This is a genomic window from Pseudomonas sp. P4_C4, from assembly GCF_056402055.1.
Genome location: NZ_JBFUID010000005.1, coordinates 1 through 56,433, shown reverse-complemented (window position 1 = coordinate 56,433; position 56,433 = coordinate 1). Strand labels below are relative to the sequence as shown.

Annotated in this window: 53 protein-coding genes (1 of these 53 only partly in view); 34 read left to right on the top strand and 19 right to left on the bottom strand. The window is 60.1% G+C overall.

Features of this window, described 5'->3' with window-relative positions:
• On the bottom strand, positions 1-1,079 hold the 5' portion of the coding sequence (locus AC1DXW_RS04850) for a branched-chain amino acid ABC transporter substrate-binding protein (protein ID WP_477755256.1). The gene continues 49 nt to the left of window position 1, outside the view; 1,079 of the gene's 1,128 nt are visible here — the first part of the coding sequence; it begins with the start codon at positions 1,077-1,079; the stop codon falls past the left edge of the window.
• Positions 1,080-1,431: 352 nt separating this feature from the next.
• On the opposite strand from AC1DXW_RS04850, the gene AC1DXW_RS04845 reads away from it, so the two are divergent.
• The gene (locus AC1DXW_RS04845) at positions 1,432-1,737 is read left to right on the top strand and encodes a DUF2288 domain-containing protein (protein WP_477755255.1); all 306 of its coding nucleotides are present in this window, start codon (positions 1,432-1,434) and stop codon (positions 1,735-1,737) included.
• Between the two features lie 310 nt (positions 1,738-2,047).
• Here AC1DXW_RS04845 and AC1DXW_RS04840 read toward each other — a convergent pair whose 3' ends face one another.
• The gene (locus tag AC1DXW_RS04840; protein WP_477755254.1) at positions 2,048-4,243 is read right to left on the bottom strand and encodes a hypothetical protein; all 2,196 of its coding nucleotides are present in this window, start codon (positions 4,241-4,243) and stop codon (positions 2,048-2,050) included.
• A gap of 196 nt (positions 4,244-4,439) precedes the next feature.
• On the opposite strand from AC1DXW_RS04840, the gene AC1DXW_RS04835 reads away from it, so the two are divergent.
• On the top strand, positions 4,440-5,336 hold the full coding sequence (locus AC1DXW_RS04835; protein WP_477755253.1) for an NAD(P)-dependent oxidoreductase: 897 nt from the start codon (positions 4,440-4,442) through the stop codon (positions 5,334-5,336).
• On the opposite strand, the gene AC1DXW_RS04830 is transcribed toward AC1DXW_RS04835, so the two are convergent.
• On the bottom strand, positions 5,293-7,425 hold the full coding sequence (locus tag AC1DXW_RS04830; protein WP_477755252.1) for a putative bifunctional diguanylate cyclase/phosphodiesterase: 2,133 nt from the start codon (positions 7,423-7,425) through the stop codon (positions 5,293-5,295). The two genes, AC1DXW_RS04835 and AC1DXW_RS04830, sit on opposite strands and share 44 nt — an antisense overlap.
• Positions 7,426-7,657: 232 nt before the next feature.
• Positions 7,658-8,023 (bottom strand): YkgJ family cysteine cluster protein, encoded by a 366-nt coding sequence (locus AC1DXW_RS04825; protein ID WP_150727609.1) that lies wholly within the window; start codon positions 8,021-8,023, stop codon positions 7,658-7,660.
• Positions 8,024-8,291: 268 nt separating this feature from the next.
• Between AC1DXW_RS04825 and AC1DXW_RS04820 the strand changes: the two genes are divergently transcribed.
• The gene (locus tag AC1DXW_RS04820; protein WP_477755251.1) at positions 8,292-9,641 is read left to right on the top strand and encodes a spinster family MFS transporter; all 1,350 of its coding nucleotides are present in this window, start codon (positions 8,292-8,294) and stop codon (positions 9,639-9,641) included.
• Positions 9,642-9,837: 196 nt separating this feature from the next.
• On the opposite strand, the gene rapA is transcribed toward AC1DXW_RS04820, so the two are convergent.
• Positions 9,838-12,684, bottom strand: coding sequence for an RNA polymerase-associated protein RapA (rapA, locus tag AC1DXW_RS04815; protein WP_477755313.1), 2,847 nt, complete (start codon positions 12,682-12,684; stop codon positions 9,838-9,840).
• 216 nt (positions 12,685-12,900) lie between these two features.
• Between rapA and AC1DXW_RS04810 the strand changes: the two genes are divergently transcribed.
• From AC1DXW_RS04810 to ccoM, 3 genes are all read left to right on the top strand, one after another.
• Positions 12,901-13,242, top strand: a complete 342-nt coding sequence (locus tag AC1DXW_RS04810; RefSeq protein ID WP_477755314.1) for an aspartate-semialdehyde dehydrogenase — start codon at positions 12,901-12,903, stop codon at positions 13,240-13,242.
• 99 nt (positions 13,243-13,341) lie between these two features.
• Complete coding sequence (locus AC1DXW_RS04805) at positions 13,342-13,503, top strand: hypothetical protein (RefSeq protein ID WP_178076663.1); 162 nt, start codon at positions 13,342-13,344, stop codon at positions 13,501-13,503.
• 143 nt (positions 13,504-13,646) lie between these two features.
• On the top strand, positions 13,647-13,763 hold the full coding sequence (gene ccoM, locus AC1DXW_RS04800; protein WP_305729722.1) for a cytochrome c oxidase subunit CcoM: 117 nt from the start codon (positions 13,647-13,649) through the stop codon (positions 13,761-13,763).
• Positions 13,764-14,041: 278 nt separating this feature from the next.
• Here the strand turns inward: ccoM and AC1DXW_RS04795 are convergent, their stop codons facing one another.
• Together AC1DXW_RS04795 and AC1DXW_RS04790 are read right to left on the bottom strand one after the other, a co-directional pair.
• Positions 14,042-15,517 (bottom strand): inorganic phosphate transporter, encoded by a 1,476-nt coding sequence (locus tag AC1DXW_RS04795; RefSeq protein WP_477755315.1) that lies wholly within the window; start codon positions 15,515-15,517, stop codon positions 14,042-14,044.
• A 375-nt stretch (positions 15,518-15,892) separates the two neighbouring features.
• Positions 15,893-16,093, bottom strand: coding sequence for a hypothetical protein (locus AC1DXW_RS04790; protein ID WP_007986337.1), 201 nt, complete (start codon positions 16,091-16,093; stop codon positions 15,893-15,895).
• A gap of 688 nt (positions 16,094-16,781) precedes the next feature.
• Here AC1DXW_RS04790 and pcaR point away from each other — a divergent pair.
• The 11 genes from pcaR to pcaC all read left to right on the top strand — a co-directional run bounded on the left by pcaR (position 16,782) and on the right by pcaC (position 27,631).
• On the top strand, positions 16,782-17,624 hold the full coding sequence (gene pcaR, locus AC1DXW_RS04785) for a pca regulon transcriptional regulator PcaR (RefSeq protein ID WP_223550841.1): 843 nt from the start codon (positions 16,782-16,784) through the stop codon (positions 17,622-17,624).
• A gap of 123 nt (positions 17,625-17,747) precedes the next feature.
• Complete coding sequence (gene pcaK / locus AC1DXW_RS04780; RefSeq protein ID WP_477755316.1) at positions 17,748-19,094, top strand: 4-hydroxybenzoate transporter PcaK; 1,347 nt, start codon at positions 17,748-17,750, stop codon at positions 19,092-19,094.
• A 271-nt stretch (positions 19,095-19,365) separates the two neighbouring features.
• Positions 19,366-20,223 carry a CoA transferase subunit A gene (locus AC1DXW_RS04775; protein ID WP_008054173.1) on the top strand — a complete coding sequence of 286 codons (858 nt, stop codon included), beginning with the start codon at positions 19,366-19,368 and terminating at the stop codon, positions 20,221-20,223.
• The gene (locus tag AC1DXW_RS04770; RefSeq protein ID WP_477759804.1) at positions 20,223-21,002 is read left to right on the top strand and encodes a CoA-transferase subunit beta; all 780 of its coding nucleotides are present in this window, start codon (positions 20,223-20,225) and stop codon (positions 21,000-21,002) included. The genes AC1DXW_RS04775 and AC1DXW_RS04770 overlap by 1 nt, the downstream gene beginning before the upstream one ends.
• Positions 20,999-22,204: a 3-oxoadipyl-CoA thiolase gene (gene pcaF, locus AC1DXW_RS04765; protein WP_477755556.1), complete on the top strand. Its 1,206-nt coding sequence runs from the start codon at positions 20,999-21,001 to the stop codon at positions 22,202-22,204. Before AC1DXW_RS04770 ends, pcaF begins: the two co-directional genes overlap by 4 nt.
• Positions 22,205-22,241: 37 nt before the next feature.
• Positions 22,242-22,946 (top strand): protocatechuate 3,4-dioxygenase subunit beta, encoded by a 705-nt coding sequence (pcaH, locus tag AC1DXW_RS04760; protein ID WP_477755557.1) that lies wholly within the window; start codon positions 22,242-22,244, stop codon positions 22,944-22,946.
• A 1-nt stretch (position 22,947) separates the two neighbouring features.
• Positions 22,948-23,514: a protocatechuate 3,4-dioxygenase subunit alpha gene (pcaG, locus tag AC1DXW_RS04755; protein ID WP_477755558.1), complete on the top strand. Its 567-nt coding sequence runs from the start codon at positions 22,948-22,950 to the stop codon at positions 23,512-23,514.
• 195 nt (positions 23,515-23,709) lie between these two features.
• Entirely contained in the window at positions 23,710-25,014 is a 1,305-nt protein-coding gene (locus AC1DXW_RS04750; protein ID WP_477755559.1) for an MFS family transporter, read from the top strand.
• 45 nt (positions 25,015-25,059) lie between these two features.
• Positions 25,060-26,424: a 3-carboxy-cis,cis-muconate cycloisomerase gene (locus AC1DXW_RS04745; protein WP_477755560.1), complete on the top strand. Its 1,365-nt coding sequence runs from the start codon at positions 25,060-25,062 to the stop codon at positions 26,422-26,424.
• A gap of 12 nt (positions 26,425-26,436) precedes the next feature.
• Entirely contained in the window at positions 26,437-27,228 is a 792-nt protein-coding gene (pcaD, locus tag AC1DXW_RS04740) for a 3-oxoadipate enol-lactonase (RefSeq protein WP_477759803.1), read from the top strand.
• A 10-nt stretch (positions 27,229-27,238) separates the two neighbouring features.
• A complete protein-coding gene (gene pcaC / locus AC1DXW_RS04735; RefSeq protein ID WP_477755562.1) occupies positions 27,239-27,631 on the top strand; it encodes a 4-carboxymuconolactone decarboxylase in 393 nt (130 codons plus the stop codon).
• 135 nt (positions 27,632-27,766) lie between these two features.
• On the opposite strand, the gene AC1DXW_RS04730 is transcribed toward pcaC, so the two are convergent.
• From AC1DXW_RS04730 to AC1DXW_RS04715, 4 genes are all read right to left on the bottom strand, one after another.
• A complete protein-coding gene (locus AC1DXW_RS04730) occupies positions 27,767-29,026 on the bottom strand; it encodes an OprD family porin (RefSeq protein WP_477755563.1) in 1,260 nt (419 codons plus the stop codon).
• Between the two features lie 381 nt (positions 29,027-29,407).
• On the bottom strand, positions 29,408-30,868 hold the full coding sequence (gene emhC, locus AC1DXW_RS04725; RefSeq protein WP_477755438.1) for an efflux RND transporter outer membrane subunit EmhC: 1,461 nt from the start codon (positions 30,866-30,868) through the stop codon (positions 29,408-29,410).
• Positions 30,868-34,029 (bottom strand): efflux RND transporter permease subunit EmhB, encoded by a 3,162-nt coding sequence (gene emhB, locus AC1DXW_RS04720; protein ID WP_477755437.1) that lies wholly within the window; start codon positions 34,027-34,029, stop codon positions 30,868-30,870. The genes emhC and emhB overlap by 1 nt, the downstream gene beginning before the upstream one ends.
• Positions 34,030-34,032: 3 nt before the next feature.
• Positions 34,033-35,190, bottom strand: coding sequence for an efflux RND transporter periplasmic adaptor subunit (locus AC1DXW_RS04715; protein ID WP_477759802.1), 1,158 nt, complete (start codon positions 35,188-35,190; stop codon positions 34,033-34,035).
• A gap of 277 nt (positions 35,191-35,467) precedes the next feature.
• Here AC1DXW_RS04715 and emhR point away from each other — a divergent pair, with 277 nt between their 5' ends.
• Positions 35,468-36,100, top strand: a complete 633-nt coding sequence (gene emhR / locus AC1DXW_RS04710; RefSeq protein WP_477755435.1) for an efflux system transcriptional repressor EmhR — start codon at positions 35,468-35,470, stop codon at positions 36,098-36,100.
• A gap of 354 nt (positions 36,101-36,454) precedes the next feature.
• On the opposite strand, the gene AC1DXW_RS04705 is transcribed toward emhR, so the two are convergent.
• The 3 genes from AC1DXW_RS04705 to AC1DXW_RS04695 are packed head-to-tail and all read right to left on the bottom strand — an operon-like array spanning position 36,455 to position 38,971.
• A complete protein-coding gene (locus tag AC1DXW_RS04705; protein ID WP_477755434.1) occupies positions 36,455-37,504 on the bottom strand; it encodes an alkene reductase in 1,050 nt (349 codons plus the stop codon).
• 29 nt (positions 37,505-37,533) lie between these two features.
• Positions 37,534-38,664 carry an MFS transporter gene (locus AC1DXW_RS04700; RefSeq protein ID WP_477759801.1) on the bottom strand — a complete coding sequence of 377 codons (1,131 nt, stop codon included), beginning with the start codon at positions 38,662-38,664 and terminating at the stop codon, positions 37,534-37,536.
• A gap of 4 nt (positions 38,665-38,668) precedes the next feature.
• The gene (locus tag AC1DXW_RS04695) at positions 38,669-38,971 is read right to left on the bottom strand and encodes an ArsR/SmtB family transcription factor (RefSeq protein ID WP_477755432.1); all 303 of its coding nucleotides are present in this window, start codon (positions 38,969-38,971) and stop codon (positions 38,669-38,671) included.
• A 170-nt stretch (positions 38,972-39,141) separates the two neighbouring features.
• Between AC1DXW_RS04695 and AC1DXW_RS04690 the strand changes: the two genes are divergently transcribed.
• Positions 39,142-39,720, top strand: a complete 579-nt coding sequence (locus tag AC1DXW_RS04690; protein ID WP_477755431.1) for an acyl carrier protein phosphodiesterase — start codon at positions 39,142-39,144, stop codon at positions 39,718-39,720.
• Positions 39,721-39,843: 123 nt separating this feature from the next.
• On the opposite strand, the gene AC1DXW_RS04685 is transcribed toward AC1DXW_RS04690, so the two are convergent.
• Together AC1DXW_RS04685 and olsB are read right to left on the bottom strand one after the other, a co-directional pair.
• A complete protein-coding gene (locus AC1DXW_RS04685) occupies positions 39,844-40,635 on the bottom strand; it encodes a lysophospholipid acyltransferase family protein (protein ID WP_477755430.1) in 792 nt (263 codons plus the stop codon).
• Positions 40,635-41,390, bottom strand: coding sequence for an L-ornithine N(alpha)-acyltransferase (gene olsB, locus AC1DXW_RS04680; protein WP_477759800.1), 756 nt, complete (start codon positions 41,388-41,390; stop codon positions 40,635-40,637). Before olsB ends, AC1DXW_RS04685 begins: the two co-directional genes overlap by 1 nt.
• Positions 41,391-41,535: 145 nt before the next feature.
• On the opposite strand from olsB, the gene AC1DXW_RS04675 reads away from it, so the two are divergent.
• The 5 genes from AC1DXW_RS04675 to AC1DXW_RS04655 all read left to right on the top strand — a co-directional run bounded on the left by AC1DXW_RS04675 (position 41,536) and on the right by AC1DXW_RS04655 (position 45,852).
• Positions 41,536-42,414 carry an acyl-CoA dehydrogenase middle domain-containing protein gene (locus tag AC1DXW_RS04675; protein ID WP_477755428.1) on the top strand — a complete coding sequence of 293 codons (879 nt, stop codon included), beginning with the start codon at positions 41,536-41,538 and terminating at the stop codon, positions 42,412-42,414.
• A 155-nt stretch (positions 42,415-42,569) separates the two neighbouring features.
• Entirely contained in the window at positions 42,570-43,664 is a 1,095-nt protein-coding gene (locus AC1DXW_RS04670; protein ID WP_477759799.1) for a serine hydrolase domain-containing protein, read from the top strand.
• On the top strand, positions 43,661-43,984 hold the full coding sequence (locus AC1DXW_RS04665) for an amidase (protein ID WP_477755426.1): 324 nt from the start codon (positions 43,661-43,663) through the stop codon (positions 43,982-43,984). Before AC1DXW_RS04670 ends, AC1DXW_RS04665 begins: the two co-directional genes overlap by 4 nt.
• A gap of 118 nt (positions 43,985-44,102) precedes the next feature.
• Positions 44,103-44,693: a YceI family protein gene (locus AC1DXW_RS04660; RefSeq protein ID WP_477755425.1), complete on the top strand. Its 591-nt coding sequence runs from the start codon at positions 44,103-44,105 to the stop codon at positions 44,691-44,693.
• Position 44,694: 1 nt separating this feature from the next.
• Complete coding sequence (locus AC1DXW_RS04655) at positions 44,695-45,852, top strand: phospholipase D-like domain-containing protein (protein WP_477759798.1); 1,158 nt, start codon at positions 44,695-44,697, stop codon at positions 45,850-45,852.
• 141 nt (positions 45,853-45,993) lie between these two features.
• On the opposite strand, the gene bglX is transcribed toward AC1DXW_RS04655, so the two are convergent.
• On the bottom strand, positions 45,994-48,285 hold the full coding sequence (bglX, locus tag AC1DXW_RS04650) for a beta-glucosidase BglX (RefSeq protein ID WP_477759797.1): 2,292 nt from the start codon (positions 48,283-48,285) through the stop codon (positions 45,994-45,996).
• A 263-nt stretch (positions 48,286-48,548) separates the two neighbouring features.
• Between bglX and AC1DXW_RS04645 the strand changes: the two genes are divergently transcribed.
• The 5 genes from AC1DXW_RS04645 to AC1DXW_RS04625 all read left to right on the top strand — a co-directional run bounded on the left by AC1DXW_RS04645 (position 48,549) and on the right by AC1DXW_RS04625 (position 51,467).
• Positions 48,549-49,154, top strand: a complete 606-nt coding sequence (locus AC1DXW_RS04645) for a LemA family protein (protein WP_477756454.1) — start codon at positions 48,549-48,551, stop codon at positions 49,152-49,154.
• A gap of 135 nt (positions 49,155-49,289) precedes the next feature.
• On the top strand, positions 49,290-50,045 hold the full coding sequence (locus AC1DXW_RS04640) for a TPM domain-containing protein (protein ID WP_477756455.1): 756 nt from the start codon (positions 49,290-49,292) through the stop codon (positions 50,043-50,045).
• A gap of 28 nt (positions 50,046-50,073) precedes the next feature.
• Positions 50,074-50,691 carry a TPM domain-containing protein gene (locus tag AC1DXW_RS04635; protein WP_477756456.1) on the top strand — a complete coding sequence of 206 codons (618 nt, stop codon included), beginning with the start codon at positions 50,074-50,076 and terminating at the stop codon, positions 50,689-50,691.
• Positions 50,692-50,821: 130 nt separating this feature from the next.
• Complete coding sequence (locus AC1DXW_RS04630) at positions 50,822-51,124, top strand: helix-turn-helix transcriptional regulator (protein WP_477756457.1); 303 nt, start codon at positions 50,822-50,824, stop codon at positions 51,122-51,124.
• Positions 51,111-51,467, top strand: coding sequence for a putative holin (locus tag AC1DXW_RS04625; RefSeq protein WP_477756458.1), 357 nt, complete (start codon positions 51,111-51,113; stop codon positions 51,465-51,467). The genes AC1DXW_RS04630 and AC1DXW_RS04625 overlap by 14 nt, the downstream gene beginning before the upstream one ends.
• Before the next feature lie 81 nt (positions 51,468-51,548).
• Here the strand turns inward: AC1DXW_RS04625 and AC1DXW_RS04620 are convergent, their stop codons facing one another.
• Positions 51,549-51,974, bottom strand: a complete 426-nt coding sequence (locus AC1DXW_RS04620) for a helix-turn-helix domain-containing protein (RefSeq protein ID WP_477759796.1) — start codon at positions 51,972-51,974, stop codon at positions 51,549-51,551.
• Between the two features lie 300 nt (positions 51,975-52,274).
• Between AC1DXW_RS04620 and AC1DXW_RS04615 the strand changes: the two genes are divergently transcribed.
• The 3 genes from AC1DXW_RS04615 (at position 52,275) to AC1DXW_RS04605 (ending at position 54,265) form a co-directional block, all read left to right on the top strand.
• Positions 52,275-52,553 (top strand): Ogr/Delta-like zinc finger protein, encoded by a 279-nt coding sequence (locus AC1DXW_RS04615; protein WP_477756058.1) that lies wholly within the window; start codon positions 52,275-52,277, stop codon positions 52,551-52,553.
• A 2-nt stretch (positions 52,554-52,555) separates the two neighbouring features.
• Positions 52,556-52,918, top strand: coding sequence for a hypothetical protein (locus AC1DXW_RS04610; RefSeq protein ID WP_477756057.1), 363 nt, complete (start codon positions 52,556-52,558; stop codon positions 52,916-52,918).
• Positions 52,919-53,050: 132 nt separating this feature from the next.
• Positions 53,051-54,265: a class I SAM-dependent methyltransferase gene (locus AC1DXW_RS04605; RefSeq protein WP_477756056.1), complete on the top strand. Its 1,215-nt coding sequence runs from the start codon at positions 53,051-53,053 to the stop codon at positions 54,263-54,265.
• An 81-nt stretch (positions 54,266-54,346) separates the two neighbouring features.
• Here the strand turns inward: AC1DXW_RS04605 and AC1DXW_RS04600 are convergent, their stop codons facing one another.
• Positions 54,347-55,237, bottom strand: a complete 891-nt coding sequence (locus AC1DXW_RS04600; protein ID WP_477756055.1) for a DMT family transporter — start codon at positions 55,235-55,237, stop codon at positions 54,347-54,349.
• A gap of 222 nt (positions 55,238-55,459) precedes the next feature.
• On the opposite strand from AC1DXW_RS04600, the gene AC1DXW_RS04595 reads away from it, so the two are divergent.
• Both AC1DXW_RS04595 and AC1DXW_RS04590 read left to right on the top strand, forming a co-directional pair.
• Positions 55,460-56,041, top strand: a complete 582-nt coding sequence (locus tag AC1DXW_RS04595) for a DJ-1/PfpI family protein (RefSeq protein WP_477756054.1) — start codon at positions 55,460-55,462, stop codon at positions 56,039-56,041.
• Between the two features lie 14 nt (positions 56,042-56,055).
• A complete protein-coding gene (locus AC1DXW_RS04590) occupies positions 56,056-56,361 on the top strand; it encodes a ribbon-helix-helix domain-containing protein (protein WP_477756053.1) in 306 nt (101 codons plus the stop codon).
• Positions 56,362-56,433: the final 72 nt, after the last annotated feature.

The window sequence follows — 56,433 nt, the reverse complement described above, 5'->3', positions numbered from 1 at the left end:
ACCACGAACTTGAAGTCCTTCAGGTCGCCCTTTTCGTCGAACGACAGGTCGCCGGTCGGAGTCTTGAAGGTGCCTTTGTGAATGGCTTCAGCCACCTTGGCGGTGTCTTCGCTCTTCGCTGCCTTGATGCCTTCGGCGATCACTTCGACAGCCGAGTAGGCCGGGAACACGAACGGGCCGGTCGGGTCCTGTTTCTTGGCGGCGAACGCCTCAACCAGCGCCTTGTTGGACGGGTCCTGGTCGAAAGACTTCGGCAGGGTCACCAACAGGCCTTCGGAAGCGTCCTGGGCGATTTGCGAGATGGAGTCGTTGCCCACACCTTCAGGCCCCATGAACTTGGCGTTCAGGCCCTTTTCCTTGGATTGACGCAGGATCAGGCCCAGTTCCGGGTGGTAGCCGCCGTAGTAGACGAAGTCGACGTTGGCTTGCTTGAGCTTCTGGATGATCGAGGAGAAGTCCTTGTCACCGGCGTTGAGGCCTTCGAACACGGCAACCTTGACGCCTTTGCCTTCGAGGGTTTTCTTCACGGAAGTGGCGATGCCTTCACCGTATTGCTGTTTGTCGTGCAGCACAGCAACGATTTTCGGTTTTACGTGGTTGGCGATGTAGTTACCGGCAGCAGGGCCCTGGGCGCTATCCAGGCCGATGGTGCGGAACACCATTTTGTAACCACGTGCGGTGATGTCCGGGCTGGTGGCAGCCGGTGTGATCATGATCACGCCTTCGTCTTCGTAGATGTCCGAAGCCGGTTGAGTGGAGCTGGAGCAGAGGTGACCGACAACGAATTTCACACCATCGTTGACCACTTTGTTGGCGACGGCCACGGCTTGTTTAGGGTCGCACGCGTCGTCGTATTCCTTGGCTTCGAGCATCTTTCCGTCGACGCCGCCCTTGGCGTTGATCTGCTCGATGGCCATCTTGGCACCGATGAACTGCATGTCGCCGTATTGAGTGACCGGGCCGGTTTTAGGGCCTGCGATGCCGATCTTGATGGTGTCAGCTGCGAACGAATGGCTGGCAACCCCGGCCAGAACCATAGCGGCAAACAGTTTGGAAATCTGCTTAGTAGCCTTAGTCATAGTGCTCCACTCTTACTGTTGTAGTTTTTATAGTCCTGGCGCCGATGGCAGCAGAACCGGGTCAGATATCCACGACATCCCCCCGGAAATGCCCCCCGGCAACTGTACCGGTACAGTGTAGAGCGCCGATTGTCAGCCTGGGAAGGCGGCGCCGGGGGGCAAAACCTGCGGGTGTCGCTTTATTGAAAGAAAAAGACAGAATTGCGGCGGGGGTGTTGAAGGGCTTATAGCCGGATTCAGTGCATTCCCTGGCTTTACTGCGCTTTTCATTTCGGTCACTCAATTGCATCCGGGTTTTTCTGCCAGACCAGCGACGTTATCATTCGCGTCGATTTCTTTTCCGGACAGTCCCATGAATCAAGAACCTAGCACCCTCTATGCCAAGCTGCTTGGTGAAACCGCATCTATTACCTGGAAAGAGCTGGAGCCGTTCTTCGCCAAGGGTGCCCTATTGTGGGTCGATTCCGGCCTGGATTTGATCGCCGCCGCCGAGGCCGTGGCCCAGGATGAAGGGGAGAAAGTGGCCGCCTGGCTGGCTGCTGACAAACTCGCCAAGCTCTCTGAAACGCGGGCGCTGGATCTTTTTGAACGTGATCCACAGTTGTGGGCCGTGGTTGTTTCGCCGTGGATTCTGGTCCAGGAAAGGGCGCAGGCTTGAAAGATTGCACCTGTTTAGTGCGTTCATTTCAGGGGGAAAAGTGTGTAGCCGGGTAGCGTGATGGCATGTTGCCGTGGAGAAAGGCCACAGCTTCACGGTGACGTAAACGTAACGGGAACAGTTGAGAGGGCAACTGAACGGCTGCTCAATTGTTTCCGGATGTTGATGTGCAGTGAAATTAAGGCCGCCATCGCGAGCAAGCTCGCTCCCACAGTTGACCGCGTTCTCTCTGAAAGAGTGCGATCCCTGTGGGAGCGAGCTTGGTCCGGGCGGCGTTCCGACGATGGCGGCGACGCGGTTTTGCGTCTTATTAAGCCGTCTTGCCCGTATGGTTGTTCAACGAAATGACCTTGGTCTTGCCAATGCGGTGACGGTAGATCTCGCGCAGGTACTTGATCGCTTTCTTCACACAGTCGCGCGACAGGCGGATGTCGTTGATCGAGACGAATTTTTCCTTGTCGTTGATCAGCTCACGGTACTTCTTCTCATACATCGGTTTGATCGCGTACCAGTTGGTATCGAGGATCTTCGCCGGGTTCTCGAATTCGTTGAGCAAGTCGTCGATGCGGCCTTCGTCGAATTCCTCCTGGACGATGAAGTCCAGGATCGAGTTGTCCAGGGTTTCGTCGAAACGGTAGGCAGACTTCGCAAAGCAGCGCTTGATGAAGGCCACGATCAGTGTCAGGAAGTCGTCCGACAGGCACGGGCTCTTGGCGATCAGGGTGGTCAGCGACAGGTTGGCCGAGGCACCGATCACCAGCGCGTAGCGCTTGAGCGTGGTGTTGGGGAACAGGCTGTTGAGGTGAGTCTTCAACCGGTTCAAATCCATATAGGACAGCTTGTAGTCCTTCGGCAAGGAAACGATCGACACCACCGACGAGCAATTCTTGAAGAAGTGCAGGTCGTGCAGGGCCGCCGCGTCGTAACCCGAGTTCTTGTACTGCTCCAGCGACGCGCGATAGCGTTTGGACTCGATCGGTAACAGGCTGATGCCTTCGATGGCCTGGGTGACCTTGTTGAAGTGCGGCAGGTCGATCGAACGGAAGAACAGGTCATCGATGTTCAGACGCTGCGGCTCTTTCTCGAACACCTTGAATTTGTCGCTGCTCGGCGGCGGGGTTTCCGGCACTACGGACTCTGCGTAGGCAATCGCCACCGGGCCGGCCAGGCTCATGAACAGATCGTTGGCGTCCAGGCGGATGGTTTCGCCGATGTCGATGCCGGCGCGACGGAAATAGTTCTGGTCGTAGTCGGTGGTCACCGCCTGGGCCGTCAGAATGTTGAAGATCTGCTGTGAGATGTATTGGTTGGCATGCTTTTCCATGGCATTGACATCAATGTTCTGGATATTGCCGTCATCGTTCTCTTCGGCGTAACGCATGATGTCGTTGGAGATCAGCATCATCGCGTTCCATGGGCGGATGCGGCCCATGACGCTGGCTTCGCTGCTGTCTTCGTTGGCGAAGTTGTAGGAGAAGTCCCACTCTTCCGACAGGTACTTGCACAGCAGGCGGCCGGCATTGATGTGCAGGGCCTCGGACATTTCACTGCGGTGATCGGAAATGTTCGGCAGTACACAGATGCCACTGGTGAAGATCGGTTCGAAGACGAAGGCGTGGCCGCTCTTGCTGTCGTGCTCGTCCATCGGTTTGGTGTCGAACGTCTTGTTCATGTACGAGTGCTGCTGGGCCAGGCCGAATTCCGAGGCCATGCCCGAGCCGGTACCGCCGCCGGCACTGAAGATCGAGAAATACAGGCGCGACTGGTTGGCCTTGATGCCGCAGCTGTCGATCAGGTACGAGTGAATCATTTTCCAGTCAGGGCTGGAGAAACGCTGGGTGTCCTTGTTCAGGATGATCTTGGCCAGGTACTGGCCGAGGATCGGCGCGTTACCGGCGCCACCGGCGTGGACTTCCGACAAGTCCATGATTTTCATCTTGCTGTAGTCGCGCAGGAAACCGCTTTTTTCGCCCTTGCGCGAGAAACGGATGCGTCCGGCGATGTCCTTGTCCAGGTCTCCGAGCATCACCAGTGGCTCGACCAGAAACACCGGCTTGGTGTTTTTGTTCTGGCCCAGGCGCAGGTTGTTGCGGATCCACTGGGCCGGGCTGTAGCCCTTTTCGGCAAAACGCTTGTCCGGCGACAGGCGATCTTCGTTGTTGAATTCGTTGAGGTAGAACTTGCGGGCGTTGTACACCAGCTCCGCCACGTCCAGCGCAATGTTCGAGCCGCAGCGGCCCAGGCCGATCAGGCACACCGACGGGAATTCCTGATCGTTGTGCTGTTCGCTGTCGCCTTCCAGATGCGGTGCGCGCGGGAACACCATGTCGCGCAGGCCGTCGAGGTTATCGAGGATGCGGTCGGTGTTGGTTTCGGTGAAGTACAGGTATTGCTGGGTTGCCAACGGGCGCGATTGAATCAATGGCTTCGGTGATGACGGGCTGTTGGCCGCGGGGCTCAACGTCAGATCGGTTACTGCAGTGGCCGGGTTGTTTTTAGAAGTCATGGTTCGCCATCTACCTGGGCTGATTGGTTGGCCGACTCGCTGTCGTCGAACCGTCACGGAATACAATCGCGTCTTTTTTCAGCGCGTACCTGGACCATGCCTTGGTCTTTAGCCTGAGCATTGCTCGGAGTGAATCCTTTCCTGAGTCATGATGAATCGGCCAATATTTGGTGATCTTTAATCAAGAAGAGGCAAAATGATGTCAACGCTACCTTCGCTAGGGTTTGCCGGGATCGGCCTGATGGGGCTGCCGATGTGCCGGCGCCTGCTGGCCGCGGGTTATCCGCTGGCGGTATGGAATCGCAATCCGGAGAAGTGCAAGCCGCTGGTGGAGGCCGGCGCACGCCAGGTCGCCAGCCCGGCAGAGCTGTGCCAGCACGCGGACGTGGTGATGTTGTGCCTGGCGGATACGTCGGTCGTACGCGAGGTCGTGTTTGGTCCGGCAGGCATTGCGGAGGGAGCAGGAAAAGGCCAGTTACTGGTGGACCTTTCCAGCCTGGAGCCCAACGCCACGCGGGAAATGGCCGCAGAACTCGCCGGTAAAACCGGCATGGGCTGGCTCGACACGCCGGTGTCCGGCGGTGTGGTCGGCGCTGAAGCCGGGAGCCTGGCGATCATGGTGGGTGGCGAGTCACAGGATCTGGATCGGGTTCGTCCCGTTCTGCTGAACCTGGGGCAGCGTGTGACGCACATGGGCGGCATCGGGGCAGGGCAGGTGACCAAGGCGTGCAACCAGATGATCGTCGCCTGCAATGCCTTGGTGATTGCCGAAGTGGTCGCGTTGGCGGAACGTTCCGGGGTTGATGCAAGCCTGATCGCCGAAGCGCTGTCCGGCGGCTATGCCGATTCGAAACCCTTGCAGATCCTGGCCCCACAGATGGCGGAAAACCGTTTCGAGCCGGTCAAGTGGCACGTGCGAACGTTGCTCAAGGATCTGGATACCGCGGTGAAGTTTTCCCGTGAGCAAGGCTCGGCGACACCGATCAGCGGTCTGGCCGCGCAGTTGATGCGCCTGCATGGCAGTCAGGGCTTCCTTGAAAAGGATCCGTCTACATTAGTGCAGATGTACCGTGAGCCAGGCTCAACGTTGTGACGGTACAGGTGTGCTTGCGCTGGTTGATTTCGTTCAGTACCGGATGCAGCTCGGCCAGTGGCACCGGCCGACTGAGCAAATAGCCCTGAGCGAAGTCACAGCCATGGTTTTCCAGGAACTGATATTGCTCGAAGGTTTCGACCCCTTCGGTGACCACTTGCAGGTGCAGGGTATGGGCCATGACAATGATCGCCTGGACAATCTCCATGTCCTGTGTGGCCTTGGGGATGTCCTGGATGAACGAGCGGTCGATTTTCATTGTGTTGAGCGGCAAGCGCTTGAGGTAGGCCAAGGATGAATAGCCGGTGCCGAAGTCATCGATCGACAGCGACACGCCGAGGGCACGAATCTGTCGCAGCAACATCAGTGTGTTGGCGATATTGCCCATCAAGGCGTTTTCCGTGACTTCCAGTTCCAGCCGGTGGGGCTCCACACCGGCGGCTCGCAATGCGTACTCGATTTCATCGGCCAGTTCTACGCGCGCCAGGCTCAGGGGCGAGCAATTCACGGCGATCTTGAGGTCTACACAACCCTGGCGCGACAGCTCGCCCAGATCCTCGCAGGCCCTGCGCAGCACCCAGTTGTCCAGTTCGGCGATCAGGCCGTTGGCCTCGGCGATGGCGATAAAACGATCCGGCACGAGGAAACCATGGACCGGGTGTTGCCAGCGAATCAAGGCTTCGAGCTTGCTGACCTGACCGGTCTTGAGGTCATAGATCGGCTGGTAATAGAGCATCAGGCCAGTGTCTTCACGCAAGGCATGGCGCAGTTCTTCTTCCAGTTGCAGTTCCAGTGTGGCGCGGGTTTTCAGGTTGGCGCTGAAAAAGCTCAGGCCGTTGCGGCCGCCGCCCTTGGACTGATACAGCGCCAGGTCGGCGTTTTTCAGCAGTTCCTCACAAGTCTTGCCGTCCTCCGGAAACAGGCTGATGCCGATGCTGGTGGTCATGACCATGCGCCTGCCGGCCAGTTCGATGGGCTCCTTCATTTTCAACATGATGCGTTGGGCCATCTGCCGCGCCTCTTCACGATCATGCAGGTCGATGAGCAGGCAGAACTCGTCGCCGCCGAAGCGCGCGACCACATCCTCATGACTGCGAATCGAACTCTTGATGTGCCCGGCAAGCACTTTGAGCAGTTCGTCACCGGCATCGTGGCCAAGGCTGTCGTTGATCCGCTTGAAATGGTCGATGTCCAGGAACATGACCGCCAGCATCCCGCCTTTACTGGATTTCTCGATGAGTTTTTCGGCGAAGACCTGGTTGAATCCGCGGCGGTTGATCAGGTTGGTCAGCGCGTCGTAGTGCGCCACCTGTTGCAGCGACATGCGCGCCTGGTCCAGCTGGCTGAGCAGGGAGTTGACCCGTTGCAGGTCGTGGTCCTTGCGTTGCAGCTTCTTGTCCGCCAGCGCCGCGCTGATGCTGCTGCCGATGATCAGCAGGGTCATGACCGCCACGGTCAGTGCCAGTTGCAGTTGGCTGTTTTCGCCGGTTTGCGCTGGCAGGCTGCCTTCGGGCAGCACCAGGTTGAAGGCGGCCATGGCCGTGAGGTGCATACTGAGGATGCCAGCCCCGAGCAACAGGCTGGCGCAGTATTTGATGAGCTGATGCAGCATGCCGGCGCCGTCGCGCAGATACCATGCCAGTAACAAGGCTGCCAGCGCGGCACCGATCGCAATCACGATGGACAGGGCGAACAGGCCCGGATGGTAATAGACCGAGGCATTGGAGTGCATGGCCGTCATGCCCACGTAATGCATGGTCGCGATACCCAGGCCGATCCCGATCGATGACATGAGGCACTGTCGCAAACTCAGCTCGGGAAGGCTGAGGGTATGCATGGCCAGCCACGCGGCGAGCAGCGCGATGGTTAGCGAGAACACCGTGACAGGCAGTTGGTAGTGAAGATCGATAGGCGCCTGGAATGCCAGCATCCCGACGAAGTGCATGGCCCAGATACTGCCGGCCAGGCATCCGCTGCCCACCCAGCGCCAGAGCGTTTGGGACGCGGATTTTTCAGCGTGAGCAACACGTTCGGCCATGTCCAGTGTCGCGAAGCTGCCGACACAGGCGACCAGATAAGCCAGCAGCACCAGAAAAGGGTCATGTGTGCAATTAAGTATGACCTGCCCACTCTCTGGTAGCTCGGTAATGAAATGCAAACCAAGCCACTCCATAGCATGCCCCCATCGTTATCCCTCAGGCCGGCGCAAGGAGCGCCAGCGAATGTCCTGGAGTATAGAGGGCGTGGATGGGGCGCAAGCGGTAGTGGCACATTGCTTTCAATGATTTTGGAATTAGCCTAATAGCGATTGGTGCTAATGCTCAGGCGATTTGCTTCTGAGGCGTCTCGAATGCGGGTTGCAGGGCCGGCAAGCCGAAAGCGGCACGGGCCGCGTCGCAATCGGGATTGGCCACGCCATCGACCCACGAAGCGTCGAATTCCCGGCAGGTGCTGGAGCGTTTTTCGTAAATCGAGCACTGCACTGTACTGCCCACGTCTCCCACCAGGCTGGTGCAGCGCACGGGTTTGCAGCCGGTGCCGAGCATCGCGACCCGACTGGGGCTGATCTGCTCGACAAGCTCATCGGGTACCGTCCCCCCGGACGAGGCGCATTCACCCCAGAAAAATGACACGCGAAAATGAGAACAGCAGGCACCGCAATTCAGACACGGACTGGCTTCGGACATGGGCGATTATCGTAAGGAGGGGTGGAGACACAGGGGGGAATCAAGGCCGCTATTCTAGGCTTCGCCAACGGCTTGGGAAGGGGGGGTGAAAGGTATTTTTCAACGACCGGACGGACTGCGAAATACTCGCCCTGCGAAAGCTCCTACAGGTTGCGTCCCATGGGGGGGTATCAGCCTGGCGAATAATCAAAGACAGTTGTGGCCCGCCTGTCTAGATTGCAAAGTCCGGGGGCAGTGACGCCCCAAAAACAATAAAAGAGACGGACCCATGCAGAACTCGACCCAAGCGGCCAATGCCTGGCGCATCCTGTTCCTGTTGTTCCTGGCCAACCTGTTCAATTTTTTCGACCGCACCATCCCGGCCATCATCATCGAGCCCATTCGCATGGAATGGCACCTCAGTGATTTCCAGTTGGGGATCATCGGGACGGCATTCACCATCGTCTACGCCATTGCCGGCTTGCCGCTGGGGCGCATGGCCGATACCGGTTCGCGCAGCAAGCTGATGGGCTGGGGGCTGGCGGTGTGGAGCGGGTTGACCGCCGTCAACGGTATGGTGGGCAGTTTCTGGAGTTTCCTGATCGTGCGCATGGGCATCGGCATCGGCGAGGCCAGCTACGCGCCAGCCGCCAATTCGCTGATCGGCGACTTGTTCCCGGCGCACCGCCGGGCCCGCGCCATGGGCATCTTCATGCTGGGGCTGCCGTTGGGGCTGTTGCTGGCGTTCTTCACCATCGGCGCGATGGTCAAGGCCTTCGATAGCTGGCGCGCGCCGTTCTTTATTGCGGCGGTGCCCGGGCTGATCCTCGCGATCTTCATGTTTTTCATCAAGGAACCGAAACGCGGCGCCGCCGAGAGCGTTCAGGTGTCGCAGGAAAAGATCGATCAGCCGATCCGTCGGGTATTGGCTGTGCCAACCTTTCTGTGGCTGGTGATGGCCGGCCTGTGTTTCAACTTCGCCACCTATGCCTGCAACTCGTTTCTGGTGCCGATGCTGCAACGGTACTTTCTCATGCCGTTGCAGGATGCCGCGGTCGCCACCGGAGTTATTGTCGGTGTGACCGGGTTGGTCGGCCTGACCCTCGGTGGCTGGATCGCGGACAAGATTCACCAGCGGATTGCCAACGGGCGGCTGTTGTTTGCGGCCTTCAGCCTGATGATTTCGACGGTCTGCACCGCGTGGGCGCTGCATTCCGGGCGCATCGAGATCGGTGTGTTTGTTGCGGTATTTAGCCTGGGTTGGTTGTTCGCCTACAACTTCTACACCTGCGTGTACACGGCGATACAGGATGTGGTCGAGCCGAGGTTGCGGGCGACGGCGATGGCGCTGTTCTTTGCCGGGCTGTATCTGTTGGGCGGCGGTTTGGGGCCGGTGGTGGTCGGGGCCTTGTCGGATCACTTTGCCCACACGGCGATGCTCGAGGCAGGTGCGGAACAGATGACTGAGGCGTTTAAAGCGGTCGGCCTGCATGACGCGATGTACCTGATTCCGGTGGCGCTGTTGTTCACCGTGGTGTTTCTGTTCCTGGCTTCGCGGTGTTTCGTGCGCGATGCCAAGCGGATGAAGGAAGGGTTGGTGGCGGTAGTTGAGCCTGAAGGTTCTGCGGTGACTGCTTGACCGCTATCGCGAGCAAGCTCGCTCCCACAGGTTCTGTGGTTTCACAGATTCCGTGTACGACACGGACACTGTGGGAGCGGCGGTGCGGCGATCCGACTTGCCCGCGATGAGGCCATCCGCATCACTACAGGAATCAGACAAATAAAAAGGCCCGCATCACTGCGGGCCTTCTTTTTAAGCAGGGTGGAGCAGGGGATTAACCCGCCACCAACACCCGAATCGCTTCCAGTCGCAACGCAGCCTTGTCGAGCATGGCCAGGCCTTGCTCGCGTTGTTTGCGCAGGGCCACCAGTTCGCTTTCGCGCACGGTCGGGTTGACCGCTTGCAACGCGGTCAAGCGCGCCAGTTCTTCCTCGGTATCGGCGGCCAGGCGACGCTGTGCCTCGGCGACACGTTCTGTGTGGCGCGGCAGGATCTTCGCTTCACCGGCGTTGATTCGTGGCGTCAACTGGTCACGCTGGGCCTGGATGAACTTGTTGGCGCTGGCACGCGGCACGCTTTCGAGCTGATCGTTCAAGGTTTCGAACGACACGCGGGCCGACAGGTCGTTGCCGTTGGTATCGAGCAGGCAGCGCAGGGCGGCCGGCGGCAGGTAGCGGCCCAGTTGCAGTGAGCGCGGGGCAACCACTTCGCTGACATACAACAGTTCCAGCAACACGGTGCCCGGCTTGAGTGCCTTGTTCTTGATCAGCGCCACGGCGGTGTTGCCCATGGAGCCGGACAGCACCAGATCCATGCCGCCCTGAACCATCGGGTGCTCCCAGGTGATGAATTGCATGTCTTCGCGAGACAGCGCCTGGTTACGGTCGTAAGTGATGGTCACGCCTTCGTCGTCGCCCAGCGGGAAGCTGGCGTCGAGCATTTTTTCGCTCGGCTTGAGGATCAGTGCATTTTCCGAATGGTCTTCGCTGTCGATGCCGAAGGCGTCGAACAGGGTTTCCATGTAGATCGGCAGTGCGAACTGATCGTCTTGCTCAAGGATATCCTCCACCAGCGCATCGCCTTCGCCCGCGCCACCGGAGTTCAGCTCCAGCAAACGGTCACGACCGGTGTGCAACTCGGCTTCCAGGCGCTCACGCTCGGTGCGGGCTTCGTCGATCAGCGCTTGCCACTCGCCATCGTCGGCTTCTTCGAGCAGCGGCAGCAGGCGCGGGCCGAACTGGTGCTGCAGGGCGTTGCCGGTCGGGCAGGTATTGAGGAACGCGTTCAGCGCTTCGTGGTACCACTGGAACAGGCGCTCTTGCGGGCTGGTTTCCAGGTATGGCACGTGCAGTTCGATGATGTGCTTCTGACCGATCCGGTCCAGTCGACCGATACGTTGTTCCAGCAGGTCCGGGTGGGACGGCAGGTCGAACAGCACCAAGTGATGGGAGAACTGGAAGTTGCGACCTTCACTGCCGATTTCCGAGCAGATCAGCACTTGCGCGCCAAACTCTTCGTCGGCGAAGTAGGCGGCGGCGCGGTCACGCTCGAGGATGTTCATGCCTTCGTGGAACACCGTGGCCGGGATGCCGGAACGCACGCGCAGGGCGTCTTCCAGGTCCATGGCGGTTTCGGCGTGGGCGCAGATCACCAGTACTTTGGTGCGCTTGAGCATCTTCAGCTGATCAATCAACCACTCGACGCGCGGGTCGAACTTCCACCAGCGATCTTCTTCGCTGGCATCCGGTTGGGCCTGGAAGCTGACTTCCGGGTACAACTCGGCGTGATCGCCCAACGGCAGTTCGAGGTATTCGTCCGGGCACGGCAGCGGGTACGGGTGCAGCTTGCGCTCCGGGAAACCCTGCACGGCGGCGCGGGTGTTACGGAACAGCACGCGGCCGGTGCCGTGGCGGTCGAGCAATTCACGCACCAGGCGGGCGCTGGCTTCGGTGTCGCCATCGTTGACGGCGGCCAACAGGGCTTCGCCTTCGTTGCCGAGGAACCCGTGGATGGTCTTGTGGGCTTGCGGCGACAGGCGTCCCTTGTCCAGCAACTCCTGAACGGCTTCAGCCACCGGGCGATAGTTTTCGCTCTCGGCGCGGAAGGCTTGCAGGTCGTGGAAACGGTTCGGGTCGAGCAGGCGCAGACGAGCGAAGTGGCTGTCCTGGCCGAGTTGTTCCGGGGTGGCGGTCAACAGCAGCACGCCGGGAATGGTTTCGGCGAGTTGCTCGACCAGCGAATACTCAGGGCTGACCTGATCTTCGTGCCACACCAGGTGGTGAGCTTCGTCGACCACCAGCAAGTCCCAGCCGGCCGCGAACAGCGCGTCCTGGGCTTTCTCGTCGTCCACCAGCCACTCGAGCGCGACCAGCGCGAGTTGGGTGTCTTCGAATGGGTTGCTGGCATCGCTTTCGATGAAGCGCTCTTCGTCGAACAGCGCGACCTGCAGGTTGAAACGGCGGCGCATCTCGACCAGCCACTGGTGCTGCAGGTTTTCCGGAACCAGGATCAGCACACGGCTGGCGCGGCCCGAGAGCAATTGGCGATGGATCACCAGGCCGGCTTCGATGGTTTTGCCCAGGCCCACTTCATCGGCCAGCAGAACCCGTGGCGCGATGCGGTCGGCGACTTCGCGGGCAATGTGCAACTGGTGCGCGATCGGTTGCGCACGCACGCCGCCCAGGCCCCAAAGGGAGGACTGCAGCTGGCGGCTGGTGTGTTCCAGAGTGTGATAACGCAGGGAGAACCAGGCCAGCGGGTCGATCTGGCCGGCGAACAGACGGTCGCTGGCCAAACGGAACTGGATGAAGTTCGACAGTTGGGTCTCTGGCAGGGTGACCACTTCGCTCTGCCCGTTGAGGCCGTGGTAAACCAGCAGGCCATCAACGTCGTCGACTTCGCGGACGGTAAGCTTCCAGCCTTCGAAGTGGGTGATGGTGTCACCCGGTGAAAACCGCACGCGGGTCAGAGGCGCATTCCGTAGCGCGTACTGGCGGGTGTCGCCAGTGGCCGGGTAGAGCACGGTCAACAAGCGGCCGTCCTGTGCCAGAACGGTGCCTAAACCCAGCTCGGCTTCGCTGTCACTGATCCAGCGTTGCCCCGGTTGATACTGCTGCGCCATGCTGCCTGACTCCCACCTGAAAAAGCGGGCTATCTTAACGGAATGAGGGCTTCAGGGCCAAAGGACTCTCAGAAAAACTCACAGTCTTACGTTAGTCCACCTGTGCATGGCGCGCCGCCCGGTGCACTAATGAGTGCCAATTGGGTCACAGTTTGCGACCGATGGCTCAAGTCGCCATCCCCGCAGCCGACAGCCTGCTGACAGGAGACCGAAACCATGCTGCCACCGATGCTCCCCCTGAGTGCCGTGCCGATCACTTCGCAAACCGACCCGATCCGCCAGCGTCCGGACATTCCACCGGTGGTGCCGGTGCAGGAAAGCTCCAGTGAAAGCACCATTGACCTGCAAAAGCGCAATCCCGAAGAGGACGGGTTAGTGCTGCGCGAGGAACAGCGCCGCAAGCAGGAGCAGGAAAGACGTCGCCGCGAGGCTGATCATGACCCCGAGGCGCACCTGGCGATTCCCGGCGATGAACTCAATGCCGACAACACCGTGCCGGTGGCGCCGCTGATGGAAGATCAGCCGCGGCAGGGGCTGTGGGTCGACATCGAGATTTGAACGCAGGCTGGTCAGCGAGGCCATCAGGCCGCATTATTGGCGCAGGGTTGCCGAACGCTACGGCGGCTGAATCTCATTTCAAGCGATGCACTGACCGCCATGAGCCAAGACGACAAACTGATTGACCTCAACGCTGAACGCGCCAAGCGTGTTCATGACCTCAACGACAAGCGACTCAATGAAGTTCGCCAGGCGTTCGAGCAGGCCATGCCATTGGGCAAGGCCAGGAAAAAGCCGAAAAACAAACCGAAAAAGCGCTGAAATCCCCCGCATTCATTGATGCGGGTCAAACTTTCCCCTTCCTCTTGCCCAGTCTCGGGCGACATTGATCCCGGTCAATATTCTCTCCTGCCCGATTGGTTAACTTAGCCCTATCGCAACAGGGCAAGTACAGGAGACGCGTCATGTTTTTCGACAACGTGGTGATCGCCGGAGTGCTGACTGTCGGCCTTATGTTTGTGTTTTTTGCAGGATTCGGACTTTTTATCTGGAAGGATTCGCACAAGCGGAAAAAACCGTAGTTCTTTCTGGATGTAATGAGCACGCAAGGCATTTTGGGCAACTTCGGTTGCCCTTTTTTTTGCCTGTAAAACTCTATCGATACACGCAAACCCTGTGGGAGCGAGCTTGCTCCGGGCGGCGTTCCGACGATGAGGCCATAACATTCAGCATCTATATTGGCTGTAAGACCGCTATCGCGAGCAAGCTCGCTCCCACAGTGATTTGTGGTGTAGCGAAGATTTTGGCAATAAAAAAGGCGCGTTCCTTGCGGAGCGCGCCTTTTTCGTTTGGCTGCTTATCAGCTGCCAAGGGCCTTCGAAGCCAGCCAGAACAACCCGGCCGACAGGGCCACGGTGGCTGGCAGGGTCAATACCCAGGCCAGCAGGATGGTTCTGACGGTGCCGCCTTGCAGGCCGCTTTTGTTGGCGACCATGGTGCCTGCCACGCCCGAGGACAGCACGTGGGTGGTGGAAACCGGCAGGCTGAAGATGTTCGCCATGCCGATCAGGCTGGCAGTGGTGATCTGCGCCGACATGCCTTGGGAGTAGGTCATGCCTTGCTTGCCGATCTTCTCGCCAATGGTCAGTACCACGCGTTTCCAGCCGACCATGGTGCCCAGGCCCAAGGCCAGTGCAACCGCCAGAATCACCCAGAACGGCGCGTATTCAGTGGTAGTGGTCAGGTCTTTGCGCAGCTTGTCCAGGTCGGCCTTTTCACGAGCCCCGAGAGTTGGCAACTTGCTGACTTTCTTCGCGGTGTCGTCCAGGCAGAGCAGGTAGCGACGGACTTCGATACGGCTTTCCGCCGACAGCGAATGGTAGTCGGCTACACCCTTGAGGGTGCCGAGCAGGGCGGTAATGGTCGGTTCGGTCTGTTGCGGGTTGCAACGGAATTTCTCCGGCAAGTCGCCGTCCAAGCTCTTGCCCAGGGCCAGGAACTCGCCCAGGGTTTCGGAATTGCGCTGGTAGAACTGGCTCAGGTGCAGGGTCGCGTCGCGAGTCCGCTCGATCTGGTAGGTCGTGCTGTTCAGGTCGAGGACGAACTGGGCCGGCACGATACCGATCAGGACCAGCATGATCAGGCCGATACCTTTCTGGCCATCGTTGGAACCGTGCACGAAACTCACGGCCATGGCCGAAATCACCAGTACCAGGCGATTCCAGAACGGCGGGTGTTTCTTGTCGTCGATCTTGCGGCGCTGTTCCGGCGTCTTGTGCATCTTCGACAGCGGACGCCACCATTTAAGACCGATCAGGATCAGTGCGGCGATCAGGAAGCCGGCCATTGGCGAGAACACCAGGGAAGCGCCGATATCGATCGCTTTCTGCCAGTTCACACCGTCAGCCAGCGGAATGTCGTTGATCAGGGCGTTGGCCAGGCCGACACCGAGGATCGAACCGATCAGCGTGTGGGAACTGGAAGCGGGAATGCCGAAGTACCAGGTGCCCAGGTTCCAGGCGATGGCGGCGGCGAGCAACGAGAACACCATGGCCAGTCCGTGACCGGTGTTCACATTGATCAGCAGTTCTACCGGTAGCAGGTGGACGATGGCATACGCCACGCCGACCCCGCCCAGCAGCACGCCGAGGAAGTTGAACACACCGGAGAAGAACACCGCCAGGTGAGGCGGCATGGCTTTGGTGTAGATAACGGTCGCCACCGCGTTAGCGGTGTCATGAAAGCCGTTGATGAACTCGAAGGCGAGGACAAAGGCCAGGGCGAGCAAGAGGCTCACAAGCACCCAAGCATCCAGTCCGCTGAATAAATCGATCATGAAGGTTTTCTGACCCGGTCATAAGGGGGCGCGATTATGCCAGAAAAGACTGCTAATCAATGCACTAGCTGCTCATCGGTAACATTCTTCAACGAATTTTTTTGCCGCAGCACCTAAAAACCCAGGGTTTTGCTGTGTTTTTTAAGTCATTGATTTTATTTGTAAAATCGCTGTCGCAAAACCTTAACGGCCCGGTAAGAGGGGCTTGAAAGGTTGTGCGAAAAATCTGAGAAATAGGTCAGATACCGGAAATATGCCTGATTCGACGACGGTGATGGCCGCTGCCCGCTCATGGCGGGCGCGAAAGGCAACATCAATACATCCCGCTTTTAACGGGTGCAGAGGCGGGCCATTGTAGGGATCAGGTCAAAGCAGTCACGGCTCTTCGGCTTTGAGTTCCTTTTCCATTTTTTGAAGTTCCTGCTGGAAAACCTGATCCTGAACGGTGGCGCGTTTACGCCAGGGTTTGCGTTCCGGTTCGGGTTGAGCGGCGTAAGTGGTGACTTCTCCGCCGTAAACTTCCTTGTAGCGTTGTTCCTGGCGCTCTAGTTCCGCGCGCAGTTCGTCTTTCGTCACAGTGCTACCTGATTGAGTTGGGATAAATTCTGGTGAACACGCGCTGCATCAAATCGATTGATCACGTTCGTCGAATGGGCAATGCCCGTCAGGCATCGTTTTGGCAACAGGGTGATCAATACTTCCATGTCACAGGCGGCCACGGCACCAGATATAAACAGCTGACGTAGCTTCAGTTTCCTGTATCAGCAAGCGCACTGGCAAGGCGGTTCAATGCGAGTCTGGCGCTTGCAACGGGCAACGGCGATGGAACATCGCATTGCCGGGCAGCGGGTTCGGCAAGTAAAAAACCGAAGCGCTACTGAATTGTATTATAGCGGCCGATTTGAAGAACACTATCTCCAACGAGTTAAAAGCGGATCCCGGTGTGACCGTTTTGTTGCTAGAAACTTTACGATTAACTGGAACGCCGACGGGTACCACATTGCAGCGATGCCTGCCTGACGCCATTAAGTTCGAACAAGTTACGGTATTTAGATTGCCCCATTAAGTCCTGTGTCGAGTCGATGTAAACAGCGGTTCGTGAGTCAGCGAAAAACCGGACACCAGCGAATCGGGTGATTGATCCGGTGGATTGCGATTATCGGTCGAGCGTTCGATAATCGCCCGAAGATGGCAGGCCGGGCTTGAGTGCCAGGCGGTAGCCCTTTGTAATAGTCGCTGATCCGAGTGGGTAAAAGGACCTTGTATGAACGATCAAATGCGCAATTCCTTCACTTCAGTGGCTCCCCCCATCGTTGCTTCACCGGCCAAGCGGATCCAGGCACTGACCGGCGACCCGGACTTCATGACGTCCCTGGCCCGTGGCCTGGCCGTGGTGCAAGCGTTCCAGGAGCGCAAACGACACCTGACCATCGCCCAGATCAGTCACCGAACGGAAATTCCCCGCGCCGCGGTGCGCCGTTGCCTGCACACCCTGATCAAACTCGGCTACGCCACCACCGACGGCCGCACCTATTCGTTGCTGCCCAAAGTGCTGACCCTCGGCCATGCCTATGTGTCATCGACGCCGCTGGCGGTGTCCGCCCAGCCTTACCTGGACCGCATGAGCGAGCAACTGCACGAGGCCTGCAACATGGCCACGCTGGAAGGTGATGACATTTTGTACATCGCTCGCTCCGCAACCACCCAGCGCCTGATTTCGGTGGACTTGTCGGTGGGCGGGCGCTTGCCGGCCTATTGTACGTCGATGGGGCGGATTCTGCTGGCCGCGCTGGATGACACGTCGCTGGGCGAATACCTCGATCACGCCGAATTGCAAGCCAAGACCAGCCGTACGATTCACACCCCCGAGGCATTGCTCGAATGCCTGCAAGAGGTGCGACAGCAAGGCTGGTGCATCGTTGACCAGGAACTTGAGCAAGGGCTGCGTTCAATTGCCGTTCCTGTATATGACGCCTCCGGCCAGGTGGTTGCGGCCCTCAACGTCAGCACTCACGCCGGGCGAGTCAGCCGCAATGAGCTGGAACAGCGATTTCTGCCTGGCCTGCTGAGTGCCAGCCGCGACCTCAGCGCCCAGCTGTTTGCCTAAGCTGTTCGATAAACGCACAGAGTTGCGTTTATCGAATTGACGCTGTTTCCTCCGGATCATTACTGTCGCGGCTTCGTCAGCGTCTGCTGACACCGTTCGACTGCGATCCGTGGAATAAAAATAATGAACCAGCCTCAGTCTGCTGTAGGTAACTGCCTCGACGTGCAGTCCTTCATCAATGCCCAACCCATTTCGCGCTACCAGTGGCGCGTGGTGATCCTGTGTTTCCTGATTGTCTTCCTCGATGGCCTCGACACTGCGGCCATGGGTTTCATCGCCCCGGCCCTGTCCCAGGACTGGGGTATCGACCGCGCCAGCCTAGGCCCGGTGATGAGTGCGGCGCTGATCGGCATGGTCTTCGGCGCACTGGGCTCGGGCCCGTTGGCTGACCGCTTCGGACGAAAAGTCGTACTGGTCGGTGCGGTGCTGTTGTTCGGTGCCTTCAGCCTGGCCTCGGCCTACAGCAGCAATGTCGATCAGTTGCTGGTGTTGCGCTTCCTGACTGGCCTGGGTCTGGGCGCCGGCATGCCGAATGCCACGACCCTGCTGTCGGAGTACACTCCGGAGCGCAAGAAGTCTTTGCTAGTGACCAGCATGTTCTGCGGTTTCAACCTGGGCATGGCCGGCGGCGGATTCATCTCGGCCAAGCTCATTCCGGCCTTTGGCTGGCACAGCCTGCTGCTGATCGGCGGGATTTTGCCGCTGATCCTCTCCGTCGTTTTGCTGCTCTGGCTGCCGGAGTCGGCGCGTTACCTGGTGGTACGCAATCGCGGTACGGACAAAGTGCGCAAGGCACTGGCGCCGATTGATCCGACGGTGGTGGCCCAGGCGTCCAGTTTCAGCGTGCCGGAACAGAAAACCGTGAAGGCGCGCAATGTGTTCGCGGTGATCTTCTCCGGCACCTACAGCGTCGGCACCTTGCTGCTGTGGCTGACCTACTTCATGGGCCTGGTGATCGTTTACCTGCTGACCAGCTGGCTGCCGACGCTGATGCGTGACAGTGGCGCGAGCATGGAGCAAGCCGCCTTCATCGGCGCGCTGTTCCAGTTCGGCGGCGTGCTGAGTGCGGTGGGCGTGGGCTGGGCGATGGACCGGTTCAATCCGCACAAGGTCATCGGCATTTTTTACCTGCTGGCCGGGGTGTTTGCCTACGCAGTAGGGCAGAGCCTGGGCAACATCGCGCTGCTGGCGACCCTGGTGCTGGTGGCCGGGATGTGTGTCAACGGCGCGCAATCGGCAATGCCGTCGCTGGCCGCACGGTTTTATCCGACTCAGGGGCGGGCCACCGGGGTGTCGTGGATGCTCGGGATCGGCCGCTTCGGCGCCATCCTAGGGGCGTGGATGGGTGCAACGCTGTTGGGGCTGGGCTGGAACTTCGAGCAAGTGCTGACGGCGCTGGTGATTCCGGCGGCGCTGGCAACGACGGCGGTGGTGATCAAGGGCATGGTCAGTCATGCGGATGCGACCTGATCCTGGTTTGAAATAGTGGTGTAACAGTAAAAGATCGCAGCCTGCGGCAGCTCCTACAGGGGAATGTGTAAATCTGTAGGAGCTGCCGCAGGCTGCGATCTTTTGGGGCAGCCTATAAAGATAGCCAGATAACAATATGTTCGATAATCGAACGCTTAGTCGATTATCGGATTGTTTGGCGTTTTGCACGGGCTTAATCTTCAGTCACTCCGGCGCTGCGCATCGGCGCCTTCTTCCACTGTCGGTTAACAATAAACGGGAGCCTGCCCCAATGGCTGAAATCCTTTCGCTGCACGACGCGGTGAAGCAATTCGTAAACGACGGCGATACGGTCGCGCTCGAAGGCTTTACCCACCTGATCCCGACGGCGGCGGGTCACGAAATCATTCGCCAGGGCAAGAAAGACCTGACCCTGGTGCGGATGACCCCTGACTTGATCTACGACCAGTTGATCGGTGCCGGTTGTGCCCGCAAGCTGATTTTCTCCTGGGGCGGCAACCCGGGTGTCGGCTCCCTGCATCGCCTGCGTGACGCGGTGGAGAAGCAGTGGCCCCACGCGCTGGAAATCGAAGAACACAGCCATGCCGACCTGGCCAATGCCTACGTCGCCGGGGCTTCCGGCCTGCCATTCGCGGTCCTGCGTGCCTACGCCGGTTCCGACTTGCCGAAGGTCAACCCGCTGATCAAATCCGTCACTTGCCCGTTCACTGGCGAAGTGTTGGCCGCCGTGCCTTCGGTGCGCCCGGACATTACCGTGATTCACGCGCAGAAAGCCGACCGCAAGGGCAACGTGCTGCTCTGGGGCATCCTCGGCGTGCAGAAAGAAGCTGCACTGGCCGCCAAACGCTGCATCGTCACCGTTGAGGAAATCGTCGACGACCTCAATGCACCGATGAATTCCTGTGTACTGCCAACCTGGGCCTTGAGCGCGGTTTGCCACGTGCCAGGCGGCGCGCACCCGTCCTATGCCCACGGCTACAACGAGCGCGACAACCGTTTCTACCAGGCCTGGGACCCGATTGCCCGCGACCGTGAAACCTTCACCGCGTGGATCAACGAATACATCCACGGCAGCGCTGACTTCAGCGAGTTCCAGGCCAAACTGGCCGCCGCTTCGGAGGCGAAGTAATGACTTACACCACCAATGAAATGATGACCGTCGCCGCCGCTCGCCGTCTGAAGAACGGTTCGGTGTGCTTCGTCGGTATCGGCCTGCCGTCGAAAGCGGCCAACCTGGCGCGCCTGACGTCCTCGCCTGATGTCGTTCTGATCTACGAATCGGGTCCGATCGGTGCCAAGCCGAGCGTACTGCCGTTGTCGATCGGCGACGGTGAACTGGCGGAAACCGCCGACACCGTGGTCCCGACCGGCGAGATTTTCCGTTACTGGCTGCAGGGCGGGCGTATCGACGTCGGCTTCCTTGGTGCGGCGCAGGTCGACCGTTTCGGCAACATCAACACCACCGTGGTCGGCGATTACCACGCACCGAAAGTGCGCCTGCCAGGTGCCGGTGGCGCGCCGGAAATTGCCGGTTCGGCCAAGAGCGTGTTGATCATCCTCAAGCAGTCTTCGCGCTCCTTTGTCGACAAACTCGATTTCATTACTTCGGTCGGTCACGGTGAGGGTGGCGATTCGCGCAAGCGTCTTGGCCTGCCAGGCGCCGGTCCGGTGGGGATCATCACCGACCTGTGCATCATGGAACCGGAGGAGGGTACCCACGAATTCGTGGTCACCGCACTGCACCCCGGCGTGACCCGCGAGCAAGTGGTCGCAGCCACCGGTTGGGCGATACGTTTTGCCGACAACGTTGAGCACACCGCTGAGCCAACAGAGGTCGAGCTGACCGCATTGCGTGATCTCGAAGCCCGCACTGCTGCCGCCCACGGCCAAGCACCCGGAGAAGCGTGATGCGTGACGTTTATATCTGCGACGCGATTCGTACCCCCATCGGCCGTTTCGGCGGCGGCCTGTCGACGGTGCGTGCCGACGACCTGGCTGCCGTGCCGATCAAAGCCTTGATGGAGCGCAACCCGTCGGTGGACTGGAACGCCGTGGACGAGGTGTTCCTCGGCTGCGCCAACCAGGCCGGTGAAGACAACCGCAATGTCGCGCGTATGGCGCTGTTGCTGGCCGGGCTGCCGGAAACCATTCCGGGCGTGACCCTCAATCGCCTCTGTGCTTCGGGCATGGATGCCATCGGTACCGCGTTCCGCGCTATCGCCAGCGGCGAGATGGAGCTGGCGATTGCCGGTGGCGTCGAGTCGATGTCCCGTGCGCCGTTCGTGATGGGCAAAGCTGATGCCGCGTTCTCGCGCAACATGAAACTGGAAGACACCACCATTGGCTGGCGTTTTATCAACCCGTTGATGAAAGCCCAGTACGGTGTGGATGCGATGCCGCAGACCGCTGACAACGTGGCCGACGATTACAAGGTGTCCCGCGCCGATCAGGACGCGTTCGCCCTGCGCAGTCAACAACGCACAGCCGCCGCGCAAGCCGCCGGGTTCTTCGCCGAAGAAATTGTTGAAGTGCGCATTGCCCACAAGAAGGGTGAAACCGTGGTCAGCCAGGACGAGCATCCTCGCGCCGACACCACCCTGGAAGCCCTGACCAAACTCAAACCGGTCAACGGCCCCGACAAAACCGTCACCGCCGGCAACGCCTCCGGAGTGAACGATGGCGCGGCAGTATTGATCCTGGCCTCGGCCGAAGCCGTGAAGAAACACGGCCTGACCGCCCGCGCTAAAGTGCTGGGCATGGCCAGCGCCGGTGTTGCGCCGCGGGTGATGGGCATTGGCCCGGTGCCTGCGGTGCGTAAACTGACCGAACGCCTCGGTGTGGCGGTCAGCGATTTCGACGTGATCGAACTCAACGAAGCCTTCGCCAGCCAGGGTTTGGCGGTGCTGCGTGAACTGGGGATCGCCGACGATGCGGCCCAGGTCAATCCCAATGGTGGCGCGATTGCCTTGGGTCATCCGTTGGGCATGAGCGGTGCGCGACTGGTGTTGACCGCGTTGCATCAGCTGGAAAAAACCGGTGGCAAGAAAGGTCTGGCGACCATGTGTGTCGGTGTCGGTCAAGGTCTGGCCCTGGCGATCGAGCGTGTCTGACGCGCTCTGAAGACTTATAAGAACTGAGGAATGCTTCATGACTGACAAGCCTGGTTACCGTCGCCCGCAGGCGGGCACTCAGCCGGAATACCTGCACCCGACCTATCAATCCACCAACCTGCGCTCGCCGTCCAGGCCGTTGGTGTTTCTGCCGCATTCGTTGTCGGAAATCACCGGTCCGAGCGTCGGCGCCGAGCGCGTCAACGAGAAGGACAACGACCTGACCGCCCAGCATGAGGGGCAGCCACAGGGTGAGCGCATCATCATCCACGGTCGTGTACTGGATGAAAACGGTCTGCCGGTGCCGGGGATTCTGGTGGAGATCTGGCAGGCCAACGCCGCCGGTCGCTACGCCCATGCCCGCGACCTGCATGACGCACCGCTGGACCCGAATTTCACCGGCACGGGCCGCACCGTGACCGACGCCGATGGCTGGTATCAGTTCCAGACCATCAAGCCCGGCGCCTATCCATGGGGTAACCACCATAACGCCTGGCGCCCGGCGCACATCCATTTCTCGCTGTTCGGGCCGAGCATTCTGACGCGCCTGGTGACGCAGATGTATTTCCCGGGCGACCCGTTGCTGGCGTACGACCCGATCTACAACTGCGTGCCCGATACCGGCGCCAAAGAGCGCTTGATCGCCACGTTCGATCTGGAAAAAACCATCCCTTCCTATGCCCTCGGTTATCGCTGGGACATCGTTTTGCGCGGCCGCGACGCCACGCCGATGGAGAAATAAGATGACGCTGACTGCGACCACGTCCCACACCGTCGGGCCGTACTACCACATCGGCCTGACCTGGCTGAACCGCGAAAACCTGACCGTCGAACAAACCCTGGGCGAGCGCATGGCGATCACCGGGCAAGTGGTCGATGGCAACGGTGATGTCGTCAACGACGCAATGCTGGAAGTCTGGCAGGCCAACGCCGCCGGCAAGTACGATCACCCGGAAGATGACCAGGACAAACCCCTGGACCCGAACTTCGAAGGTTTTGGCCGGGTACCGGTGGATGCCGAAGGGCGTTTTCGCTTCACCACCATCAAGCCGGGCACGGTCGAGGGGCTCAAAGGCACGACCCAGGCGCCGCATCTGGTGGTGCTGGTGTTTGCCCGTGGCCTGGTGAAGCACTTGCTGACGCGGATTTACTTTGATGGCGAGGCGGCCAACGTGAATGATCCGTTGCTGGAATGCGTGCCGGCCGAGCGTCGCAATACGTTGCTGGCCAAGCAGGATGCGTCGGGCGTGTACCAGTGGAACGTGATTCTGCAGGGCACCGATGCCGAGACGGTGTTCTTCGACTATTAAGTGAACACCGTAAAAAACTGTGGGAGCGAGCTTGCTCGCGATGACTGAGTCACATCCAACATAAATGGTGACTGACCTGACGCTATCGCGAGCAAGCTCGCTCCCACAGTGGATTTGTGTTGCTGATCTATCTGTGGAACGGGACTGTTGCAAAGTGTGTCTAGACTCTCACTGTCCCTTTTGAGTGAAAAAACAATGACAACACCCACGGCTCCTATAGCTCTTTATACGGGCGAAGAACGCAACAAGCGGATCTTCGCCATTGTCGGTGCTTCGTCCGGCAACCTGGTCGAATGGTTCGACTTCTATGTCTATGCCTTCTGTGCGATCTATTTCGCGCCGGCCTTTTTCCCGTCCGACAACCCCACGGTGCAGTTGGTCAACACGGCTGGCGTGTTTGCCGCCGGCTTCCTGATGCGCCCGATTGGTGGCTGGATTTTCGGTCGGTTGGCGGACAAGCACGGGCGCAAGAACTCGATGCTGATCTCGATTCTGATGATGTGCTTCGGCTCGTTGCTTATTGCCTGCTTGCCGACCTACAACAGTATCGGGGTCTGGGCGCCGATCCTGTTGCTGTTCGCCCGTTTGCTGCAAGGCTTGTCGGTGGGCGGTGAGTACGGCACCACCGCGACTTACATGAGCGAAGTGGCGCTCAAGGGCCAGCGCGGTTTCTTCGCTTCGTTCCAGTACGTGACCCTGATTGGCGGCCAGTTGCTCGCGGTGTCGCTGGTGGTGATCCTGCAACAGTTCCTCACCGAGGATGACCTGCGTGCCTACGGCTGGCGGATTCCCTTTGTGGTCGGTGCCATGGCGGCGTTGGTTTCGCTGTATTTGCGTCGTTCGCTGAAAGAAACTTCCAGCAAGGAAATGCGCGAAAACAAGGACGCCGGCAGCATCAGCGCGCTGTTTCGCGACCACAAAGCAGCGTTCATCACCGTGCTCGGTTACACCGCCGGTGGTTCGCTGATTTTCTACACCTTCACCACGTACATGCAGAAGTACCTGGTGAACACCGCCGGCATGCCGGCCAAGACCGCCAGCTACATCATGACCGGCGCGCTGTTCCTTTATATGTGCATGCAACCGGTTTTCGGCATGCTCGCCGACAAGATCGGCCGGCGTAACTCGATGCTCTGGTTCGGCACCCTCGGCACGCTGTTCACCGTGCCGATCCTGTTGAGCCTGAAAAGCGTGACCAGTCCGTTTCTGGCCTTCGTGCTGATTACCCTGGCGCTGGCGATCGTCAGTTTCTACACCTCGATCAGCGGTCTGGTAAAAGCCGAGATGTTCCCGCCGGAAGTACGCGCCTTGGGCGTTGGCCTGGCGTATGCGGTGGCGAATGCGATTTTCGGTGGTTCGGCAGAATATGTGGCTTTGAGCCTCAAGGCCGTGGGCATGGAAAACTCCTTCTACTGGTACGTCACGGTGATGATGGCGGTGGCGTTCCTGTTCAGCCTGCGCCTGCCGAAACAGGCCGCGTATCTGCATAACGACCTTTGATCTTCACGCGCGGGCTGCAGCGGCCCGTGCCTCCAGGAACTGTTTATGAATCAGCGACCGGGCAATCAATTGTTCGATGCCTATTTCACTGCCCGCGATATGCGTGAGGTGTTCTGCGATCAGGGCCGGGTCCAGGCCATGCTCGATTTCGAAGCGGCACTGGCCCGGGCCGAAGCGCAGGTAGGGTTGATTCCGTCGAGTGCTGTCGCGCCGATTGAAGCGGCTTGCCGCGCCGGGCTTTATGACTTCGCGGCGTTGGGCGAGGCGATTGCCACCGCGGGTAACTCGGCCATTCCGTTGGTCAAGGCGCTGGGCAAACAGATCGCGGCCACCGATGCCGAAGCCGAGCGCTATGTGCATCTGGGCGCGACCAGCCAGGACGTGATGGACAGCGGCCTGGTGTTGCAACTGCGCCGCGCACTGGCGCTGATCGAAAGCGATCTGGCGCAACTGGGCCAAACCCTTGCGACGCAGGCCCAACGTTATACAGCGACGCCATTGGCCGGGCGCACCTGGTTGCAACACGCAACGCCTGTCACCCTCGGCATGAAAATCGCCGGTTGGCTGGGGGCAGTGACGCGCAGTCGCCAGCGCTTGGCCGAACTCAAGCCGCGCCTGCTGGTGCTGCAATTCGGCGGTGCGTCCGGAACCCTTGCGGCCCTTGGCGACCAGGCCATGCCAATTGCCCAGGCGCTGGCCGAAGAACTGCAACTGGCCTTGCCCGAACAGCCGTGGCACACCCAGCGCGATCGCGTGGTTGAATTCGCTGCAGTACTCGGCCTGATCTCCGGCAGTCTCGGCAAACTCGGGCGCGATATCAGCCTGTTGATGCAAACCGAGGCTGGCGAAGTGTTCGAACCTTCGGCGCCGGGCAAGGGCGGTTCTTCGACCATGCCGCACAAGCGCAATCCGGTGGGCGCGGCGGTGCTGATCGGTGCGGCAACGCGTGTACCCGGTCTGCTCTCGACGCTGTTCAGCGCCATGCCCCAGGAACACGAACGCAGCCTCGGCCTGTGGCATGCCGAGTGGGAAACCCTGCCGGAGATTTGCTGCCTGGTGTCGGGCAGCCTGCAGCAAGCGCTGTTGATCGCCAAAGGACTGGAGGTGGATGCCGAGCGCATGGCGCGCAACCTCGATTTGACCCAGGGCCTGGTGCTCGCCGAAGCGGTGAGCATCGTCCTCGCGCAACGGGTAGGGCGCGACACTGCGCATCATCTCTTGGAGCAATGCTGCAAACGCGCCGTGGCCGAACAACGTCACCTGCGTGCGGTCCTCGGCGACGAACCGCAAGTGACCGCCGAACTGTCGGTGGCTGAACTCGATCATCTGCTGGACCCCGCCCATTACCTCGGTCAGGCCAAAACCTGGGTCGAGCGCGCGGTGGCTGAACATTCTGCATTGACTGCCTGAAGGAGACTTGCTGTGGCTTTTGTACAACTCGCCGAGGGCGAACTGCATTACCAACTCGATGGACCGGTCGATGCGCCGGTACTGGTGTTGTCCAATTCGTTGGRCACCGACCTGCACATGTGGGACGCGCAAATCCCGGCGTTCTCCGGGCATTTTCGCGTGTTGCGTTTCGACACCCGTGGTCATGGCCAGTCATTGGTGACGCCGGGGCCTTACAGCATCGAGCAACTGGGTCACGACGTGCTTGCCTTGCTGGATGCCTTGCACATCGAACGCGCGCATTTCTGCGGTCTGTCCATGGGTGGGTTGATTGGCCAGTGGCTGGGGATCAATGCCGGCGAACGCCTGAACAAGCTGATCGTGTGCAACACAGCAGCGAAAATCGGCGATCCGTCAGTGTGGAACCCACGTATCGAAATGGTGCTGCGTGATCGTCAGGCGGCTATGGTTGCCCTGCGCGATGCGTCGATTGCCCGCTGGTTCACCCCGGACTTCTCCGCCGCCAACCCGGCGGCAGCCAAGCAAATCACCGACATGCTCGCGGCCACTTCGCCCGAAGGCTATGCAGCCAATTGCGCTGCGGTGCGCGATGCCGATTTCCGCGATCAGTTGTCTGCGATCAAGGCGCCGCTGTTGGTGGTTGCCGGAAGCGAAGATGCGGTGACGCCACCGTCCGGTGGGCATTTCATCCAGGAGCATGTGCGCGGGGCCGAGTACGCCGAGTTCTATGCGGCGCACTTATCCAACGTCCAGGCAGGCAATGCGTTCAGCGAGCGTGTGCTGGCGTTTCTGTCGGCTGATTGAGGGGATTTCCGTGGACGAGAAACAACGTTATGACGAGGGCCTGAAGGTCCGTCGCGCGGTCTTGGGCGATGCCCACGTCGACCGCAGCCTGAATGCCTTGACCGAGTTCAACTCGGAGTTTCAGGAGATGATCACCCGTCACGCCTGGGGCGACATCTGGACCCGCCCTGGCCTGCCGCGCCACACCCGCAGCCTGATCACCATCGCCATGCTGATCGGCATGAATCGCAACGAAGAATTGAAACTGCACCTGCGCGCTGCCGCCAACAACGGCGTGAGTCGTGGCGAGATCAAGGAAGTGATCATGCAGAGCGCCATCTACTGCGGGATCCCGGCGGCCAATGCGACGTTCCATTTGGCCGAGTCGGTGTGGGATGAGTTGGGGGTTGAGTCGCGGGGGTAAGCGGTAACGCCGTACAACCTGTGGGAGCGAGCTTGCTCGCGATGGCGGTGTAACAGTCAATGTAGATGTTGAATGTTACGACCTCATCGTCGGAACGCCGCCCGGAGCAAGCTCGCTCCCACATTTGTTTTGTGTTTACAGCAGACTGATCGGATAGCTGATGATCACGCGGTTCTCATCGAACTCGTTATTGCTGTAGTCGCGGCGCATGGTCGAGTTGCGCCATTTCACGTTCAGGTCTTTCAGCGCACCGCTCTGCACGGTGTAGCCCAGTTCACTTTCACGCCCCCATTCCTTGCCATCGGTGATGCTGCCGGTGTGCACATTGTCGCCGCTGATATAGCGGTTCATCAGGGTCAAACCCGGTACGCCGAGGGCGGCGAAGTTGTAGTCGTGGCGTACCTGCCAGGAGCGTTCCTGGGCATTGTCGTAGCTGGAGTTGTAGCTGTCGTTGGCCAGTGTGCCGCCGCTGGTGCCGTTGACCCGCATCCAGGCGTTGTCGCCGGTGAGTTTTTGCAGGCCGACGTAGAAGGTGTTGCCGCCGTATTTGGCCGAGAACAAGCCGTACATTGTCTTGTTGTCCAGCTCGCCTGCCCGTGCGCTGCCGTCATCCTTGCCATAGAAAAAACCCAGGTTGGCGCCCAGGGTCCAGTCGCCAAGCGGCTGGCTGTGGATCAAGTTGACGAATTGCTGGCTGTAGATGTCCTTGAGCTCGGCGTTCCACAGGCCTATCTGGGTGCGCTTGTCGTTGAACACGTACTCGCCGCCCTCGAAGTTGAAACGGTCAGAGGTGAACGCCGCTTTGCCGGTCATCGACATTTCGCTCATGCTGCTGTCGTCGCGCGGGCTGTTCTGGCGGAACTGGCCGCCGTAGAGCGTCAGGCCATTGATTTCCTTCGACGTGATCTGGCCGCCACGGAAGGTTTGCGGCAACGAGCGACCGTCGTCCGAACGCAGGATTGGCAGCACCGGCATCCATTCCCCAACTTTCACTTCGGTTTGCGACAGCTTTGCCTTGAACGCCACGTTGGTGCGGCCGAAATTGTCCGCCGGGCGACCGTCGTGATCCAGCGGCAGCAGTTGCGTGCCGCCGGTGCCTTTGCCGCCATCAAGCTTCACCGAATACAAACCGAGCACATCCATGCCGAACCCGACGGTGCCCTGGGTGAACCCGGATTTGGCGTCGAGGATGAAACTTTGCGTCCACTCTTCAGCCTTGCCCTGGGCCTTGGTCGGGTTGGTGAAGTTGCGGTTGATGTAGAAGTTGCGCAGGTTCAGGTTGATCTTGGCCCCATCGACGAAGCCCGACTCTTCGGCGTTGGCGGGCAGGGCCGCGCTGGCCAGGGCAATGGCAATCAGGCTGGGAACGAAATACTGCGCAGTGGAAGGCGTCATGAGCTCGGGTCTCTCTAATTCTTGGGGATGAAACGGGGGAGTGCCGCAATCAGGTGATTGCAGACAAGTCATTGGAATCTGTGGCAAAACGAACAGGATCAGCCGGACAAGGCAGGGCGCGGGGACATGGTGTCGAACCTGATGTTATTGGTCTTGTGGGCCGAATGGTGCGGGGAATGAACCAGATGGTTCAATCTGTGAAAGCGGGTTTTGGGCGATTATCGAACAGCAAAAAAACAAAAGATCGCAGCCTTCGGCAGCTCCTACAGAAGAATGCGGTCCCCTGTAGGAGCTGCCGAAGGCTGCGATCTTTTGATCTTGGCTTTTTCTTGGCAAACAAAAAGCCCACCAATCGGTGGGCTCCTTGTTTTCACAGCGCTATCAGAAATACTTCATCTTCGGCGCTTCTTCTTTCAACGGCTCGTTCTTTGCCGTCTGTTCGTTCCAGCCACCACCCAGTGCCTTGTACAGATTGACCTGGCTGACCAGCTGCGCCAGACGGTCGGTGATCAGCACCTGTTGTGCACTGAACAGCTGACGCTGGGCATCGAGGAAGGTCAGGTTGCTGTCGACACCGATGCGGTAACGACGCTCGGCCAGGCGGTAGTATTGCTGGTTGGCACTGACGAAATCTTTCTGTGCCTGCAACTGCTGGACGTAGGTCTGGCGGGCGGCCAGGCCGTCGGCAACTTCCTGGAAGGCCGTTTGAATGGACTTCTCGTAGTTCGCCACGCCAATGTCTTTCTGGATTTTCGAGTAATCCAGGCTGGCGCTCAGGGAGCCGGCGTTGAAGATCGGCAGGTTGATCTGCGGCTGGAACAGCCACGTGCCTGAACCACCCTTGAACAGGCCGGACAGGTCCGGGCTCAGAGTGCCGGCATTGGCCGTGAGGCTGATGCTCGGGAAGAACGCAGCCCGCGCCGCGCCGATGTTGGCGTTGGCGGCCTTCAGGTTGTACTCGGCCTGAAGGATGTCCGGACGACGATGCAGCAGGTCCGACGGCAGGCCGGGCGGAACGTCGCTCAGCAGATCGTCGTCAAGCGGTTTGGCCGCTTGCAGGTTGGCCGGGATACCGGTACCGAGCAGCAGCACCAGGATGTTCTCGTCCTGGGCGACCTGACGGGTGTACTTGGCCAGTTGCGCACGGGCGTTTTCCACCGAGGTGCGCGACTGCGCCAGGTCCAGGGCCGAGGCGACCCCGACTTCGTTGCTGCGGGCGGTGAGCTTGTAGCTCTCCTCGAAGGCGGCCAGGGTGTCCTGGGTCAGCTTGTACAACTCCTTGTCGGCCTGCCAGGTCAGGTAGGCATTGGCCACGCTGGCCACCAGGCTGATCTGCGTACTGCGGCGGCCTTCTTCAGTGGCGAAGTACTTCTGCAGCGCCTCTTCGTTCAGGCTGCGAACCCGACCGAACAGGTCGAGTTCATAGGCGCTGACCCCGACCGTGGCCGAGTAGGAACTGACGATGCCCGACTGACCTGTTTGCGAGGAGTTTTCCGGAACCCGCTGACGGCTGCCGGTGCCGTTGGCCGAGACGGCCGGGAACAGATCGGCACGGGAGATGCGGTATTGAGCCGCAAACGCGTCGATGTTCAGGGCCGCGACACGCAGGTCACGGTTGTTTTCCAGGGCCACCTGGATCAGCTGTTGCAGCGCCGGGTCATGGAAAAACTGCTTCCAGCCTTGCTCGGCAGCCGCTTGCGCCGGTGCCTGGGCCGGCGAGTACGCCGGGCCCTGCGGGTATTGGCCCGCCACCGGCGCTTCGGGCTGCTGATAATCAGGTATCAGCGAGCAGCCACCGAGCACGAAGGCGGCGACTGCCAGGGAGAGTAGCGACTTGCTCATTAGCCAGCCTCTTGAGGAGTTTCAGTGGCGTCATCCTGGTCGGCGATTTTGCGCTGGCCTATGGACGACACGGTGACGAAGAACAGTGGGACCCAGAAAATCGCCAGCACAGTGGCCGTGATCATACCGCCGATCACACCGGTGCCGATTGCATGCTGGCTACCGGAACCCGCGCCGGTGGATATCGCCAGTGGTACCACACCCAGAACGAAGGCGAGCGAGGTCATGATGATCGGTCGCAGACGCATGCGACTGGCTTCAATTGCCGCATCGCGCAGGCTACGCCCTTGTTCGTGCAGTTCCTTGGCAAATTCGACAATCAGAATGGCGTTTTTCGCCGCCAGACCGATAGTCGTCAACAGACCTACCTGGAAGTACACGTCGTTGGACAAACCGCGCAGGCTGGTGGCCATCAGTGCACCGATGATCCCCAGCGGCACCACCAACATCACCGCGATCGGAATCGACCAGCTCTCATACAACGCCGCCAGACACAAGAACACCATCAGCAGCGACAGGGCGTACAGCGCGGGTGCTTGCGAACCGGACAGACGTTCTTCGTACGACAGACCGGTCCAGGAAATACCGACACCCGCCGGTAGCTTCTGCGCGATGGCTTCGACTTCGGCCATGGCTTCACCGGTGGAATAGCCAGGCGCCGGGGCTCCGAGGACTTCCATCGCTTCCACGCCGTTGTAGCGGGCCAGTTTCGGCGAACCGTAAATCCACTCGCCCTTGGCGAACGCCGAGAACGGAACCATGGTGCCGCTGCTATTGCGCACGTACCACTTCTGCAGGTCTTCAGGGTTCATTCGAGCGCCTGGCTGGCCTTGCACGTAAACCTTCTTCACGCGACCGCGGTCGATGAAGTCGTTGACGTAGCTACTGCCCAGGGCAATCGACAGAGTGTTGTTGATATCGGCGATGGTAATGCCCAGGGCACTGGCCTTCTCGTCATCGATTTCCAGTTGGTATTGCGGTTCGTCGTTCAGGCCGTTCGGACGCACCTGAGTCAGAATCTTGCTTTGCGCCGCCATGCCGAGGAACTGGTTACGTGCAGCCATCAGTTTGTCGTGGCCGATGCCGGCGCGGTCCTGCAGGAACACGTCGAAACCGGTGGCGTTACCCAACTCCAGTACCGCCGGTGGCGCGAAGGCGAACACCATGGCGTCACGGAAGGTGAAGAAGTGCTGTTGGGCACGGGCCGCTACCTTGAACACGTTGTTGTCGGCGTTACGCTCGTCCCACGGCCGGAGCATGATGAACGCCATACCCGAACTCTGGCCACGGCCGGCGAAGTTGAAGCCGGTTACGGTAAACACCGAGTTCACCGCATCGCCTTCACCGCCATCCTTGCCCGGACGCAGCAGGAATTCCCGCATCTCGTCCACGACCACCTGGGTGCGCTGGGCACTGGAACCGGCCGGGGTCTGCACCTGGGCAAACAGTACGCCCTGGTCTTCTTCCGGCAGGAACGCCGTTGGAATACGGGTGAACAGCCAGATCATGCCGACGACGATGATCAGGTAGGCCAGCAGGTACGGGGCCTTTTGCGCGAGCATATTGCCCACGCCACGCTCGTAGCTTCTGACGCCGCGGTCGAAGTTGCGGTTGAACCAGCCGAAGAAACCGCGTTTCGGGGTGCCGTGCTCGCCTTTCGGAATCGGCTTGAGCATGGTCGCGCAGAGCGCCGGGGTGAAGATCAGTGCAACCAGTACCGACAGGGCCATGGCCGAGACGATGGTGATCGAGAACTGCTTGTAGATCACACCGGTGGAGCCGCTGAAGAACGCCATCGGCAGCAGCACCGCCGACAGCACCAGGGCAATACCCACCAGTGCGCCCTGGATCTGGCCCATGGATTTCTTGGTGGCTTCCTTGGGTGACAGGCCTTCTTCGCTCATCACCCGTTCGACGTTTTCCACCACGACGATGGCGTCGTCCACCAGCAAGCCGATGGCCAGCACCATACCGAACATGGTCAGGGTGTTGATGCTGAAACCGGCTGCCGCGAGGATCCCGAACGTACCGAGCAATACCACCGGCACGGTCATCGTGGTGATGATGGTGGCACGGAAGTTCTGCAGGAACAGGAACATCACCAGGAACACCAGTGCGACCGCTTCGACCAGGGTGTGAACCACGCCTTTGATCGATTCGGTCACCACCGGAGTAGTGTCATACGGGAACACCACTTCCATCCCTTGCGGGAAGAACGGCTTGAGGTTGTCGATGGTCGCGCGCAGGGCTTTGGCCGTATCGAGAGCGTTGGCACCGGTAGCCAGTTTCACCGCCAGGCCGGATGCCGGGGCACCGTTGAACTGGGCGTTAATGCTGTAGTTCTCACCCCCCAAACCGACTTCGGCGACATCTTTGAGGCGAACCTGGGAACCGTCCTTGTTGACCTTGAGCAGGATCTTGTCGAATTGCTCCGCGGTCTGCAGACGGGTCTTGCCGATGATCGTCGCGTTCAACTGGGTGCCGGGCAGGGCCGGCAGGCCGCCGAGCTGGCCGGACGACACCTGGACGTTCTGCGCAGCGATGGCGGTCTTGGCGTCGATAGGGGTCAGGTTGAATTTGTTCAACTTGGCCGGATCGAGCCAAATCCGCATGGCGTACTGGGAACCGAACACCTGGAAGTCACCGACACCGGCGGTCCGCGAGATCGGGTCCTGCATGTTCGACACGATGTAGTTGGACAGGTCGTCCTTGGTCATGCTGCCGTCACGCGACACCACGCCGATCACCAACAGGAAGTTCTTCACCGCCTTGGTGACGCGGATACCTTGCTGCTGCACTTCTTGCGGCAGCAGTGGGGTAGCCAGGTTCAGCTTGTTCTGCACCTGAACCTGCGCGGTATCGGAGTTGGTGCCTTGCTCGAAGGTCGCGGTAATGGTCATGGTGCCGTCGGAGTTACTTTCCGACGAGACATAACGCAGGTGGTCGATACCATTGAGCTGTTGTTCGATCACCTGCACCACGGTGTCCTGTACGGTCTGTGCCGAAGCACCCGGGTAGGCCACGGAGATGGCGATCGCTGGCGGCGCAATGCTCGGGTATTGGTTGATCGGCAGTTTGAGGATCGATAGAGCCCCGACCAACATGATCACCAGGGCAATTACCCAGGCGAAAATCGGACGGTCGATAAAAAATTTCGACATGGTTTACTCCCCTTTACCGCCAGACGCTGTATTAGCTGCCTGGGCGGGGGCCGGGTTCTTTGCGGCTACGTTGGTCGCTTCACTGGCCTTGACTTCGATGCCGGGTTTGACGAATTGCAGACCTTCGGTGATCAGTCGATCGCCGGCCTTCAGGCCGTCTTCGATCAGCCATTGGTTACCGACGGTGCGGTTGGCCTTGAGGTGACGCAGTTCGACCTTGTTGTCCGGGCCGACAACCAGTGCGGTCGGGGTACCCTTGAGGTCGCGGGTCACGCCTTGCTGCGGGGCCAGGATCGCCGCGCTGTTCACACCGGCCAGCAACTTGGCGTGCACGAACATGCCAGGCAGAAGGGTGTGGTCAGGGTTCGGGAAAATCGCGCGCAGGGTGACGGAACCGGTGGTCTGGTCAACCGAGATTTCGGAGAACTCCAGCTTGCCGTCCAGCTTGTATTCGCTGCCGTCTTCGAGGGTCAACTTGACCGAGGCTGTGTTATCGCCAGCCTTTTGCAGGCGACCGCTTTCCAGCTCACGGCGCAGTTTCAACAGTTCGACCGAGGACTGCGTCACGTCGACGTAGATCGGGTCGATCTGCTGAATCACCGCCATCGCATCGACCTGGGCATTGCTGACCAGCGCGCCTTCAGTCACCGAGGAACGGCCGATTCGGCCGGTCAGCGGGGCATAGACCTTGGTGTAGCGCACGTTGATCTGTGCCGTTTGCAGCGCGGCTTCCGATTGCAGGCGGTTGGCCACGGCGGTGTCGTATTCCTGACGGCTTACGGCTTGCTCGTCGACCAGTTGCTTGTAGCGGTCGGAAATCGATTTGGTCGAACGCAGGTTGGCTTCGGCGCTGGCAAGCGTTGCTTCATAGATCGACGGGTCGATCTGATAGAGCTGCTGGCCGGCCTTGACGTCACTGCCTTCCTTGAACTGGCGCTTGAGAATGATGCCGTTGACCTGCGGGCGGACTTCGGCAATGCGGAACGCACTGGTACGGCCGGGCAGATCGGATGTCAGGGTGAAAGCTTGCGGTTGCAGAGTCACGACGCCGACCTGAGGCGGTGGGGCGGCCGGTGCTGCCTCTTCCTTTTTGCATCCGCTGAGCAGCGATGCCAAGGCGACGGCGGCGACCAGAGCGGTAACAGCTGGCTTGAATTGCATGAAAATCCTCGGGTCAGGCGCGCAAGGAGCGCACTAGAAAGGTGGAAGGTTGAAAAATGTTTGCAGAGTGGATAAGTAGCTTGCTAATGAATATACTTACGTACATGGCTGTTTGTAAATACCCAGGCTGCGTATCAACGTCGTTACTCAAGCCGTTACACAAGCCGTTGAAAGGTTGGAATTGTAGGCCGGGGACGAACCCCCAGAACGTTCGCCCCACTTTTATTCAGCTGATATTCAGACATCGCTGAAGCACCCTGATTGAGGTTGTACTGCCATGGTCCGTCGTACCAAAGAGGAAGCTCAGGAAACCCGCGCGCAAATTCTCGTGGCGGCCGAAAAGGCCTTTTTCGAGCGAGGCGTGGCGCGCACGACCCTGGCGGACATCGCGACCCTGGCCGGCGTCACTCGAGGGGCCATTTACTGGCATTTCAGCAACAAGGCGGATCTGGTGCAGGCCATGCTCGACACCTTGCATGAGCCGCTGGAAGAAATGGCCAAGGCCAGCGAAAGCGAAGACGAACTGGATCCCCTGGGCTGCATGCGCAAACTGTTGATTCATTTGTTTCATCAAATTGCGCTGGACCCGAAAACCCGCCGCATCAATGAGATTCTTTATCATAAGTGCGAATTCACCGATGAAATGTGCGACCTGCGCCAGCAGCGCGTGTCAGCCAGCCTCGAATGCAATGTGCGGATCGGCCTGGCCCTGAGTAATGCAGTGAATCGTGGCCAGTTGCCGGAAAACCTCGACACCGCCCGCGCCGCGATCAGCTTGCATGCTTATATTGATGGCATCCTGTACCAGTGGCTGCTGGCCCCCGACAGTTTTGAATTGCACACCGAAGCCGAGCGTTGGGTCGATACCGGGCTGGATATGCTGCGCTTGAGCCCCAGCCTGCGTAAATAAAGCAAAATGCGTAATTAGCGCCTTGTGTGTCAACCGTTGAGGCTGCAGATGAACAGTTCTTCACCCGCCCTTCGACAATGGGGTGCTTTATATACTTACACTCGGCAGGTTGACAGGTAGCAAGCTCAGTAATTTGTAGGGAATTTGTGTCGAGTCTGTGAGCACCTGCCGATGATCGCGGCCCCTGTGGGAGCGAGCTTGCTCGCGATAGCGGTGTGTCAGTCGACGTCTTCGTTGATGGTTACACCGCYATCGCGAGCAAGCTCGCTCCCACAGGGGAAAGTGTCAAACCGTCACATATTAAAAAGCCCCGGCTCTTTCGAGTCGGGGCTTTTGCGTTTCAACAGTTGCTGATTACAGCGTCGGGTAGTCGATGTAACCGGCCGGGCCCTTGGTGTAGAACAGTTCCGGACGCACGTCGTTCAGCGGCGCGTCAGCCTGCAAACGCGCTGGCAGGTCAGGGTTGGCAATGAAAGGTACGCCGAAGGCGACTGCATCGGCCTTGCCGCTGGCGAGCAACGTGTTGGCGCTGTCCTTGGTGAAACGCTCGTTGGCAATGTATGGGCCGCCGAACGCTTCCTTGAGTTGAGGGCCGAGGCTGTCGGCACCTTCTTTCTCGCGCGAGCAGATGAAGGCGATGCCACGCTTGCCCAGTTCGCGAGCGACGTAGGTGAAGGTTTCGGCCAGGTTGTCGTCGCCCATGTCATGCATGTCGGCGCGTGGCGACAGGTGTACGCCCACACGGCCGGCACCCCAGATTTCGATCGCCGCGTCAGTCACTTCCAGCAGCAGGCGGGCACGGTTTTCCAGGGAGCCGCCGTAGTTGTCGGTGCGCTGGTTGGTGCTGCTTTGCAGAAACTGGTCGAGCAGGTAACCGTTGGCGGCATGGATTTCCACACCGTCGAAGCCGGCCGCCTTGGCGTTCTCGGCACCGACGCGGTAAGCGTCGACGATGTCGGCGATTTCAGCGGTTTCCAGGGCGCGCGGCACAGGGAAGTCGGCCAACGGACGAACCAGGTTGACGTGGCCCTTTGGCTGGATGGCGCTCGGGGCGACCGGGGCTTCACCGTTCAGGTACAAACCGTGGGAAATGCGACCCACGTGCCACAGTTGCAGGAAGATCTTGCCGCCCGCGCCATGGATAGCCTTGGTCACGTTGGACCAGCCACGTACCTGATCGTTGGACCAGATGCCCGGGGTGTCCGGGTAGCCGACGCCCATCGGCGTCACCGAAGTGGCTTCGCTGAGGATCAGCCCGGCGGAGGCACGTTGCACGTAGTACTCGGCCATCAGCGCGTTGGGCACGCGACCTTCGTCGGCGCGGCAGCGGGTCAGTGGCGCCATGATGATGCGGTTGGCCAACTCGAGGTCGCCCAGTTTGATCGGATCGAAAATAGTCGTCATTTAGTGCACCCTCGTGAGGTAATGGTTGATCAGTTGGTAGCAGGGGCCAGATCGGGATTGCCGCTCCGACGGAAAGTAATCAGGGTCACCAGCAGGGCGAGTACCGCCAGTGCCGCTGCCGCGAGCGGCACGCTGGTCAGGCCGAAGCCGTGGGCGATCACGCTGCCGCCGACCCAGGCACCCAAGGCGTTGCCGATATTGAAAGCGCCGATGTTCAGGGTCGATACCAGGTTCGGTGCGGCGTTGCCGAAGGTCACCACGTTCACTTGCAGCGCCGGTACGGCGGCGAAGCACGCGGTGGCCCAGAGGAACAGGGTGATTTCGGTCGGGATCAGCGCGACGCTGGTCCAGGTGAGCACGGTGGACACCACGGCCATGGTGATGAACACGCCGATCAGCGTCGCGGCCATGCCTTTGTCGGCCAGCTTGCCGCCGATGATGTTGCCGACCGTCAGGCCCAGGCCGATGAGCATCAGGGTCCAGGTCACGCCACGGGGCGAGACGCCGGTGACTTCGCCCAGCAGCGGCGCGACGTAGGTGAACAGGGTGAACACCGAGGCGGCAAACAGCGCGGTCATGCTCAGGGACAGCCAGATGCCGCCGCCCTTGAGTGCGGCGAGTTCGGCGCGCATGTCGAGTTTTTCTTCATCACGCTTGGCCGGCAGGAAGCGGATCAGACCGATCAGTGCGATCACACCGATCACGGTCACGGCCCAGAAGGTCGAACGCCAGCCGGCTTCCTGGCCGAGGGCGGTGCCCAGCGGTACGCCGAGGACGTTGGCCAGGGTCAGGCCGGTGAACATCAGGGCCACGGCCGAAGCGCGTTTGTTCGCAGGCACCAGGCCGGCGGCTACCACTGAACCGATACCGAAGAAGGCGCCATGACACAGGGCGGTGACCACACGGGCAAACATCAGCACGTTGTAGTCGCCGGCCACCGCGCAGAGCAGGTTGCCAATAATGAAAATGCCCATCAACGCCACCAGGGCGGCCTTGCGCGGCAATTTGGCGGTGGCCAGCGCCATGAACGGCGCGCCGATGGCCACGCCCAGGGCGTAACCCGTCACCAGCCAGCCGGCACCGGGAATCGACACACCGAGGTCAGCCGCCACGTTGGGCAGCAGGCCCATGATGACGAACTCTGTGGTGCCCCCCCCCACAGGGTCAGAGCTCTTTACTGAAGGTTCTGAGGAATTCCTGGATGGTTTCCTCATTACGTTTGAAGAAGTGCCACTGGCCGACTTTACGGCTGCTGATCAGGCCGGCGCGTTGCAGGGTCGCCAGGTGTGCGGACACCGTGGACTGCGACAGGCCGCAACGTTGATCGATCTGCCCGGCGCAAACGCCGTGCTCGTTGCTGTGGGACTGGTCGGGGAATTCGACGCTCGGGTCCTTGAGCCAGTGCAGGATGTCTCGCCGTACCGGGTGCGCCAAGGCTTTTATTATTTCGTCGAGATTCATGGTCATGATGTGGGCTCGTGATGTTTAAAACGCTATATCGCGATGAGGCGAACTTTAAATCGGTATTTCGCGATATACAAATATGATTTGGCTCTGACCAGCTCGCATTTCGGTATATCGAGTTATAACGATATGTTGAGTGTAACAAGACAAGATGGCGGTGCTAAGCTGCGCCCATGAACTATCTCGCACATCTTCACCTCGGTGGTCAGCGTCCAGGTCAATTGCTCGGCAGTCTGTATGGCGATTTCGTCAAGGGACGGCTGCAAGGGCAGTTCGCTCCGGAAATCGAGGGGGCCATCCAGCTGCACCGCAGCATCGACGTGTTCACCGATCGCCATCCGCTGGTGGACGTCGCGTTGTCGCGTTTTTCCCTGACCCGTCGTCGCTACGCCGGAATCGTGCTCGACGTGTTTTTCGACCATTGCCTGGCCCGGGACTGGACACTGTATGCCGACCGGCCCCTGGCGTTGTTCATCTCGGACGTTTACCGGGTGCTTTCCAGCGAACGGCAATTGCCGGAGCGGCTGGCGAAGATAGCGCCGCACATGGTGGCCAATGACTGGTTGGGTTCGTATCAGGAATTCGAGGTACTGGAGCAGGTGTTGCGCGGGATCTCGCGGCGCCTGACCCGGCCGGAGGAACTGGCGGCGGCGATGCAGGAGTTGCGGCGGTTGTATGAACCGTTGAGCGAGGATTTTCGGTTGTTCTATCCGCAGTTGCAGGATTTTGCCCGGAACTATTCAACAACATAAAACCCAAATGTGGGAGCGAGCTTGCTCCGGGCGGCGTTCCGACGATGAGGCCATTACAGTCACCATGGATGTGAGTGTGAGATAGCTATCGCGAGCAAGCTCGCTCCCACAGGGGATGTGTGTTTACGCTGCAATTGCAGGGCGCATTGGTGCTCGTTGCGGTTCGACAATTTCACCAAACAACGCCTTCTGCACCGCCTGCTGCGCCTCGAACGCCAGCGCCGCGCGTTCCCGTCCTTCACAAGCGATTGGCTTGAGCAGATGAATCTCCACGCCACCACGGTCGTTGGCGAACAGACGCATCAAGTGCGAGAGCAGATCATCGTCGCCAATGAACGGCGCCAGCGCGCAAGGCTCGCCGTCGCGCACATAACGAATCGCCACCGGCTGCATCGCCACTTCGGAATCGATGGCGGCGGACAGCAGGCGACCATGGAAGGTACGCAGCGAGCGGCCATCAGTAGTGGTGCCTTCCGGGAACATCAGCAAGGGATGGGCTTGTTCCAGGTGACGGGTCATCTGCTTGCGGATCAACTGGCTGTCACCCGAGCCACGGCGGATGAACAGGCTGCCGGCCTTGGCCGCCAACCAGCCGGCCACTGGCCAGGTGCGCACTTCGGCCTTGGACAGGAACGACAGTGGCGTGAGCATGCCCAGCAGCGGAATGTCGGTCCAGGACACGTGGTTGCTGACCCAGAGCATCGGTGTCTTCGGCAGCTCGCCATGGACGGTCACGTCAAAGGGCAGGGCGTTGCTCAGGCGGGCCATGAAAAACCGCGACCAGCGCTGACGACGCGCCATCGAATGGGCCAGGCTCAGGCGCTCGAACACCCCGAACACGCTGGCCATGCCCAAGCCCAGCGTCACCACCACCAGCACTCGCGCGATTCGCGCGTACACCCGCAACCGGCTCATTACACAGCCGCCTTGAAGTGTTTGGCGTAACGCGGGCAGAGTTCGTCGCGCTTGAGCAGGATGAACACATCGGCGACCTGGAAGTCTTCGTCCCAGCATGGCTCGCCGCAGATCTTCGCGCCCAGGCGCATGTAGGCCTTGAGCAGCGGTGGCATTTCGGCGATCACGTTCGACGGGATGTCCAGGCTTGGCAGCGGGTTTTTCGGCTCGGCGCGCAGATGTTCGGTGCACAGGTAGCGTTCGCGCAGACGCTGCATGATCGCGTGGGCCTGCACGCCGCCATCCTGCATCGGAATGCTCGCGCATCCMATCAGGTAGCTGTAGCCGCCCTGGTTCAGGACTTCGGCCAGTTCACCCCAGAGCACGGCGATGGTACCGCCGTTACGGTAGGCCGGGTCGACGCAGGTGCGACCGATTTCCAGGATCGGGCCTTGCAGGTGCACCAGGCCGTGCAGGCTGAATTCTTCTTCGCTGTAAAACCTGCCCAGGCTGCTGGCAGCGGTGTGGTCGAGCAAACGGGTGGTCGCCACCAGACGTCCGGTATTCAAGTCACGTACGCCGATGTGGGCGCAGTGAACGTCGTAGTCATCCATGTCCAGACCCAGTTCAGCGCCCTTGAGCCTGGCGTTGAATTCGCCGCTGAACACGTTGAAGCGCAAGGCCTGGGCCTCCTGCAATGCCTCGGCGCCCACCAGGCGTTCGGCTTGCAGGCGGCGTTCGTTGCCGGTGTCGCTGATGCGGGCGATCTGAGTCATGGCGAATCTCCGTGCGGGCTGCTCACCCGTCTTTGGGCTACAGCGAATCGACTTTCTTTGTCTGGCAAAGTCAGGCTATGTAGCCCCGGTGTCATCGCCATTAAGCTTTGGTGATGCTTATATGACAGCCCACAAGGAGCCTCTTATGCCCTGGCAAATCCTGTTGAACCGCCGTGATCGCCTGCCCGCCAACCCGGATCTGGCTGAAGGTTTCGCGACCTTGTTGCAGCAGTTGGGAGCGGTCACGCCGTTCGAATTGGCCGTGCTTGGCGGGCGGTTGATGGCGACGCCGGGGCTGGCGTTTCTGGTGGGGTATCAAGCGGCCTTGCGCATGCTCTGGCCGAGTGCGCCGCTGAGCCTCGGCGCGCTGTGCGCCACCGAACAGCGCAGCCTGCGCCCGGCCGACATGCAAACCCGACTGAGCGGTTTGCGTCTGAGCGGACGCAAGGATTTCGTCACCGCCGGCAATGCCGCCGACTGGCTGCTGGTGGCGGCCCGCAGCGAGGAGCCCGGCGTCGATCCACGCTTGAGCCTGGCGGTGATCTATCGTGGTGAGCCGGGTGTGCGGGTGGAAAAGCTGGCGCCGATTCCGTTGATGCCGGACATCAGCCATGGCCGCTTGTCTCTGGATAACGCACTGTGCGAATTGCTCGCCGGGGATGGCTGGGACGCGTACGTCAAACCGTTCCGCACGCTGGAAGACATCTACGTACTGAGCGCCATGACGGCGTGGTTGTATGGCGTCGGCCAGGAATGCGATTGGCCACAAGGCTTGCAACTGCGGTTGCTGGGGTTGTTGGCCGGGTGCGCGGAAACCAGTCGTCAGCCACCGACCCATCCGGCCGGGCATGTGTTGCTTGGCGGGTTGTTTGCGCAGTTCGAAGGGCTCAAGGCCGAGGTGAATGAGGCGCTGGCTGGAGGGCCTCCAGAGTGGGCGACGATGTGGCAGCGGGATCAGGCGGTGATGGAGTTGGCGGCGGGGGCGAGGGGCAAGCGGTTGGCCAAGGCATTGGCGCTGTATTGACGGCCGTCATCGCGAACAGGCTCGCTCCTACATTTGGAATGCATTCCCCTGTAGGAGTGAGCCTGCTCGCGATAGCAATCTTTCAGGCAATACAAATTTCTGAACTGTCATCAACCTCGACTAGGCTCAGCAGGTTCAATCTCCGAGCCCCCGCCATGCCCAAAGGCTTGCCCCTGATTTTCCTGCTGTTGCTCAGCTTCACGGTCCAGGCCGAAAACTGGCCCGCCGAGCAATGGCCGACCGCCCCGACGCCGACCGGCCCGGCGCTGCAAGCCCTGGAGGCCTACGCCTTCCCATCCCGCGATGACACCACTCGCCAGGGTGTTCGTACCGATGCCTTGCTGGTGATCCGCGACGGCCAGTTGATCTACGAACGCTACGCCGGTCCGACGACGGCCGAGACGCCGCACCTGACCTGGTCGATCAGCAAGAGCCTGATGGCCACGATCCTCGGCGTGGCCTATGGCGAAGGCTTGTTCAAGCTCGGCGACCCGGTGGCGAAGTTTTATCCGCCCCTGCAAACACACCCCGACATGACCATGGCCGACCTGCTGCACTGGGCCTCGGGCCTGGATTGGCAGGAGGACTACGAATACGCACCGCTGAAGTCTTCGGTGGTGGCCATGCTCTACACCCGCGGTCACCACGACATGGCCGCGTTCACCGCGGCCCATGATGCTTATGCCGCGCCAGGCCAGGCGTTTCGCTACTCCAGCGGTGACAGCAACCTGCTGTCCGCCGCGCTGAAAACCATCGTCGGTCCCGGCCGTTATCCCGACTTTCCGTGGACTGCATTGTTCGAACCGCTGGGCATTCGCCACGCGATCTGGGAAACAGATGCCACGGGCACTTTCGTCGCGTCGTCCTATGCCTACCTCACTGCACGGGACCTGGCCCGGGTCGGTCTGTTGATGGCCCGCGAAGGTCGTTGGGGAGGCAAGCAGCTACTGCCCAAGGATTGGGTGGCGTTCAACCGGGAGCCGTTCGCTCACTATCACGCACACAAAGACGATGCCGTACCCGGCGGCCAATGGTGGCTCAATCGAGCCGTCGAGGGCGCGGCACAACCCTGGCCCGATGYCCCCGCCGACACCTTCGCCGCATTGGGTCATTGGGGGCAGGCAATGTATGTGATCCCCAGCGAACACCTGGTGATCGTCCGCTATGGCGATGACCGCGACGGCAGCTACCGGCACAACCAATTGCTCCAACTCGCGCTCAAGGTCTTTGCCGGGAAGGTGCAGCCATGACCGGTTTCATTCGCCGTCGACCGGCCAGTTCCCTATTGTTGATCCTGCTGATCGCCTTGCTCGGCTGGATCTGGCACGAGCGGGTGGCGCTGTGGGCGTTCCCCGACATCATCAGCGCCTACACCGCCAAGGAATACTGTTCGTGCCGCTACGTGATGAACAACGACGCCGAGTACTGCCACGGTTATGTGCAACAGTGGCTGCCCGCCAGCGACTTTACCGATGATGTTGCTGGCAAGCGGGTAACGGTCAGCGGCATGGGCCGCAGCAACAGCGCAGTGTGGATCGGCGAGCGCCAGGGCTGTCGCTTGCAGCCCTGAGTGCGATGAAGTGCCTGGGTGAGAGGAGGGCTTTTGTGGCGATGGGGTAACGGATGGCTTGCAATGCGCTGAAGGCCGGTTAAGGTTCAGCACAGGTTTATCTGCCCCACGAGTCTCTATGTTCAAGCGCTCCACCCTTCAACCCCTCGCTTTCCTGCTGCTGGCCGGTGCTGCGTTGTCGGCCCGTGCCGATTGGTACCTGGATGGCGAGTCTTCGCGCCTGTCGTTCGTCAGCACCAAAAACGCCAATGTCTGCGAAGTGCAGCGCTTTCTGGTGCTGCACGGCAAGGTCGATCCCGAAGGACTGGCGCAGGTGGAAGTCGAGCTGGAGTCGATCAACAGCGGCATTGCGTTGCGCGATGAGCGCATGCGCAAGGAACTGTTCCAGATCGACCGGTTTCCCGACGCCTTGATCACCACGAAAATCGATCTGCGCCCGATCAATGATCTTGCTCCCGGCGCACAGCTGGAGTTGCGCCTGCCGCTGATGGTGGACCTGCACGGCAAACAACACGAATACCCCGCCGAACTGCTGGCGACCCGTCTCGATGACCGGCGCTTCCAGGTGGTGACCCTCGAACCGCTGGTGATCAATGCCGAGGATTTCGATCTGACGCCTGGTCTGGAGACGTTGCGTAAAATGGCCGGCCTCTCGGCGATCAGTCTGTCGGTGCCGGTGGGTGCGGTGCTGATTTTTACGGCGCGCTGACATGGCCGGAGCGATTTTTCCCTGGCGTGAAGGCAACCACTTCGAACTGCTGGTCGATGGTCCGCAGTTTTTCCCGCGCATGCTGGTGGCGATTGCCCGCGCCGAAGAACAGGTTGAGTTGGAGTTGTATCTGGTGGAGGCGGGCGCCTGTGCCGAAGCCATGGTCCAGGCCCTGGTACAGGCCGCCGAGCGTGGGGTGCGGGTGCGCTGCCTGTTCGATGATTACGGCAGCCTCGCCTTCACCCTGACCTTGCGCCGGCGGCTGATGGCCGCCGGGGTGGAGCTGCGTTTCTACAATCGCCTGAGCTGGCGGCGCTGGGTCGGCAATTTCTACCGCGATCACCGCAAGCTGTTACTGGTGGACCAAAGCATGGCAGTGGTCGGCGGCACCGGTGTCACCGACGAGTTTTGGACCCCGGGGGAAGACGTCAGCGAATGGCACGAAGTGATGGTGGAAATCACCGGGCCGCTGGTGCTCGATTGGCAGTTGCTGTTCGACCGCCAGTGGATCGCCAACCGCCATCGTCGCGCCTGGCGTCCCGCCTCGCATTTCGGCTTGCCGCGCCTGCCTCGGGTGCCATCGATGGGCGAGGGCATGGGCCGGGTGGCCTATGCCGACGCCCGCCAGCACCGGGATATTCTGCAATCGCTGGTGCGCGCCCTGAACAGCGGCCAGCGACGGATCTGGCTGGCCACGCCGTACTTTTTGCCGACCTGGAAAGTCCGCCGTTCCCTGCGCCGGGCGGCTGCCCGGGGCGTCGATGTGCGGTTGCTGCTGACCGGGCCCCGTACCGATCACCCGTCCGTGCGCTACGCCGGGCATCGTTACTACCCGCGACTGCTCAAGGCCGGGGTGAAGATCTTCGAGTACCAGCCGTGTTTCCTGCACCTGAAAATGGTCTTGATCGATGACTGGGTGAGCATCGGCTCGTGCAACTTCGATCACTGGAATCTGCGCTTCAACCTGGAAGCCAATCTGGAAGCGCTGGACCCCGGGTTGACCCGGTCGGTGGCAGCGAGTTTCGAACACGACTTCGCCCTGAGCCAGCAAGTCAGCCTGGAAGAATGGAAGCGCCGGCCACTGTGGYGGCGGATCAAGCAGCGGGTGTGGGGATGGGTGGATCGGGTGGTGGTGAATCTGCTGGATCGAAGGGGTTGACCCCCGATTTTCTGAACACTGAAAACCACTGTGGGAGCGAGCTTGCTCGCGATGAGGGCTTAACATTCGACATCTCTGTCGACTGTCAGTCCGCTATCGCGAGCAAGCTCGCTCCCACAGGTTTTTGCAGTGTTTGAACGGTTACAGCAACTCAAAACTCTGCTGCGTCACGTCCTGGGAATCCAGGCCGATCTGCACGTTGAACTTGCCCGGCTCCGCCGCGTACTTGAGCTGGGTGTTGTAGAACTTCAGCTCGTCCTCAGTGATGGTGAAGTGCACGACCTTCTGTTCGCCGGCCTTGATCATCACTTTCTGGAAGTTCTTCAGTTCCTTGATCGGGCGGATCATCGAGCCGGCCACGTCCTGGATGTACAACTGCACCACGGTTTCGCCGTCACGCTTGCCGGTGTTCTTCACTGTGACGCTGGCGTCGAGCTTGCCGGTCTTGTTCAGTGTGGTCGACGACAGGGCCATGTCGCTCAGGCTGAACTCGGTGTAGCTCAGGCCATAACCGAACGGGTACAAGGGGCCTGTGGTGTCATCGAAATATTGCGAGGTGTAGTTGCCCGGTTTGCCCGGGGTGAACGGCCGGCCAATGGTCAGGTGGTTGTAGTAGGTCGGAATCTGGCCGACCGAGCGCGCGATACTGATCGGCAGTTTGCCCGACGGGTTGTAGTCGCCGAACAGCACATCGGCGATGGCGTTGCCGCCCTCGGTGCCGGTGAACCAGGTTTCCAGGATCGCGTCAGCCTGCTCCCTCTCCTCGAGGATCGTCAGTGGGCGGCCGTTCATCAACACCAGCACCAGCGGTTTGCCGGTGGCTTTCAATGCGCGAATCAGCTCGCGCTGGTTTTCCGGGATGTTCAGGTCGGTGCGGCTCGACGATTCGTGGGACATGCCACGGGATTCGCCGACGGCGGCAACCACTACGTCAGCGTCCTTGGCCGCTTTCACTGCTTCGTCGATCAGCACGTTCGCCGGGCGAGGGTCATCCACCACTTCCGGGGCGTCGAAGTTGAGGAAGTTGAGGTAGCCGAGGATGTTTTTGTCACTGGTGATGTTGGCGCCACGAGCGTAGATCAGCGTCGATTGAGCGCCCAGGGCGTTGGTCATGCCGTCGAACAGGGTCACCGATTGCGCCGGTTTACCGGCAGCGGCCCAGCTGCCCATCATGTCGATGGGCGCCTTGGCCAGCGGACCGACCAGGGCGATTTTTGCAGTCTTCTTAAGTGGCAGGGTTTCGTTGCGGTTTTTCAGCAGCACCTGGCTGCGACGCGCCACATCGCGGGCCTCGGCGCGGTGCAGACGGCTGTCGGCGTAGGTGTCGACCGGGTCATCCTCGGCCTTGCCGATGCGCAGGTACGGGTCCTTGAACAGGCCCATGTCGTACTTGGCGCCCAGTACCGCACGCACGGCATTGTCGATGTCGCTCTGCTGGATCTCGCCGGACTTCAGCAGCCCTGGCAGCTCTTTGCCGTACAGGGTGTCGTTCATGCTCATGTGGATGCCGGCCTTGATCGCCAGCTTCGCCGCTTCGCGACCGTCGGCGGCAACGCCGTGCTTGATCAGCTCGAAAATCGCCCCGTGGTCGCTGACCGCCAGGCCCTTGAAGCCCCACTCCTTGCGCAGCAGGTCGTTCATCAGCCAGGTGTTGGCGGTGGCCGGCACGCCGTTGATCGAGTTCAGCGCGACCATCACTCCGCCGGCACCGGCGTCAATCGCCGCACGGTACGGTGGCAGATAGTCCTGGTACATCTTGACCGGGCTCATGTCGACGATGTTGTAGTCGCGGCCACCCTCGACCGCGCCGTACAGGGCGAAGTGCTTGACGCTGGCCATGATGCTGTCGGCCGCGTTGGCGCCAGTGCCCTGGAACGCCTTGACCATCACGCCGGCAATGCGCGACACCAGGTAGGTGTCTTCGCCGAAGCCTTCGGAAGTACGGCCCCAACGCGGGTCGCGGGAGATGTCGACCATCGGCGCGAAGGTGATGTCGAGGCTGTCAGCCGCGGCTTCCTTGGCGGCGATGCGCCCGGACAGGCCAATGGCGTCCATGTCCCAGCTCGAGGCCAGGGCCAGCGGGATCGGGAAAATGGTGCGGTGGCCGTGGATCACGTCGTAGGCGAAGAACATCGGGATCTTCAGGCGGCTGCGCATGGCCGCGTCCTGCATCGGCCGGTTTTCCGGGCGGGTGATCGAGTTGAACGTACCACCGATGTTGCCCGCCGCGATTTCCTTGCGGATCAGCTCCCGGGGCATTTCCGGGCCGATGCTGATCAGGCGCAACTGGCCGATTTTTTCATCGAGGGTCATTTGCTTCATCAGATTGCTGACGAAGGCTTCCTTGTTCTCCAGGGGTGCGGGTGTCGTGGCGGCCAATACGTTATGACTGGCCAGGCTGACGAACAGGCCCAGCAAACACAGCTTCTTCATGAATAGTTTTCTCAAGGGCCCAAACGGCGATGCACACGCCGGCCAGCCAAAATTTAGGGAGCGTCTATTGTTGTTCGGGTGCCCGCTCAAAAGACCAGAGCCAAAAAACCACAGCCAGATGGCGGATGCGTTTTTGCGCAGGGCCTCTTTTTAGCCCATCGGCCCGTTGCAATCCAGAGGCGCGGGCGATTATGCCCCAAGAGCCGGCTCAGTAGGTTTCACGGTCGGTCTTTTCATGAAATGTACAAGGGAGCTTCAGCCTGATGAATGTAAGTCCAATCTACCGTTCGCGCCTGCAGGTCGCCACGCTGCTGATGCTGGCCACGTTGCTGACCGCTTGCGGCATCAACAATATCCCGACCCTCGACGAACAGGCTAAGGCCGCCTGGGGCCAGGTGCAGAACCAGTATCAGCGCCGTGCTGACCTGATTCCCAATCTGGTGGAAACCGTCAAGGGCTACGCCAAACATGAGGAAGAGACCCTGACGGCGGTCATTGAAGCTCGGGCCAAGGCCACGTCGATCCAGGTGGATGCCTCGACCCTCGACAACCCGGAAAAACTCAAGCAGTACCAACAGGCCCAGGATCAGCTCAGTGGCGCCTTGAGTCGTTTGATGGTGGTCTCCGAGCGCTATCCGGACCTGAAGGCCAACCAGAACTTCCTCGCCTTGCAATCGCAGCTTGAAGGCACCGAGAACCGGATCAGCGTGGCCCGGCGTGATTTCATCCTCGCGGTGCAGAAATACAACACCGAGATCCGCACGTTCCCCGGTCGCCTGTGGCACAGCGTGATGTACAGCGACCTGCCGGTGCGCGAGACCTTCGAAGCCACACCGGGGTCGGAAAAGGCCCCCGAGGTCAAATTCTGAATCAACCCTGTAGGAGCTGCCGCAGGCTGCGATCTTTTGACTTTGATTTTTTCGCGAGCGCTAAAGGTCAAGATCAACAGATCGCAGCCTGCGGCAGCTCCTACAGGGCCAGGCTTGGGACGGAAGAGGTTGCTAATGCGTGTGTTTAAAACAGTCCTGTTGCTGTTGTTCTGGCTGGTGACGATCACGGCCCGGGCCGAGCTGAGCTTCCCGGCGCTGACCGGGCGGGTGGTCGACAATGCGCAGATGATCGAGCCATCGGTGCGCCAGCAACTCAGCCAACAACTTCAGGCCCATGAGCAAGCCACCGGCGAGCAGCTTGTGGTCGTGACTTTGCCGGATTTGCAAGGCACAGACATCGCCGACTTCGGTTACCAACTCGGCCGCCACTGGGGCATCGGGCAGAAGGACAAGAACAACGGCGCCTTGCTGATCGTCGCCCGGGACGAGCGTAAACTTCGCATCGAAGTCGGCTACGGCCTGGAGGATCGCCTGACCGATGCCCAGAGTTCGGTGATCATCAACCAGGTCATTACCCCGGCGTTCAAGACCGGCAACTTCAGCAAGGGCATCAGTGACGGCGTGGCGGCGATGCTGGTGGTGCTGGGCGGCAACCCCCTGGACGAACCCTCCACGGCGTATGAATCCAGAGGCGATCCGGGGGGCGATTTCGTCTCGCGGCATCCCGGGTTGTTCGTGTTTTTGCTGATGTTGTTCATCCTGACTGTTTTTGTGTGCCAGATGCTCGGTATCCTTCCCGCCGGCCGGGGCGGCTCCGGCGGATCCGGGGGCGGCTTTGGCGGTGGTGGATTTGGCGGCGGCGGTGGAGGTGGAGGCTTCAGCGGCGGCGGGGGCAGTTTCGGCGGGGGCGGTTCGTCCGGCGGCTGGTGATAATAAAAACGAGCAGGCACTTCACGACATGGCATTACTGACTGAACACGAACAACGCAAAGTGGCCGAGGCAATTGCCCGGGTCGAGCGCGATACTGATGCGGAACTGGTGACCGTGCTCGCGGCCCGCGCCGACGACTATGCGTACATCCCGTTGCTGTGGGCCAGCCTGCTGGCGCTGCTGGTGCCGGGCGTCGTGCATTACCTCACCGGTTGGCTGACCCTGCACAGCCTGCTGATGGTGCAATGGGCGCTCTTCATTGTGCTGTGCCTGGTGTTCCGCCTGCCGAACGTCACCACCCATCTGATCCCGCGCTCGGTGCGCCACTGGCGCGCCTCGAACCTGGCGCGCCGGCAGTTCCTGGAGCAGAACCTGCACCACACCGAGGGCAGCACTGGCGTGCTGATTTTCGTCTCCGAGGCCGAGCGTTATGTGGAGATCCTGGTGGATGAAGGGATTTCCAGTCGCCTGGACAACAAGAACTGGGACGCCATTGTCGCCACGTTCACCCAACAGGTGAAGCAGGGGCAGACGCTGCAAGGGTTTGTCAGCTGCATCGAAGCCTGTGGCGAATTGCTCAAAGTGCATGTGCCAGTGACCCATGCGCGCAATGAGTTGCCGAACCGGTTGGTAGTACTCGGCTAAGACTTTTCATCGTGTTATGTAGCGCTCGCCGCTACAACTCCCGTCGATTGTTCGGGTTCGGCCTGATCGTCAGTATTTCTCTCTAACAGTGGACGCCCAGCGACGGGTGTTCCCGCAAAGAGGGATTCTTATGTCAACCCAACAATCGAATGACTCTTTGGCGCGGGTAGCACCCGGCGGAGAGGGAAGTACACCAACGGCGAAGCTGACGGCGAAAGAAACACAAATCCTGATGTGGTGTTTCAAGGGCAAGACTTCCTGGGAAATCGCCAGGATCGAGAATTGCGCGGAATCTACCGTTAATTTTCACTTCGCCAATATTCGCCGAAAGTTCGACGTCAGCACTCGCAGTTCTGCCTTGCTCAAGGCGATCGAGTCGGGAGCGATCATCGTGGATTCGGTCGTTGCGCGAGGTGCACATGAGCCTGACTGATTCGACCTACAACGGTATCAGTGGGCTCATGTTGGGAATGGGGATTGCATCACTGCCAGTGGTTGATGGCGAGGTACTGTTTGGTGCAATGCTCGGCGCGTGGCTGGTTACAACCACTCGCACTGACTTCAAGGCCTGGCAACGCATCGGTTCCTGGTCGCTGTCTGCGGGTGTCGGTTACCTCTTCACGCCTGTCGCACATCCGCTGGTGCCTTTTCTGACAGCAGGCGTGACAGCCTTTCTTTGCGCACTGGTTGTTATTCCTATCAGCATCAAGTTCATGCAATGGATCGATAGCGTCGGTATCGGCGAAATCATTCGACACCTGCGAAGGCGAAGATGAGGGGCCATGAATGGATTGCTTTGGTGTGGGTGGCGGGCGCGGCATGTCTTGAAGCTATGAAACTTCGGATTACATAGGTCATCAAGTTTCATTCGAAGGTTTAAGTGTTGCCAGAATGGAGGCCATTTCGGAAAGCCTGAGTTCCATATCACGCAGTCGTTGCTTTTCCTCGAGTGCGTGTTGTATGGCGCAGCGATCATCTTCGTCGAGCAACCGCCAGAGCGTGAGAATGGTGTTTTCCCGTGTTGTGCTTTCCTGATTGGCTTCCGAAGAATTAGTAACTGTTTGTCTCAAAATCGGACCTTCGCCCAGCAGCAACCAATCAAGGGAGATACCCCGAGTTTGAGCAATTTCTACGCATAATGAGTACGGCGTGCTGTCGCGGCCTTTCCAGCTACTAAGGGTTTGCGGACTGATCTGTAGCGCCGAAGATAAAGAAACATCGGTTCTAGTACCTGTAATTTGCTTTAAACGAGCCAGAACAGCTTGTGATTTTTTGCTACGCAATTTGAGCCTCTTCCTTTTGACATATGCTTTTTGAGTGCCTAATTTATGCGTAATGAGTACTTTTTTTCTTGTAACTAATCAATCATCAAAGATGAGTCAGAAGAATACGATGTCGAAACTTCCTAATGCTATCAGGGTGATTTCCTACGAGCATGGCTCGAACCCATTACGCGACTGCCCGATGCACTTCCTTATGTCTGGCAGACACTGTTCGCAAGACCGGAGCGCCGCGATGAAACTCTCAAGCAGTATTGCGTTTGATCAGGTTGATTGCCACCCAATGACCGTCGGGAATCAAGCATGAGTACTTATAAAATGGTGTGCCCGCACTGCTTGAACAGGATGCGCATCCGCACCAGCGAAGGCCGACATATTTTCCTGCGGGTGGCGTATCTGCAATGCACGTCGGAAGCTTGCGGTTGGTCCGTGCGTGCCGAATTTGAAATGACCCATGAACTTTCGCCCAGTGGCATGCCCAATCCGGCCGTACGCCTGCCTTGCGCCGGACCCGATTTGCGCCGTGCCGCCCGGCCCGTAGCAATCAGTCCTGCCACGACAGACGTGCCGCAGGAGACGTGAGCATGAAGGTCATCGATGAAAATGCAGATATGAATGAGGAACTGTTGGCTATAGCCCAAGCGTTTCTGGGGCGCCATGAAAGTGAAGGGGGGAACGATGATCAAGTCCTGTTTTGTCGCGCGGTGAAGCATCTGCAGAATATGGATGTACCGATGTACCTGGCGGAAAGGCTGGTCAGCCGTGCCTACGGCGTACTCAAGTCGTGCAACGACCGGCGGCGCCTGGATATCGATGCCAGTTCCGAAACGGTCGCCGTGGTGACTGACCCTGCCAATGGCCTGACTTGGGCGGTGCCAGTGGGGCTGATCGTCAAACACATCATCAACTCGCCGAATAACCGCAGGCTTCGCCTGGTGGAACCCTGAGTTTTCAGCGGTTGTATTGAGGTCCTGGGCACCATGACTGGGACCTGCCGCAAAATAACCCCGTGCCCAAAGTCCTCGTCCCCCTTAAAATACCGGCATTCTCCGATTTGCATCGCCTGAGGCCGTTTTTCCATGTCCGTCACCGCCACTCCCGCCAGCCTCGCGCCGGATCATCACGCCCAGTTCATCGACCTGGTGCAAACCAGCCTCGAGCAAAATGCGTTCATCAAACTGGTGCTGGCCAAGTACGTGGGCGATGAAACGGACCTGCAGCGGATCATCATCAAACCGGTGACGGTCAAGGCGCTGCCTTGCCTGTCCTTTGTCTACCGCTACAAAACCCGCGACATCACCAAGAACCTGCCGCTGGCCGAAGGCGTGGCGAGCATTGCCGAGCTGCTGCCAGCGTCGTTCAAAAATGCGCATTTGTTGGCGTTGACCGACGAAGCCCAGCTCGAATACAGCAAAAAGGGCAAGTCATCGCTGTTCAAGAGCAAACCTCAACAATTGCGCGAAGTGCCATCGGCCGAGCACAACCGTGAAAAAAACCGTTTTCTTGACCTGAGCCGGCCGTTTCTCGCCGACCTGGGTGTGACCAACAAGCAGCATGAACTGATCCCGGCGATGTCGCGCAAGTGGAAGCAGATCAACAAGTTCATCGAAGTGTTCAGCCATGCGCTGACCTCGTCGCCCCTGGCGCTGGACAAACCAGTGCGCGTGGCAGACTTCGGATCGGGCAAGGGTTACCTGACCTTCGCCATCCACGACTATCTGCGCAACACCTTGAAGGCCCAAGGCGAGGTGACCGGTGTCGAACTGCGTGAAGACATGGTCACCCTGTGCAATACAGCGGCCGCCAAGCTTGAGCACCCCGGCCTGGTGTTCAAGTGCGGTGACGTGCGCAGCGTGGCGCCGAGCGAGCTGGACGTGATGATCGCCCTGCATGCCTGCGATATCGCCACTGACTATGCGATCCACACCGGCATCCGTTCCGGCGCGGCGATCATCATGTGCTCGCCGTGCTGCCACAAGCAGATCCGCCTGCAAATCCAGAGCCCGGTGCTGCTCAAGCCGATGCTGCAATACGGTCTGCACTTGGGCCAGCAGGCGGAAATGGTCACCGACAGTTTGCGCGCGTTGTTCCTTGAGGCCTGCGGCTACGAGACCAAAGTGTTCGAGTTCATCTCACTGGACCACACCAACAAGAACAAGATGATCCTGGCGGTCAAACGCGCCGAGCCGGTGGCCCCGGCCTTGTTGCTGGCGAAGATTCAGGAGCTGAAGGATTTCTATCACATCAGCGAGCATTGCCTGGAAACCTTGCTGCGCGCTGACGGCTATTTGTAAACATCACAATCCTGTAGGAGCCGGCTTGCCAGCGATAGCGATCTCGAGGACGCCATCGCCAGCAAGCCGGCTCCTACAGGGTCATGCAGTGGCAGTTCGCGCCGGGCGCACTGTCGTTTTGCGTCCGAGCATCACAGTGACAATAACGCCGCCAGCAAACAGCCAGGTAATCGGCTCCACATGTTCACCGAAAAACAGCGCGGAGAAGGCGATGGTGAAGAAAATCTGCAGCAACTGGATCTGACTGACCCGGGCAATGCCGCCCATGGCCAGCCCGGCGTACCACGCGAAGAAGCCGATGAACTGCGAAAATAGCGAAACATAACCGAAGGCCCACCAGGTCTTGGCGGAAACCTCGCCCTGATGCTGCAGCGCCAGATACACCACCGGGCCGATCAGCAGCGGCGTCGACAACACCAGCGCCCAGCAGATCACCTGCCAGCCACCCATCTCCCTGGCCAGTCGGCCTCCCTCGGCGTAGCCCAATCCGCCCACTGCAATGGCACCAAGCATCAGCAAATCTCCGGCCTGAATGCTGCCGGCACCGCTGATCAGTGCATAACCGAGCACCAACGCGCTGCCCAATGCCGCGCAGGCCCAGAAGGCTTTCGAAGGCCGCTCATGGGACAACCACGCGGCATACAGCGCCACGCACAGCGGCTGCAAACCGTTGACCAGCGCACCGTGGGACGCCGGCAAGGTTTGCATGGCCCAGGCCGACAATACCGGGAAGCCGAGAATCACCCCGGCCATCACCAGCGTCAGGCCTTTGACCTGCTTCCAGGTCGGCCATTTTTCCCGGTGCCACAGCAACAGCAACGCCGCAGGAACCGCCGCAAACAGTGCCCGGCCCAGGCCGTTGAGCAGCGGGTGGAGTTCCTGCACGACGATCCGCGTGAAGGGCAGGGTGAGGCTGAAGATCACAACGCCGAGCAGGCCCAGGGCCATGCCGGTGTTTTCGCGCGAGGACATGATGGCAACCAGAATCGTGGAAGGTGGGAGGTGGTGTTATCTAGCCATAAACCCGGTGTAAGCCGCTGTTACAGCTAGGTGCAGAGTTATCCGTACAGTTGCGAGCCTTCGGCAGCTCCTACAGTGGTCCTGTGCATTCGTAGTAGCCGGTTGTTACCCGCCCAGCCGGATAAGGACTACCTTGAATACTCCTGCAAGCCCACTTCCAGAGGAGTCCTCCCCATGGCTGCGAAAAAAATTCTGATGCTGGTCGGTGATTACGTCGAAGACTATGAAGTGATGGTGCCGTTCCAGGCGCTGCTGATGGTCGGCCACACGGTACACGCCGTTTGCCCGGACAAAGCCGCCGGCCAGACTGTGCGCACGGCGATCCATGACTTTGAAGGCGACCAGACCTACAGTGAAAAACCCGGTCACCTGTTTGCCCTGAACTTTGATTTCGCCAAGGTCAACGCCGTCGATTATGACGCCGTGCTGATTCCGGGCGGCCGTGCGCCGGAGTATCTGCGCCTGAACGAAAAAGTCCTGGAACTGGTGCGCGCATTCGACAAGGCCGGCAAACCTATCGCCGCCGTGTGCCATGGCGCGCAGTTGCTGGCGGCCGCGGGTGTTCTCGAAGGTCGCGAGTGYAGCGCTTATCCAGCCTGCGCCCCGGAAGTGCGCCTGGCGGGCGGTACGTATATCGACATTCCGGTGACGGACGGCCATGTTCAGGGCAATCTGGCCACGGCTCCGGCCTGGCCTGCGCACCCGAACTGGCTGGCCGGTTTCCTGGGGTTGCTGGGTACCAAAATCACGCTGTAACGAGGGATAGGTCCATGTGCGAGCTGTACGTCAAAGCCGACCCGATACTCTACGAATCGCGCTCCCGCTCGCTGCGCATCTGCGGGGTGGTCACCACCCTGCGGCTGGAGAATCAGTTTTGGGACATCCTCAGCGAAATCGCCGAAGTCGACGGCATGACCACCAACCAATTGATCGCCAAGCTGTATGAAGAGGTGATGGACTATCGCGGTGAGGTGGTCAATTTCGCTTCGTTCCTGCGGGTGAGTTGTACGCGCTACCTGAGCCAGCGGCGGACGTCGGCGCCGGAGTTGTCGGTGGTGCGGGCGACGGCGAAGTAGATAAATTTTTATCGTCTGTACCGGCCCCATCGCGAGCAAGCTCGCTCCCACAGGGATCACGCTGAACCTGTG

Bases quoted from the DNA above. Each gene is read 5' to 3' on its own strand.
- AC1DXW_RS04845 (WP_477755255.1), top strand. From the start codon at position 1,432: ATGAATCAAGAACCTAGCACCCTCTATGCCAAGCTGCTTGGTGAAACC.
- AC1DXW_RS04840 (WP_477755254.1), bottom strand. From the start codon at position 4,243: ATGACTTCTAAAAACAACCCGGCCACTGCAGTAACCGATCTGACGTTG.
- AC1DXW_RS04835 (WP_477755253.1), top strand. From the start codon at position 4,440: ATGATGTCAACGCTACCTTCGCTAGGGTTTGCCGGGATCGGCCTGATG.
- AC1DXW_RS04825 (WP_150727609.1), bottom strand. From the start codon at position 8,023: ATGTCCGAAGCCAGTCCGTGTCTGAATTGCGGTGCCTGCTGTTCTCAT.
- AC1DXW_RS04820 (WP_477755251.1), top strand. From the start codon at position 8,292: ATGCAGAACTCGACCCAAGCGGCCAATGCCTGGCGCATCCTGTTCCTG.
- rapA (WP_477755313.1), bottom strand. From the start codon at position 12,684: ATGGCGCAGCAGTATCAACCGGGGCAACGCTGGATCAGTGACAGCGAA.
- AC1DXW_RS04810 (WP_477755314.1), top strand. From the start codon at position 12,901: ATGCTGCCACCGATGCTCCCCCTGAGTGCCGTGCCGATCACTTCGCAA.
- AC1DXW_RS04805 (WP_178076663.1), top strand. From the start codon at position 13,342: ATGAGCCAAGACGACAAACTGATTGACCTCAACGCTGAACGCGCCAAG.
- ccoM (WP_305729722.1), top strand. From the start codon at position 13,647: ATGTTTTTCGACAACGTGGTGATCGCCGGAGTGCTGACTGTCGGCCTT.
- AC1DXW_RS04795 (WP_477755315.1), bottom strand. From the start codon at position 15,517: ATGATCGATTTATTCAGCGGACTGGATGCTTGGGTGCTTGTGAGCCTC.
- pcaR (WP_223550841.1), top strand. From the start codon at position 16,782: ATGAACGATCAAATGCGCAATTCCTTCACTTCAGTGGCTCCCCCCATC.
- pcaK (WP_477755316.1), top strand. From the start codon at position 17,748: ATGAACCAGCCTCAGTCTGCTGTAGGTAACTGCCTCGACGTGCAGTCC.
- AC1DXW_RS04775 (WP_008054173.1), top strand. From the start codon at position 19,366: ATGGCTGAAATCCTTTCGCTGCACGACGCGGTGAAGCAATTCGTAAAC.
- AC1DXW_RS04770 (WP_477759804.1), top strand. From the start codon at position 20,223: ATGACTTACACCACCAATGAAATGATGACCGTCGCCGCCGCTCGCCGT.
- pcaH (WP_477755557.1), top strand. From the start codon at position 22,242: ATGACTGACAAGCCTGGTTACCGTCGCCCGCAGGCGGGCACTCAGCCG.
- pcaG (WP_477755558.1), top strand. From the start codon at position 22,948: ATGACGCTGACTGCGACCACGTCCCACACCGTCGGGCCGTACTACCAC.
- AC1DXW_RS04750 (WP_477755559.1), top strand. From the start codon at position 23,710: ATGACAACACCCACGGCTCCTATAGCTCTTTATACGGGCGAAGAACGC.
- AC1DXW_RS04745 (WP_477755560.1), top strand. From the start codon at position 25,060: ATGAATCAGCGACCGGGCAATCAATTGTTCGATGCCTATTTCACTGCC.
- AC1DXW_RS04730 (WP_477755563.1), bottom strand. From the start codon at position 29,026: ATGACGCCTTCCACTGCGCAGTATTTCGTTCCCAGCCTGATTGCCATT.
- emhC (WP_477755438.1), bottom strand. From the start codon at position 30,868: ATGAGCAAGTCGCTACTCTCCCTGGCAGTCGCCGCCTTCGTGCTCGGT.
- emhB (WP_477755437.1), bottom strand. From the start codon at position 34,029: ATGTCGAAATTTTTTATCGACCGTCCGATTTTCGCCTGGGTAATTGCC.
- AC1DXW_RS04715 (WP_477759802.1), bottom strand. From the start codon at position 35,190: ATGCAATTCAAGCCAGCTGTTACCGCTCTGGTCGCCGCCGTCGCCTTG.
- emhR (WP_477755435.1), top strand. From the start codon at position 35,468: ATGGTCCGTCGTACCAAAGAGGAAGCTCAGGAAACCCGCGCGCAAATT.
- AC1DXW_RS04705 (WP_477755434.1), bottom strand. From the start codon at position 37,504: ATGACGACTATTTTCGATCCGATCAAACTGGGCGACCTCGAGTTGGCC.
- AC1DXW_RS04695 (WP_477755432.1), bottom strand. From the start codon at position 38,971: ATGACCATGAATCTCGACGAAATAATAAAAGCCTTGGCGCACCCGGTA.
- AC1DXW_RS04690 (WP_477755431.1), top strand. From the start codon at position 39,142: ATGAACTATCTCGCACATCTTCACCTCGGTGGTCAGCGTCCAGGTCAA.
- AC1DXW_RS04685 (WP_477755430.1), bottom strand. From the start codon at position 40,635: ATGAGCCGGTTGCGGGTGTACGCGCGAATCGCGCGAGTGCTGGTGGTG.
- AC1DXW_RS04675 (WP_477755428.1), top strand. From the start codon at position 41,536: ATGCCCTGGCAAATCCTGTTGAACCGCCGTGATCGCCTGCCCGCCAAC.
- AC1DXW_RS04665 (WP_477755426.1), top strand. From the start codon at position 43,661: ATGACCGGTTTCATTCGCCGTCGACCGGCCAGTTCCCTATTGTTGATC.
- AC1DXW_RS04660 (WP_477755425.1), top strand. From the start codon at position 44,103: ATGTTCAAGCGCTCCACCCTTCAACCCCTCGCTTTCCTGCTGCTGGCC.
- bglX (WP_477759797.1), bottom strand. From the start codon at position 48,285: ATGAAGAAGCTGTGTTTGCTGGGCCTGTTCGTCAGCCTGGCCAGTCAT.
- AC1DXW_RS04645 (WP_477756454.1), top strand. From the start codon at position 48,549: ATGAATGTAAGTCCAATCTACCGTTCGCGCCTGCAGGTCGCCACGCTG.
- AC1DXW_RS04640 (WP_477756455.1), top strand. From the start codon at position 49,290: ATGCGTGTGTTTAAAACAGTCCTGTTGCTGTTGTTCTGGCTGGTGACG.
- AC1DXW_RS04635 (WP_477756456.1), top strand. From the start codon at position 50,074: ATGGCATTACTGACTGAACACGAACAACGCAAAGTGGCCGAGGCAATT.
- AC1DXW_RS04630 (WP_477756457.1), top strand. From the start codon at position 50,822: ATGTCAACCCAACAATCGAATGACTCTTTGGCGCGGGTAGCACCCGGC.
- AC1DXW_RS04625 (WP_477756458.1), top strand. From the start codon at position 51,111: ATGAGCCTGACTGATTCGACCTACAACGGTATCAGTGGGCTCATGTTG.
- AC1DXW_RS04615 (WP_477756058.1), top strand. From the start codon at position 52,275: ATGAGTACTTATAAAATGGTGTGCCCGCACTGCTTGAACAGGATGCGC.
- AC1DXW_RS04610 (WP_477756057.1), top strand. From the start codon at position 52,556: ATGAAGGTCATCGATGAAAATGCAGATATGAATGAGGAACTGTTGGCT.
- AC1DXW_RS04605 (WP_477756056.1), top strand. From the start codon at position 53,051: ATGTCCGTCACCGCCACTCCCGCCAGCCTCGCGCCGGATCATCACGCC.
- AC1DXW_RS04600 (WP_477756055.1), bottom strand. From the start codon at position 55,237: ATGTCCTCGCGCGAAAACACCGGCATGGCCCTGGGCCTGCTCGGCGTT.
- AC1DXW_RS04590 (WP_477756053.1), top strand. From the start codon at position 56,056: ATGTGCGAGCTGTACGTCAAAGCCGACCCGATACTCTACGAATCGCGC.